54 protein-coding genes and 1 pseudogene (1 of these 55 only partly in view) are annotated in these 56565 nt (G+C 59.6%); 32 read left to right on the top strand and 23 right to left on the bottom strand.

The features are described 5' to 3' along the window. The 3 genes in view from VJ651_RS01050 to VJ651_RS01040 are tightly spaced (at most 39 nt apart) and all read right to left on the bottom strand, a layout consistent with a single transcriptional unit that may run on beyond the window. Positions 1-179 carry the 5' portion of a hypothetical protein gene (locus VJ651_RS01050; RefSeq protein WP_324105646.1) on the bottom strand. It extends 25 nt beyond the left edge of the window, so the window shows 179 of its 204 coding nt (coding positions 1-179); the start codon lies at positions 177-179; its stop codon lies beyond the left edge, outside the window. A 39-nt stretch (positions 180-218) separates the two neighbouring features. Continuing rightward, the gene (gene ligD / locus VJ651_RS01045; protein WP_324105645.1) at positions 219-2759 is read right to left on the bottom strand and encodes a DNA ligase D; all 2541 of its coding nucleotides are present in this window, start codon (positions 2757-2759) and stop codon (positions 219-221) included. Positions 2760-2768: 9 nt separating this feature from the next. Beyond that, on the bottom strand, positions 2769-3653 hold the full coding sequence (locus tag VJ651_RS01040; protein WP_324105644.1) for a Ku protein: 885 nt from the start codon (positions 3651-3653) through the stop codon (positions 2769-2771). Between the two features lie 213 nt (positions 3654-3866). On the opposite strand from VJ651_RS01040, the gene VJ651_RS01035 reads away from it, so the two are divergent. Further along, the gene (locus tag VJ651_RS01035; protein WP_324105643.1) at positions 3867-4784 is read left to right on the top strand and encodes a Tim44-like domain-containing protein; all 918 of its coding nucleotides are present in this window, start codon (positions 3867-3869) and stop codon (positions 4782-4784) included. Between the two features lie 174 nt (positions 4785-4958). After that, complete coding sequence (locus VJ651_RS01030; protein ID WP_324105642.1) at positions 4959-6098, top strand: metallophosphoesterase; 1140 nt, start codon at positions 4959-4961, stop codon at positions 6096-6098. Positions 6099-6108: 10 nt separating this feature from the next. On the opposite strand, the gene VJ651_RS01025 is transcribed toward VJ651_RS01030, so the two are convergent. Next, positions 6109-6465 (bottom strand): DUF1330 domain-containing protein, encoded by a 357-nt coding sequence (locus VJ651_RS01025; RefSeq protein WP_324105641.1) that lies wholly within the window; start codon positions 6463-6465, stop codon positions 6109-6111. A 379-nt stretch (positions 6466-6844) separates the two neighbouring features. On the opposite strand from VJ651_RS01025, the gene VJ651_RS01020 reads away from it, so the two are divergent. The 5 genes from VJ651_RS01020 to VJ651_RS01000 all read left to right on the top strand — a co-directional run bounded on the left by VJ651_RS01020 (position 6845) and on the right by VJ651_RS01000 (position 12642). Next, on the top strand, positions 6845-7534 hold the full coding sequence (locus VJ651_RS01020) for a hypothetical protein (protein WP_324105640.1): 690 nt from the start codon (positions 6845-6847) through the stop codon (positions 7532-7534). A 927-nt stretch (positions 7535-8461) separates the two neighbouring features. Further along, entirely contained in the window at positions 8462-9223 is a 762-nt protein-coding gene (locus VJ651_RS01015; RefSeq protein WP_324105639.1) for an ABC transporter ATP-binding protein, read from the top strand. After that, on the top strand, positions 9220-9987 hold the full coding sequence (locus VJ651_RS01010; RefSeq protein ID WP_324105638.1) for an ABC transporter permease: 768 nt from the start codon (positions 9220-9222) through the stop codon (positions 9985-9987). Before VJ651_RS01015 ends, VJ651_RS01010 begins: the two co-directional genes overlap by 4 nt. A gap of 48 nt (positions 9988-10035) precedes the next feature. Then, positions 10036-11070, top strand: a complete 1035-nt coding sequence (locus VJ651_RS01005) for an ABC transporter substrate-binding protein (protein ID WP_324105637.1) — start codon at positions 10036-10038, stop codon at positions 11068-11070. Positions 11071-11151: 81 nt separating this feature from the next. Further along, on the top strand, positions 11152-12642 hold the full coding sequence (locus tag VJ651_RS01000; protein WP_324105636.1) for a UbiD family decarboxylase: 1491 nt from the start codon (positions 11152-11154) through the stop codon (positions 12640-12642). Between the two features lie 201 nt (positions 12643-12843). Here VJ651_RS01000 and VJ651_RS00995 read toward each other — a convergent pair whose 3' ends face one another. Continuing rightward, positions 12844-13956, bottom strand: coding sequence for an NADH:flavin oxidoreductase/NADH oxidase (locus tag VJ651_RS00995; RefSeq protein ID WP_324105635.1), 1113 nt, complete (start codon positions 13954-13956; stop codon positions 12844-12846). A 135-nt stretch (positions 13957-14091) separates the two neighbouring features. Between VJ651_RS00995 and VJ651_RS00990 the strand changes: the two genes are divergently transcribed. Together VJ651_RS00990 and VJ651_RS00985 are read left to right on the top strand one after the other, a co-directional pair. Beyond that, complete coding sequence (locus VJ651_RS00990; RefSeq protein ID WP_324105634.1) at positions 14092-15105, top strand: AI-2E family transporter; 1014 nt, start codon at positions 14092-14094, stop codon at positions 15103-15105. Between the two features lie 99 nt (positions 15106-15204). Then, a complete protein-coding gene (locus tag VJ651_RS00985) occupies positions 15205-15495 on the top strand; it encodes a hypothetical protein (RefSeq protein WP_324105633.1) in 291 nt (96 codons plus the stop codon). 115 nt (positions 15496-15610) lie between these two features. Here the strand turns inward: VJ651_RS00985 and VJ651_RS00980 are convergent, their stop codons facing one another. The 3 genes from VJ651_RS00980 to VJ651_RS00970 form a co-directional block, all read right to left on the bottom strand. After that, the gene (locus tag VJ651_RS00980; protein WP_324105632.1) at positions 15611-16534 is read right to left on the bottom strand and encodes a delta(1)-pyrroline-2-carboxylate reductase family protein; all 924 of its coding nucleotides are present in this window, start codon (positions 16532-16534) and stop codon (positions 15611-15613) included. Positions 16535-16551: 17 nt separating this feature from the next. Further along, positions 16552-17625 (bottom strand): 3-deoxy-7-phosphoheptulonate synthase, encoded by a 1074-nt coding sequence (locus VJ651_RS00975; RefSeq protein WP_324105631.1) that lies wholly within the window; start codon positions 17623-17625, stop codon positions 16552-16554. Between the two features lie 138 nt (positions 17626-17763). Next, positions 17764-18657 (bottom strand): LysR family transcriptional regulator, encoded by an 894-nt coding sequence (locus VJ651_RS00970; protein ID WP_324105630.1) that lies wholly within the window; start codon positions 18655-18657, stop codon positions 17764-17766. A gap of 87 nt (positions 18658-18744) precedes the next feature. On the opposite strand from VJ651_RS00970, the gene VJ651_RS00965 reads away from it, so the two are divergent. Continuing rightward, positions 18745-19668, top strand: a complete 924-nt coding sequence (locus VJ651_RS00965) for a DMT family transporter (protein ID WP_324105629.1) — start codon at positions 18745-18747, stop codon at positions 19666-19668. A gap of 37 nt (positions 19669-19705) precedes the next feature. Next, complete coding sequence (locus VJ651_RS00960; protein ID WP_324105628.1) at positions 19706-20491, top strand: enoyl-CoA hydratase/isomerase family protein; 786 nt, start codon at positions 19706-19708, stop codon at positions 20489-20491. Positions 20492-20559: 68 nt separating this feature from the next. Here VJ651_RS00960 and VJ651_RS00955 read toward each other — a convergent pair whose 3' ends face one another. The 3 genes from VJ651_RS00955 to VJ651_RS00945 all read right to left on the bottom strand — a co-directional run bounded on the left by VJ651_RS00955 (position 20560) and on the right by VJ651_RS00945 (position 23739). Beyond that, positions 20560-21678: a hypothetical protein gene (locus VJ651_RS00955; RefSeq protein WP_324105627.1), complete on the bottom strand. Its 1119-nt coding sequence runs from the start codon at positions 21676-21678 to the stop codon at positions 20560-20562. A 296-nt stretch (positions 21679-21974) separates the two neighbouring features. After that, positions 21975-22763 carry an N-acetylmuramoyl-L-alanine amidase gene (locus tag VJ651_RS00950; protein WP_324105626.1) on the bottom strand — a complete coding sequence of 263 codons (789 nt, stop codon included), beginning with the start codon at positions 22761-22763 and terminating at the stop codon, positions 21975-21977. A 4-nt stretch (positions 22764-22767) separates the two neighbouring features. Then, entirely contained in the window at positions 22768-23739 is a 972-nt protein-coding gene (locus VJ651_RS00945; RefSeq protein ID WP_324105625.1) for a GlxA family transcriptional regulator, read from the bottom strand. A 100-nt stretch (positions 23740-23839) separates the two neighbouring features. On the opposite strand from VJ651_RS00945, the gene VJ651_RS00940 reads away from it, so the two are divergent. The 4 genes from VJ651_RS00940 to VJ651_RS00925 all read left to right on the top strand — a co-directional run bounded on the left by VJ651_RS00940 (position 23840) and on the right by VJ651_RS00925 (position 29158). Next, complete coding sequence (locus VJ651_RS00940) at positions 23840-24658, top strand: dienelactone hydrolase family protein (protein WP_324105624.1); 819 nt, start codon at positions 23840-23842, stop codon at positions 24656-24658. 283 nt (positions 24659-24941) lie between these two features. After that, entirely contained in the window at positions 24942-25718 is a 777-nt protein-coding gene (locus VJ651_RS00935) for a ferredoxin--NADP reductase (RefSeq protein WP_292935825.1), read from the top strand. 1000 nt (positions 25719-26718) lie between these two features. Further along, positions 26719-27360: an MEDS domain-containing protein gene (locus tag VJ651_RS00930; protein WP_324105623.1), complete on the top strand. Its 642-nt coding sequence runs from the start codon at positions 26719-26721 to the stop codon at positions 27358-27360. After that, positions 27302-29158, top strand: coding sequence for a putative bifunctional diguanylate cyclase/phosphodiesterase (locus VJ651_RS00925; protein WP_324105622.1), 1857 nt, complete (start codon positions 27302-27304; stop codon positions 29156-29158). Before VJ651_RS00930 ends, VJ651_RS00925 begins: the two co-directional genes overlap by 59 nt. Positions 29159-29852: 694 nt before the next feature. Here the strand turns inward: VJ651_RS00925 and VJ651_RS00920 are convergent. Further along, positions 29853-31259, bottom strand: coding sequence for a PLP-dependent aminotransferase family protein (locus tag VJ651_RS00920; protein WP_324105693.1), 1407 nt, complete (start codon positions 31257-31259; stop codon positions 29853-29855). A 188-nt stretch (positions 31260-31447) separates the two neighbouring features. Between VJ651_RS00920 and VJ651_RS00915 the strand changes: the two genes are divergently transcribed. The 6 genes and pseudogenes from VJ651_RS00915 (at position 31448) to VJ651_RS00890 (ending at position 35062) form a co-directional block, all read left to right on the top strand. Continuing rightward, complete coding sequence (locus VJ651_RS00915; RefSeq protein WP_324105621.1) at positions 31448-32404, top strand: AraC family transcriptional regulator; 957 nt, start codon at positions 31448-31450, stop codon at positions 32402-32404. A 276-nt stretch (positions 32405-32680) separates the two neighbouring features. Beyond that, positions 32681-32842, top strand: a complete 162-nt coding sequence (locus tag VJ651_RS00910) for a hypothetical protein (protein WP_324105620.1) — start codon at positions 32681-32683, stop codon at positions 32840-32842. Between the two features lie 97 nt (positions 32843-32939). Next, positions 32940-33710, top strand: coding sequence for an alpha/beta hydrolase (locus VJ651_RS00905; RefSeq protein WP_324105619.1), 771 nt, complete (start codon positions 32940-32942; stop codon positions 33708-33710). 33 nt (positions 33711-33743) lie between these two features. After that, positions 33744-33950 carry a hypothetical protein gene (locus VJ651_RS00900; protein WP_324105618.1) on the top strand — a complete coding sequence of 69 codons (207 nt, stop codon included), beginning with the start codon at positions 33744-33746 and terminating at the stop codon, positions 33948-33950. A 67-nt stretch (positions 33951-34017) separates the two neighbouring features. Then, positions 34018-34563: pseudogene (locus VJ651_RS00895) on the top strand (SDR family oxidoreductase); the annotation flags it as partial. A 28-nt stretch (positions 34564-34591) separates the two neighbouring features. Beyond that, the gene (locus tag VJ651_RS00890; protein WP_324105617.1) at positions 34592-35062 is read left to right on the top strand and encodes a pyridoxamine 5'-phosphate oxidase family protein; all 471 of its coding nucleotides are present in this window, start codon (positions 34592-34594) and stop codon (positions 35060-35062) included. Positions 35063-35078: 16 nt separating this feature from the next. Here VJ651_RS00890 and VJ651_RS00885 read toward each other — a convergent pair whose 3' ends face one another. Further along, complete coding sequence (locus VJ651_RS00885; protein WP_324105616.1) at positions 35079-35312, bottom strand: hypothetical protein; 234 nt, start codon at positions 35310-35312, stop codon at positions 35079-35081. 276 nt (positions 35313-35588) lie between these two features. Between VJ651_RS00885 and VJ651_RS00880 the strand changes: the two genes are divergently transcribed. The 9 genes from VJ651_RS00880 to VJ651_RS00840 all read left to right on the top strand — a co-directional run bounded on the left by VJ651_RS00880 (position 35589) and on the right by VJ651_RS00840 (position 42091). Continuing rightward, positions 35589-35819: a hypothetical protein gene (locus VJ651_RS00880; protein ID WP_324105615.1), complete on the top strand. Its 231-nt coding sequence runs from the start codon at positions 35589-35591 to the stop codon at positions 35817-35819. Positions 35820-35944: 125 nt separating this feature from the next. Further along, on the top strand, positions 35945-36580 hold the full coding sequence (locus VJ651_RS00875; RefSeq protein WP_324105614.1) for a nitroreductase family protein: 636 nt from the start codon (positions 35945-35947) through the stop codon (positions 36578-36580). Between the two features lie 185 nt (positions 36581-36765). After that, positions 36766-37311 carry a carboxymuconolactone decarboxylase family protein gene (locus VJ651_RS00870; RefSeq protein WP_324105613.1) on the top strand — a complete coding sequence of 182 codons (546 nt, stop codon included), beginning with the start codon at positions 36766-36768 and terminating at the stop codon, positions 37309-37311. Positions 37312-37377: 66 nt separating this feature from the next. Beyond that, positions 37378-38295 carry an NADP-dependent oxidoreductase gene (locus VJ651_RS00865; protein WP_324105612.1) on the top strand — a complete coding sequence of 306 codons (918 nt, stop codon included), beginning with the start codon at positions 37378-37380 and terminating at the stop codon, positions 38293-38295. A gap of 142 nt (positions 38296-38437) precedes the next feature. Further along, complete coding sequence (locus tag VJ651_RS00860; protein WP_324105611.1) at positions 38438-39133, top strand: glutathione S-transferase N-terminal domain-containing protein; 696 nt, start codon at positions 38438-38440, stop codon at positions 39131-39133. A gap of 51 nt (positions 39134-39184) precedes the next feature. Next, on the top strand, positions 39185-39628 hold the full coding sequence (locus VJ651_RS00855; RefSeq protein ID WP_324105610.1) for a GNAT family N-acetyltransferase: 444 nt from the start codon (positions 39185-39187) through the stop codon (positions 39626-39628). 48 nt (positions 39629-39676) lie between these two features. Next, a complete protein-coding gene (locus tag VJ651_RS00850; RefSeq protein ID WP_324105609.1) occupies positions 39677-40213 on the top strand; it encodes a peroxiredoxin-like family protein in 537 nt (178 codons plus the stop codon). A 115-nt stretch (positions 40214-40328) separates the two neighbouring features. Beyond that, positions 40329-41249: a ketopantoate reductase family protein gene (locus VJ651_RS00845; RefSeq protein ID WP_324105608.1), complete on the top strand. Its 921-nt coding sequence runs from the start codon at positions 40329-40331 to the stop codon at positions 41247-41249. 389 nt (positions 41250-41638) lie between these two features. Next, positions 41639-42091, top strand: a complete 453-nt coding sequence (locus VJ651_RS00840) for a carboxymuconolactone decarboxylase family protein (protein WP_324105607.1) — start codon at positions 41639-41641, stop codon at positions 42089-42091. Positions 42092-42400: 309 nt separating this feature from the next. Here the strand turns inward: VJ651_RS00840 and VJ651_RS00835 are convergent, their stop codons facing one another. The 8 genes from VJ651_RS00835 to VJ651_RS00800 all read right to left on the bottom strand — a co-directional run bounded on the left by VJ651_RS00835 (position 42401) and on the right by VJ651_RS00800 (position 51787). After that, positions 42401-42982, bottom strand: coding sequence for a hypothetical protein (locus VJ651_RS00835; RefSeq protein ID WP_324105606.1), 582 nt, complete (start codon positions 42980-42982; stop codon positions 42401-42403). Between the two features lie 302 nt (positions 42983-43284). Continuing rightward, positions 43285-44010, bottom strand: coding sequence for a two-component system response regulator KdpE (gene kdpE / locus VJ651_RS00830; RefSeq protein WP_324105605.1), 726 nt, complete (start codon positions 44008-44010; stop codon positions 43285-43287). After that, positions 44007-46766, bottom strand: a complete 2760-nt coding sequence (gene kdpD / locus VJ651_RS00825; RefSeq protein WP_324105604.1) for a two-component system sensor histidine kinase KdpD — start codon at positions 46764-46766, stop codon at positions 44007-44009. The genes kdpE and kdpD overlap by 4 nt, the downstream gene beginning before the upstream one ends. 239 nt (positions 46767-47005) lie before the next feature. Beyond that, complete coding sequence (kdpC, locus tag VJ651_RS00820) at positions 47006-47578, bottom strand: potassium-transporting ATPase subunit KdpC (protein ID WP_324105603.1); 573 nt, start codon at positions 47576-47578, stop codon at positions 47006-47008. An 8-nt stretch (positions 47579-47586) separates the two neighbouring features. Then, on the bottom strand, positions 47587-49776 hold the full coding sequence (gene kdpB / locus VJ651_RS00815; RefSeq protein WP_324105602.1) for a potassium-transporting ATPase subunit KdpB: 2190 nt from the start codon (positions 49774-49776) through the stop codon (positions 47587-47589). Between the two features lie 24 nt (positions 49777-49800). After that, a complete protein-coding gene (gene kdpA, locus VJ651_RS00810; RefSeq protein ID WP_324105601.1) occupies positions 49801-51609 on the bottom strand; it encodes a potassium-transporting ATPase subunit KdpA in 1809 nt (602 codons plus the stop codon). Further along, the gene (kdpF, locus tag VJ651_RS00805) at positions 51609-51698 is read right to left on the bottom strand and encodes a K(+)-transporting ATPase subunit F (protein ID WP_324105600.1); all 90 of its coding nucleotides are present in this window, start codon (positions 51696-51698) and stop codon (positions 51609-51611) included. The genes kdpA and kdpF overlap by 1 nt, the downstream gene beginning before the upstream one ends. Then, positions 51695-51787, bottom strand: a complete 93-nt coding sequence (locus VJ651_RS00800) for a potassium ABC transporter ATPase (protein WP_324105599.1) — start codon at positions 51785-51787, stop codon at positions 51695-51697. The genes kdpF and VJ651_RS00800 overlap by 4 nt, the downstream gene beginning before the upstream one ends. Positions 51788-52279: 492 nt before the next feature. Between VJ651_RS00800 and VJ651_RS00795 the strand changes: the two genes are divergently transcribed. After that, complete coding sequence (locus tag VJ651_RS00795; protein ID WP_324105598.1) at positions 52280-53050, top strand: hypothetical protein; 771 nt, start codon at positions 52280-52282, stop codon at positions 53048-53050. Positions 53051-53199: 149 nt separating this feature from the next. Then, complete coding sequence (locus VJ651_RS00790; protein WP_324105597.1) at positions 53200-53355, top strand: hypothetical protein; 156 nt, start codon at positions 53200-53202, stop codon at positions 53353-53355. Between the two features lie 17 nt (positions 53356-53372). Here VJ651_RS00790 and VJ651_RS00785 read toward each other — a convergent pair whose 3' ends face one another. Both VJ651_RS00785 and glmS read right to left on the bottom strand, forming a co-directional pair. Further along, a complete protein-coding gene (locus tag VJ651_RS00785) occupies positions 53373-55277 on the bottom strand; it encodes a potassium transporter Kup (RefSeq protein ID WP_324105596.1) in 1905 nt (634 codons plus the stop codon). A gap of 316 nt (positions 55278-55593) precedes the next feature. Then, positions 55594-56565: glutamine--fructose-6-phosphate transaminase (isomerizing) (gene glmS, locus VJ651_RS00780; RefSeq protein ID WP_324105595.1), on the bottom strand; the 972-nt coding region annotated here is incomplete at its 5' end.

The following is a 56565-nucleotide window of genomic DNA, read 5'->3' as shown; positions in this document are numbered from 1 at the left end:
TCCAGCTCGAGGGCAATCACCTCGTACGTGCCTTCCTTGTAGCCGAGTTCCTGGGCGGCTTCGCTGGCTTCGCGCGCGCTCCGGTACTGTCCCGCCTGATCTTGCTCGTCGGTGAGGGAGACGTCGCCGGCAAACGGATACAGGTAACCGTCATGGGTTTTCACGATGTAGGCGTGCATGATTCTCCTCGTCGCAAGTAAGAAGAACGATGGGTCTTCCTATTGTGGCGCAATTCCGAGTGTTTTTCTCATGGCCTGCGTCAAGCGTTGCGATGTCTCGAAAAATGCTGCCCACGGATCATCCCTGCGCCCTGCAAGATGCGCGGCAAGCGACGTCACCGTCCATGCAGCCGCATGGCGAATGTCGGGCAATTCTTCCCACGCGATCGGCAATGCCACCGGCAAGCCGGGACGGGCCCGCGCCGAGTAGGGCGCGACCGTGCTGGCCTGGCGCCGGTTACGCAGATAATCGATATAGATTTTTCCAACCCGATTCTTTTCGCCCATCGTCGCGCTGAACTGCTTCGGCAGCGTGCGCGCCAGATGCTGCGCGACGGCCTTCGAGAACGCGGCCACTTCGTCCCAGCCGTGCCGCGGCGCAAGCGGGACCGTCAGGTGCAGGCCCTTGCCGCCGCTCGTCTTCAGGAAACTGCGCAAGCCCAGCTCATCCAGCTCCACCCTGGTCAGGCGCGCGCCTTCCACCACTTTCTGCCAGGGCAGCGCGGGGTCGGGATCGAGGTCGAACACCATGCAATCGGGCCGATCGATATGATCGGCGTCGGCGTTGCAGGTATGCAGTTCCACCGTGCCCATCTGCGCTGCGCCGGCCAGTGCCTCGGCATCGTCGATCGCCATCAGCGGACCGTGGCCCGGATCGAGCGCGGCATCGAGTGCGCGGACGCCGGGAATGCGCAGCCGGCCGGCATGTTTCTGGAAGAATTGCTCGCCGTCGATGCCTTCCGGGCAGCGCAGCAGATAGACCGGGCGGTTGCGCAGGAAGGGCAGCATGTGCGGCGCGACCGCTTCGTAATAGCGCACCAGGTCGAGCTTGGTCAATCCGCTCGTCGCGTCGATCACGCGTTCGGGATGGGTGATCTTGATGCGATTGGCCTCCGCCTCTTGTGTTTTCTTTCCGTCCTTCTTGCCCTTGCCCGGTGTGCTGACCGCATGTTCCCGCCGGATCTCGCGCGCCGCCTTGTCCGCCCGCAGCCCATGAAACACCGCTTGCCGCAGCAATCCGTCCTGCGTCCATTCGGCAAAGGAAATTTCCGCCACCAGCTGCGGCTTGATCCAGTGCGTCTCCGCGCGCCGCACGCTGCCCGGCATGTGCGCGAAAGGGCTTTGCCGCTGCTCCAGCGCCTGCATCTGTTGATGCATCGAATGCAGCAAGGCGCGGTCGAAACCGGTGCCGGCGCGCCCGGCATAGCGCAGCGCGCCATCCTCGTACACGCCGAGCAGCAGGGCGCCGAAAAACTTGCGGCTTCCTTGCGGCTCGGTATAGCCGCCGATCACGAATTCCTGGCGCTGCCGGCATTTCAGCTTGATCCAGTCGGTGCTGCGCTTGCCGGTATAGGGCGCATCGGCGCGCTTGCCGATCAGCCCTTCCATCGCCAGCCGGCAGGCGCCGTCCAGCAGTTGCTGCGGCGGCACCTGCAGCGGCGCGCTGTAGCGCAGGTGTTGCGTGTCCGCCCTCTCCAGCACCTGCTCCAGCAGGGTCCTGCGTTCCCGCAGCGGCGCCTTGCGCAGGTCGACGCCATTCAGGTAGGGCAGGTCGAACAGGTAATAGAGAATGGGTGCATCGCGGTGTTCATTGAAGGCATTTTGCAGCAACTGGAAAGAGGGAATGCCTTGCTTGTCGAGCACCACGATCTCGCCGTCCAGCCAGGCGCTTTGCAATCCGAGCGCTTCTACCGCGGCCGCCTGCAAAGGCAGCTTCGCGGTCCAGTCCTGGCCGTCGCGCGTCAGCAGACGGACCTTGCCCTGGTCGACGCGCGCCAGTATCCGGTAGCCGTCGAATTTGACTTCGTATTCCCACTCGCCGTCTGTCGGAATGTCGTCCACCAGCGTGGCCAGTTGCGGGCTGAGTGTTTCCGGCAATGCGGCTTTCCTGGCGCCCTTGAGCTTGAGGTCGGCCGGCTTGCCCGCCTTCGCGCCGGTCTTGCCGGCCTTGGATGCGCGCAATGCCGCATCGTTGGTGTTGCGTGTGCGCTTTCGCGTGTGTTGCAGCACGCTGTCCGGCATTTCCGCCGTGATGTCGTATTCCTTCGTGGAACGCGCGGCCTCGTCCTTTTCCTTGATCAGCAGCCATTGCTCCTTGCCGCCGCCCGGCAAACGCGTGCGCACCAGCGTCCACCCACCGTGCAGCTTTTCCCCCTCCAGCCGGAACTTGAGCTTGCCGGCGTCATAGGCCGCCAGCGCATCGCCTTGCGGTTCCCAGCAACCGAGGTCCCACACCTCCACATGGCCCGCGCCGTACTGGTGCTCCGGGATGTCGCCCTCGAAATCGATATAGTCGAGCGGGTGGTCTTCCACATGCACCGCCAGCCGCTTGTCCGACGGATCGAGGCTGGGACCCTTGGGCACCGCCCAACTCTTCAAGGTGCCGTCGAGCTCGAGGCGGAAGTCATAGTGCAGCTTGCGCGCATGATGTTTCTGCACCACGAAGCGCAGGCGCTCGGCGGGCGCGGCGAGTTCGCCCTCGGGCTCCGGCGTGACGCGGAAGTTGCGCCTGGCGTGGTAGGTGGCAAGCTTGTCGGGCATGGGCAATCTTCAGTGAACCGACTTCGATGCGCGCGCCCGCACCCCGGCACTCTTGCGCGCAGCGGGCGGCGGCACCTTCTTTTCCGCCGTGCGCTTGTGCACGCTTCCTTGCAGGCTCTGTCGCAGCAATTCCGCCAGGTCTTCTTCCTTGCCGGTTTCTTCTTCCGGCATCTCGGCTTCGACTTCGGCAATTTCCTCCGCGCGTCCTTCCTCGTATTTCTTCCTGACCAGCGCCATGATGTCGTCGCGGAAGGTGTCCTTGTATTGCTCCGGCCGCCAGTCCTCGCTCATGTTGTTGATCAGCTGCGTGGCCATCTGCAATTCCTTCGGCTTGAGCGCTGCGCCTTTCTGGCCTTCCTCCGGCAGGTCGAGCGCTTCCGGACTGCGCACTTCGCTGGCCCAGCGCAGCGTGTTCAGCACGATGGCGCGCGGCGTCGCGATGAGCGCGGCGAGATGCTGCTTGTTGTGCATCACGATCAGGGCGATGCCGATCTTTTTCGTCTTCAGGAGCGCTTCGCGCAGCAGCACATACACCTTTTCCCCGCCCTTGGTCGGCGCCAGGTAATACGGCGTCTCGAAGAACAAAAAATTCACGTCTTCCGCATCGGTGAAGCCGACGATATCGATGGTGTGCGTCGACTTCACGTTGGCCGACTTGATTTCCTCGTCGGACAGCACGACGTAATGGTCTTCGTACTTGACGGCCTTGACGATGTCGTCCTTGCCGACTTCCTCGCCGGTTTCCTTCACCACACGCTGGTAGCCGACCGCCTGCAAACTGCCGCGCCGCAGCCAGTCGAAGTCGATCTCGTCCTGCTGCGAGGCCGGATGCAGCGACACGGGCGCATGCAGCAAGCCGAAGCTGATGGCGCCTTTCCACATGACACGAGCCATGGCAGTCCTTGCTTGGTTGAAAACATTATCTGTTCGACATCGGCCAATGCGCCAAGTTCGTCGGGCGTCATCGATATGTTCCTGTTTTTACGAATAAAATATTCCGATTTATTCGCTTTTTCAAAATGAGCGTCGCGCGTACGATGAGCGTCGATGTGATCGGTTCGGTCATCCATGGCCGGCCTCACTCGCAAATCAACTCCTGGAGGAAACATGAAGAAATTTTTGATCAGTCTGATGGTTGCGCTGACGGCGCTGTCCGTCGTCGTGTCCGAAGCGCAAGCCAAGCGCATGGGCGGCGGCAGCTCGTTCGGCCGCCAGTCGCAAAACGTCAGCCGTCAATCCATGTCGCCATCGCCGAGCCAGGCTGCGCCGTCCGCCGCCCGGCCCGCTGCGCCGGCGGCGACACCGCAAGGCACGCCGCCCAAACCGGCCGGCGCGTGGAAAGGCATGCTCGGCGGCGCCTTGCTCGGCCTCGGCCTGGGCGCCTTGCTGTCGCACTTCGGCATGGGTGGCGCGCTGGCCAGCATGATCAGCAGCCTGCTGATGATCGCGCTGCTGGCGGGAGCCGCGTTCTTCATCTATCGCATGGTGACCCGCAAGAACGGCAGTGCGCAGGATCGCAGCCGGTTCGAGCCGGCCTATGGCGCAGCCTCGCGCGGCGTCGTGACCCCGGACATCGGTTCGCGCATTGAGCCGGCCGCACTGCAATCGGCATCGTCCGCAAGCAGCACTGCCGATAATGCAAACTGGGGCATTCCGGCCGATTTCGATGCGCCCGGTTTCCTGCGCCACGCGAAGACCTACTTCATCCGCCTGCAAGCGGCATGGGACAAGGCCGATGTGAATGACTTGCGCGAATTCACGGCGCCGGAAGTGTTTGCTGAAATGAAGCAGCAATTGCTGGAGCGCGGCCCCTCGCCCAATCATACCGATGTGGTGTCGCTCGAAGCGGAACTGCTCGGCGTGGAAACGACGGGCAACGAGTATCTCGCCAGCGTCAAGTTCAGCGGCATGATCCGCGAAGCGGAAAACGCGCCGACAGAACCGTTCACCGAAGTCTGGAATCTGTCCAAGCCGGTTTCCGGCGCGGGCGGCTGGGTGCTGGCCGGGATTCAGCAACTGTCCTGACCGCAACACTGCGTTTGTTCTGAAAGCCTCGGCGCGAGCCGGGGCTTTTTTCATTCCGGCATCGCATCGGCAACGCTAATCGGCAACGCTATTGAACGGAGACATTTCATCCCAAGATAAACCGGACTCCCACGCTGCCTCTACGGCGGCTTGTCTTTCACTTCAGAAATAGATATGCGCTTACGCGCTTCCATCCTTGTCATCCTTGCCTTGCTGGCGGCGCTGCACACCTATATCGGCTGGCGCATCCTGCCTGATTTGCCGATTGCCAATACCTGGCGCATGGCCGGTGCCTTGTGGCTGCTGGCTTCCTTCCTGCTGGTGCCGACAGCCCTGCTGGCACGCGGCATCAAGCGCCAGCCGCTGGCTGACCGACTTGCCTGGGCCGGCCTGCTCGCATTGGGACTGTTCTCGTCGCTGTTCGTGCTGACGGTGTTTCGCGATGTCGGATTGCTGCTCGCCGCCGTGCTCGCTGTGCATACGGAAGCGCTGGTGCGCTGGAGTGCGATCGCCGTCCCCGCACTGGCAGCGGCGGTAACCCTGGTCGGGTTCATCAATGCGCGCCGCCTTGCGCGGGTGGTCGACGTCGAGGTGCCGATAGAAAACCTGCCGCAGGAATTGCACGGCTTCACGATTGCGCAGATCAGCGATATCCATGTCGGCCCGACCATCAAGCATGGTTACCTGGACGCGATCGTCGAGGCGGTCAACCGGCTCGACGCCGACCTGATCGCCGTCACCGGCGACCTGGTGGACGGCAGCGTGCGCCAGCTCGCGCCGCACACCCAGCCCTTGTCGAAGCTCGCGGCGCGGCATGGCGTGTATTTCGTCACCGGCAATCATGAGTACTACTCGAACGCGTACGACTGGATCGCCGAAGTGCAGCGCCTCGGGCTGAAGGTGCTGATGAACGAGCATGTGGTCCTGCAGCATGAAGGAGCACCCTTGCTGTTAGCCGGTGTGACCGATTACAGCGCGCATCATTTTGACGAATCGCACCGCAGCGATCCGCATGCGGCACTGGCCGGCGCACCGCGCGGCATGGCCGTCAAGGTATTGCTGGCGCACCAGCCGCGCAGCGCGACTGCGGCAGCCGAAGCCGGATTCGACCTGCAGCTGTCCGGCCATACGCATGGCGGGCAATTCTTTCCCTGGAATTTCTTTGTTCCGATGCAGCAGCCCTACACGGCCGGTTTGAACCGTCTCGGAAAACTATGGGTATATACCAGCCGTGGCACCGGCTACTGGGGGCCGCCGAAACGTTTCGGCGCGCCGTCGGAAATCACGCGCGTGCGCCTGGTGCTGGCGCAATAGCGTGCTCCATTCATACCGTCACGAGCAGGCGGGCGTCGGCCAGCGCGGCCGTCCTGTGCATCGTGATGGCCTGATAGTCGGGCGATTTCAGCATGGTCATGAAGGCGTCGCGCGATGGATAGGCGACCAGCATGATTTCATCCCACTCCTCGCCGGCCGGTGCGATGAAGGAGTGCTTTGCCTGCGCCTTCCAGATGATCTTGGCTCCCACGTTCGCCAGATGCGTGCTCGCATTCTTTGCATAGGCGGCGTAGGCATCGCGTCCGCTGCACGGCGCCAGATCCAGTTCGGGCGGATAGACCGCCCGCTCGCGGAAGCGCAGCAGATTCAGCATCACGACCGGTACGCCGGCGGGGACCTTAGCCATCAAACGCTTCACGCTTTGGGGCGTCGGGTCTATCGATTTGATCACATTTATCTCCTCAAACAGGTTGATACGTTCCTCGAGAGCCCGTAATACACCGTGCCAAGGGGCTCCTTGCACTGCGCCGCAGCGCAAGCGAGCGCGACGACCAAAAAAGGCTCCAGCCGCGCATCATGCCAGCTTTCGAGCGCCGCGGCGAAAACGTCCGTTCAAGAAATTTCTTCCGCTACAAACGGAAACAAAATGGCGCGCCCTTGCCACGAACCCGATTGCGCGCGATGGGTCGAACGAGCGGTAACCGTGCGCGCGGCATCAGCCGCTGCGGACCAGTCCACGGCAGCGCGGTGAAGTGTTTTACGGAAATAGTTTCAAGGAGAATGACGTGGGCATCATCGGCAATATCCTCGGCAAGCGGGAACCCGGGGTGATCTATCGCACCATCGATGGCGGGCATCCGGCGCCGTTTCCGGACATGACGGACGAACAGCTCTATAACTTCGAAATGACTTTCAACGTGCCGCACAAAACCTTCGACAAGCCGCCGCCATCGCACAAGACCGCGGCGCCCTCCGATCGCGCCGATGCGTCCGCCGAGAAGACGGCGCAAAACGATGAACCGCCGGACAAGCAGAATGAAAGGCTGTTCGATGCGCCGCGCTACTCGGGCCGCGCCGCACGGGAAGAGCAGCGTGCTCCACGTCCGGCACCGCCGTCCGGCGAAGCGTTGCCGCTCGACTTGACCAGGCCGGTGCGCCTGATCACCAGCAAGCAGTCGGTGGAAATCATCACCACGCGCGCGCGCCATCCTGTTTTCAAGGTGCACGGCTACATCGGCGACGACAACGTGGTGACGGTCTTTACGCTCGACGGCCAGCTATCGGAAAACGGGCCGCGTTTCCTGGAGAACGTGCCGGAACAGCGCCAGCTCTTCCTGAACATCTATCTCAATCCCGACCGGCGCAGCACCGACAGGTATCTGATCACGCAGCACGCGACGCAGGAAGAGGCGAATGCCGCCGCGACCCCGGGCCGCCTGAGCAGCGTCGGGGTGCGTTTCGACCTCGCGAACTAATTTGTCCATCGCTACGAGGTCGCCCGGTTGCAGCACCGGCACCAACGCCTGTTGAACCCAGGCACTGGTGCCCTGTCGATCGGGCCATCGAGCACGTGCCCTTGCTACGTACGATTTGCTTACCGCAAAGCGGCTGGCTACTTGTGCAATCGAACCGCCCGCGTTGAGCATGCGGTCCCGTAAATCTTGCCTGTAGGCTGGTCCTTGATGCCACGCCATGATCCTGCCTCCCGCTGCTGCCGCTCAGGTTTGCGGCCTGTACGGCTCTCAGCGTTCGCCCGCTTCATGACAAGTCAGGCCCAAACTGTTCCAGGCCTGAATCCGCATGAAACTGCGGTGGCGAATCGTCTGTTGTCTGTTATCGAAGCGACGCAGCAGGGCGCACTAGATGGCCGAACCCGTGATCCTGAGTCGAAGTGACGAGCGGAAGAACAAGAATCGGCGGAGTGCGCGTGCTCGACGTTGGGTGGTCGAATGCACCCATAGCTGGCTGAGCTAGTTTCGCCGTCTGCTGGTGCCCTGGGAATACCGCGAGGATTCCTATCTCTCCATGCTGCACTTCGCCTGTGACCTCATCGCTTGGCGCTTGGCTATGGGGAAATGGACTGATAACTAAATTTCAAGGCTCGGCGCATCCACAAGACCAAGGTAATTCCACTCGCTAAAAATCTTTCTTGACAAGCATCAAACTACTTTCTAATATTCCTGTGAAATATCACAGATATCGAAAATTTTAGATGTAGAAAGCACTTCTTTTGGCTCAATCGCTTTATTTGCAATAGCTCGACAGGGCTTCGGGTTGCGCGCCCGATGAATTCAATGATTTTTTCGAAGGGGTTCCCGATGGCAGAAATATTCGATTACTGGACCAAGGACTAATCGATGGATGCAAAGATCAAAATCCGTAATCTACGCAAGGAATTTCGGATGGGGCAGCGATTGTTCACTGCGCTCGACGACATTTCAATCGACATCGAGCGCGGCACGTTTTTCATGATTGTCGGACCGAGCGGCTGCGGCAAGACTACGCTTTTGCGTATTCTTGCAGGGCTGGAAGTGGCGTCCGGTGGCGAAGTCACGGTTCGTCATGACGATCTGACCAAGCCGGCCAACGCGATGGTGTTTCAGGGCGATTCCATTTTTCCGTGGATGACCGTACGGGAAAACGCCGCCTACGGTATGACGATGCGCCGCGCGCCGAAATCAGAAATCCGCGACGTGGTAGGACATTACCTCGACCGCACAGGACTCACTCGTTTCGCCGACGCCTATCCGCACCAGTTGTCCGGCGGCATGAGGCAACGCGTGTCGATTGCGCGTGCGTTCGCCACCGACGCCGAGGTGCTGCTGATGGACGAGCCGTTCTCGGCGCTCGACGAACAGAACAAGACGCTTCTGCAGGAAGAGCTGCTGCGCATCTGGGATGAATCCAAAAAGACCGTGCTGTTCATCACGCATAGCGTGGATGAGGCGGTGACCCTGGGCGATCGCATCATGGTGATGACCGCCCATCCTGGAAAGCAGAAAGCGCTGATCAATATACCGTTCCCACGGCCGCGCAAAGTGCTCGAACTGCGTGCACAGCCGGAGTATGGGGAACTGGTATTCAAGATCTGGGGCCATCTGCGCGACGAAGTTAAGCGCGCCAAGGATCAGGAAGCGCAAAGTACTCAAAGGAGCAAGACATGATGCTCGACGCACGCACCCGCGACCGCCTGATCAGCCTTTTATCGCCGCTCTTGCTGCTCGGTTCTTGGGAATTCGCGGCCCATGTTCAATGGATCGACGTACGCTTTTTCCCGGCCCCGTCCGTGATCGCGCTCAAAGGCTGGCAGCTCACGGCAAGTGGCGAATTATGGGGACACGTCTGGACCAGCCTGCAGCGTCTGTTCTGGGGTTTTCTGGTCGGAGGCATCCCGGCACTGTTGTTGGGCATAGCGATGGGGCTGTACCGTCCCATCAAGGCCGCGATCAATCCGCTGATTAACGCCACCTATCCGATTCCAAAAAGCGCGATTTTGCCGCTGATTCTGCTGATCTTCGGGCTCGGTGAGGCATCGAAAATCGTGATGGTTGCGCTCGGCGTGTTTTATCCGGTGGTCATCAATACCATTGCCGGGGTACAGCAAATTCCCAAAATTTATCTTGATGTCGGCCAGAATTTCCGGGCGAGCCGCTGGGACGTATTCCGTACTATTGCATTTCCCGGTGCCTTGCCTTCGATCGTCGCTGGCGTAAAGCTCGGCGTTGGCATGGGGTTGATCCTGATCGTGATCGCCGAAATGATCGGTGCTGAGAGCGGCCTTGGTTACATGATCTGGAATGCGTGGCAAATTCTGACGGTCGAGACGATGTATGTGGGGTTGGTGGTGGTCGCGCTGCTGGGCTTTGCGTTCACATTGATGTTGGACGAACTGGAACACTGGATCATTCCATGGCGCCACGATCGGTGACTGCGAATAACTAATATATAAAACGTTTTGAGGAGACGAATGATGAACATGGCGAAGCTTACGAAGGATATTCTGATAGGCGCGTCTCTGGCGCTGCTGGCGGCAGTCGGACACACACAGGAGCTTACCGAGGTAAGAATTGGAACCAACAATGTGGTCTCTGACGGGCTGTTCTACATCGCAGAGGCGAAAGGATTTTTCAAGGAGCAGGGCATCGTTCCGAAGTACTTCGTGTTCGACGGCGGACCGAAAATGATTGCGCCGCTGGGGGCCGGGCAGATCGATGTTGGTGCCGCGGCGTCGTCGGCCGGCTTGTTCAATGCGGTTGGACGCGGCATCAACATCAAGGTGGTCGCCGACAAAGGATCGACCCCGGCAAGTTACGATTACATACCGATCCTGGTGCGCAAGGCGCTGGTCGACAGCGGCAAGGTCAAAGGCTTCAAAGACTTCAAGGGATTGAAGGTGGCGGAGTCCTCGAAGGGCGGCTCTCCTGGTTCCAAGCTGAACGAGGCCCTCAAGCAGGCCGGCCTCAGCTACAAGAGCGTCGACCATGTCTACATGAGCTATCCGCAGCAAGTTCTGGCGCTGGGGAACGGTTCGGTCGATGCGGCGGTCACCACCGAACCGTCCGCGACGCAGGCGATCGAAAACGGCTCGGCAGTCAAAATTTCGGACGACAGCGCCTACCCGAATCAGCAGGTCGCCGTGGTGGTCTACAGTATGGACTTCATCAAGGGCAAACCGGATTTGGCAATGAAATTCATGATCGCATACCTCAAGGCGGTACGGTTCTACAACGACGCGATGAAGGCTGGCAAGCTGGCCGGCCCGACCGCCAACGAAGTGGTGAACATACTGATCAAGAACACCAACGTCAAGGATCCGGCGGTCTACCGCAATACCACGCCCAACGGCGTAAACCCGAATGGCAAGGTGAACGTCGAAGGTCTTAAGAAGGACTACGACTTTTTTGCGGAACAAGGCTATATCGAGGGCAAGGCCAGCGTCGAGCAGGTGGTGGACAATAGTTATGTCGAGAACGCGCTGAAGGTGCTCGGACCTTACACGCCAATGAAGTGACATGACGCGCGATCGCCGGTGGAGCGGGATCGAGATGGCGGGTAGCGTGCATTGAACAACCCTTTTCGGGAGACACCTAATATGGCAGCAATGGATTTGCGTGACTGGATTGCGCAACTGGAAGAGGCGAAGGAAATCAGGCGCATCGGCGCGCAAGTGCATTGGGACTGCGAGTTGGGAGCGGTGACGCGTCGTGTGCTGGAAAAGAAAGGCCCGGCCTTGTTGTTCGAATCGATCACGGACTACCTGGACGGCCCGGCTACGCAAGTATTTACAGGGTCGTACGGCACGAGAAAGCGCCTGGCGCTGGCTCTGGGTCTGGCGCCGGACGTTACTAATCCGGAAATGGTGCGATACGTAATGCAAAAGAACCAGGAGCGGATCAAGCCGGTACTGGTAGAGACGGGACCTGTGAAGGAAAACATTGTCAAGGGCGACAAGATCGACCAGACGATTTTCCCGGTGCCGCGTTGGGGCGCGCGCGACGGCGGCCGCTACATCCACACGTTCTCGCATGTTGTGACAAGAGACCCGGACACCGGTGTCATGAACGTCGGCATGTACCGCGGCATGATAGGCAAAAAAGACACGACGCCGATGCTGTTGATCAAGGGTGGCCAGCACTGGGGACAACACTTCACCAAATACGCCGAGCGTGGCGAAGAAATGCCGGTTGCGTGCGTTATCGGGGGCGACCCAATCCTGCCGTTCCTGTCCGGCTCACCGCTGCCGCAGGGCGTCTGCGAGTGGGACGTGCTGGGCGCATACCGCGGCGAACCGGTGCAACTGGTCAAATGCGAAACGGTGGACCTCGAAGTACCGGCGAACGCCGAAATCATTATCGAAGGTTTCATCTCCGACGCCCCGGACCGGCTGGAATCGGAAGGCCCGTTCGGAGAATTCACCGGCTACGTCTCGGACCTGCCGACGCCACGGCCATCGATGCGCATTACTTGCATCACCTACCGCAACAAGCCGATCTTCCAAGGCACCTTGGAAGGCACGCTTCCCGGCTCCTTTAGCGAGAACAGCGTGATGTGTTCGGTGCAACGCGCCGCGATCGCGTGGAACATATTGAAAAACGCCGGCATCCCTGGCATCACCGACGTGTTCATCCATCCGATCACAAATGGAACCAACATTTGTGTCCAGATCAAAAAGCAATACCAGGGTCAGCCGAAACAGATTGCTGCGGCGCTGTGGGGTTCCAGCGCCGCGCAATACCGGTATAAGCACGTGTTCGTCGCCGAAGAAGACATCGACATTTCGTCGTATGAACAACTGGATTGGGCGATGGCCTACCGGATGAACGCGCTGGAAGACGGCATTGTGGTCTTCCCGGGCACGTTCGGCTCACCGATCGATCCCAGCACGCCGCTGCACGACCGCAACATCGAGCAACTTGGCTCGGGATTATGGAACCGCGTGTTGTTCGACATGACGCGCAACTGGAAATTTAAACGTCAGCCGGAATGGAACAATGAAAGATTCCCACCGACGGTACGGCCGGCGGAACAAGACGAAGCCAAGGTCAAGGCAAGGTGGCAGGAATACGGGTTGGGAGATCTGTAATGCAAGAAAGAAGCGAAATGAACAAACGGTTCTGCCGGATAACCGGGCTCGGTTAGTCGAAGAACGGGACGGTACGCGGCCAGTTTGCGTTGCTAGAGCAGTTTGGGCCTGACTTGTCATGAAGTGCGAACGCTGCTGCCGCACAGGCGCAAACCTGAGCGGCAGCAGCGGGAGGCTATAGATACTCAGGATGAAACTCCTCTAGTGCTTCCCGAGCGTCGAGGCGCGGAACAAATCCTTCGCCTCGCGCGGCTGCGAGCGCCAGTACTGCGGCGGCGCATCGATCTGCGCCCCCAGCCTGGCCGCTGCGTGCCATGGCCAGCGCGGATCGTAGAGCATGCCGCGCGCCAATGCCACCATGTCGGCGCGGCCGGATGCAATGATCTCGTCGGCCTGTTCCGCTTCCGTGATCAGGCCGACCGCGATCGTCGGCACGCCGGTGTCCGTCCTGATGCGCTCCGCAAACGGCACCTGGTAGCCTGGCCCGAGCGCGATCTTTTGCAGCGGTGACAGTCCTCCGCTGGAGACGTCGATGAAATCGCAGCGGCGCTTTTTCAGCTCCTGCGCCAGGACCACCGTCTGCTCCAGATCCCAGCCGCCCTCGACCCAGTCCGTCGCCGATACGCGGATGCCGACCGGCTTGTCGGCGGAGAAGTTGGCGCGCACGATGTCGAAGATTTCCAGCGGAAAGCGCAACCGGTTTTCCAGCGATCCGCCATATTCGTCTTCGCGCCGGTTGGATAGCGGCGACATGAACTGATGCAGCAGGTAACCATGCGCACCATGCACCTCGATCGCATCGATGCCGAGGCGGTCGGCGCGCCGCGCCGCTTGCGCGAACGCATTGCGGATGCGCTGCAGGCCCTCGGCGTCGAGCGCGATCGGCGTTTCGTCGTGGTCGGCGAAGGGCAGGGCGGAGGGCGCGGAGGTTTTCCAGCCGCCTGCGTGCGAAGCGATCGACTGTCCGCCTTCCCACGGTACGGCGGTCGATGCCTTGCGTCCGGCATGTGCGAGCTGGATCGCGATTGGCATCGATGAATGCTTGCGGATCGCGCGCAATACGCCGTCCAGCGCTTGCTCGTTGGCGTCGTTCCACAAGCCGAGGTCCTGCGGCGAAATGCGTCCTTCCGGCTCGACCGCGGTCGCTTCGATGATCAGCAGCCCGGCGCCGGACAGCGCAAGCTGCCCGAGGTGCATCAGATGCCAAGGCGTCGCGCTGCCCTGGTCGGCCGAATACTGACACATCGGCGCGATGGCAATCCGGTTCTTTAATGAAAGCTTTCCGAGGAAAATGGGGGAGAATAGCGATGTCATTGAGGTTTGTCTTGTTCAAGTCGGTGGAAGGAACGTGCTTTCGGACCGGCGTGGATCGCATCGCATCACGGCGACCACATACTGCAAGGGCCCCATTGATCTAAGCTACATCATTACGGAAAACGAAAAACGACCATGCCGGATCACAACAAGCTCAATTTAACCACTATTGCTTCCTACGTGCTGGCGGCACTCGCGCTGTTCATTGTGCTGATGAAAGGTTTGCTGGCCTCGCTGTTTGCCGGCTTGCTGGTGTACTCGCTGGTGCACCTGCTTACGCCCGTGCTGGGCAAGAACATCAGCGACCAGCGCGCGCGCATGATCGCCGTCGCCATCCTCGGCACCCTGATCGTCCTGCTGCTGTCGCTGGCGGTGTGGGGCGCGATTCTGTTCTTCCAGAGCGACGTCGGCAACCTGCAGGTGCTGTTGCAGCGGCTGGCCGACATCGTGGAAGCCTCGCGCGGGCAGATGCCGGCCTGGCTCAAGGAACACATCCCCGCCAATGCCGAGGCGATCCGCGAAGCCATCACCAACTGGCTGCGCGCGCATGCGGTGCAGGCGCAAACCATCGGTCAGCAGGCCGGGCGCACCGTGGCGCACCTCCTGATCGGCATGATCATCGGCGCCATGGCGGCGTTATACGACACCACCACGACACCGCAGTTCAAGCCGCTTGCCGCCGCCCTGCATGCGCGCGTGGTCAATCTGCACGACGCCTTCCGTCGCATCGTGTTCGCGCAGGTCCGCATCGCCGCCATCAATGCCGTCTTTACCGCCGTCTATCTGCTGCTGGTGCTGCCGCTGGCCGGTATCCACCTGCCCTTGACCAAGAGCATGATCGCGATCACCTTCGTCGCCGGCCTGCTGCCGGTGGCCGGCAATCTGATTTCCAACTCGGTCATCGTGATCGTCAGCATGTCGCATTCGCTGGCGATTGCCCTTGCCTCGCTTGCCTTCCTGATCGTCATCCACAAGCTCGAATATTTTCTGAATGCAAAAATCATCGGCTCGCACATCAACGCCCGCGCCTGGGAGTTGCTGACCGCCATGCTGGCGATGGAAGCGATGTTCGGCCTGGCCGGCGTGGTGGCTGCGCCGGTCTACTACGCCTACCTGAAAAAGGAACTGACCGATCAGGGGCTGGTTTGACCGCGGAGTTTTGAACAGGCAGGAAACTTTCGGCATTCCCGGTTATCGCATGAGAGCGGGCTCTTGCGTCCGCTCACGCAATTTAACTGGAGAAATGATATGTCGAATCTCAAGAGAAGTTCCGAGGAAGATGAGAAGAGGCAATCGCAGGAGCCGACATCTTCGCACGGCAACAATTCGAAATCGGTGACGCCGAAGGACGTTTCTCCACAGGATGCGTCCGCGAAGGACGTGACCGAACGGAAAACCTGCTCGGACGATCCGGAAGAAAGAGAACAGGAGATGCTGGATGACGCTGTGGACATGACGTTTCCCGCCAGCGATCCGATTGCGATTCCGTCGCCGGACAAGGAGCGCGAAAAGCGTATTGCACAACGAAACAATCCTTGAATCAGGAGGCCGGCGAGTTGCTCGCCGGCTTTCCCGATCCGCATGCTCCGAAGTCACCGGGGCTGGCAGACCAATCCATGAGGTCTGAAGAAACAGGGGTTGCAGCGAACGTCCGCTAGCCGCCGATCGATGCCAGCGCAACACGCGCTGCCGCAAGATCCCATGCTGCATGGCCGACCGTCTTCAACACGGGCGCGATCTCCGTGCGCGGCATGCCATGCGCGAGCACGTCGGGAAGATCGCGCACCAGCTTCCAGTCGATATTGGCGCGAATCAAATCGCCGGCTTCATGCTGCGCGCCGGCCAGATGATCGACCACGATGGCGCGTGCATGCAGCAAGTCGGCCGGGAACTCCGCCATCTCCGGCTTGAACGCACCGACACCCAGCGCCAAGGTATCCGGCCGCAGCCGGGACGGAATCACCGGCGACTTGGCCGTGGTCAGCGCAATGATCAGATCGACATCCTCGCAATGCGCATCCAGTTCCGCAATCGTCACTGGAGTTGCCGCGATCTCGGCATGGCGCATCCACAGCGCGTCGCAGAATGCCTGTGCCGCTGCTGCTGTCCTGCTCGCGATGCGGAAATGCGAAATGCCGAAATAGTCGATCAGCGCATCCGCATGGGCCACTGCTTGCACGCCGGTGCCGATCAGCAGCGCGGACGCCGGTTTTTTCGGCGCGAGTTTTTCGATGCCGAGCAAGCTGACTGCCGCGGTGCGCCGCGCGGTGACGGTCGGTCCGTCGAGCAGCGCCAGCCGGCGGCCGGTCGCCGTGTCGAACACGACCACTTCGCCCTGAATCGCCGGCAAGCCATGCTGCGCATTGTCGCCGTGCACGGTGATCAGCTTGGTGGCGCTGATATCCCGCGCGATGGCCGGCATGCACAGCAACACGCTGGATGCATCGATCTTCACCACCTGGCGCTCGGGCGCATGGATCTCGCCATTGCCGAGTTGCCGCGCGGCCTCGGCGATGGCCGGCACCAGTTTCCCGTAGGGGAGCGCTTGCGCGGTTTGCAGACTGTCCAGGACTCGCATGGCGACGTGCTCCGTGTTCAACGCAAGCGCTGCTCGAGCACGCCGCGCAATGCCTGGTCCGCCTCGCGAATCATTTTTTCCGTGGTGTCCCAGCCGACGCAGCCGTCGGTCACCGAGCAGCCGTACTTCAGTTGCGACAAGTCTTCCGGAATCGATTGCTTGCCGCCGACGATGTTCGATTCGATCATCACGCCCACCAGCGACTTGCTGCCAAGGCGAATCTGGTTCACCACATCGTTCATCACCAGCGGTTGCAGATCCGGATTCTTGAAGCTGTTCGCATGCGAGCAGTCGACCACGATATTGGCCGGCAGCTTGGCCTTTGCCAGCGCCTGCTCCGCCATCGCCACCGACACCGTATCGTAATTCGGCCGGCCGTCGCCGCCGCGCAGCACCACGTGGCCGTAGCGGTTGCCGGCCGTGCGCACGATCGCCGTGCGCCCCTGCGCGTTCATGCCCAGGAAGGAGTGCGGGTGCGACGCCGACAGGATCGCGTTGATCGCGATGCCGATGTCGCCGTCGGTGCCGTTCTTGAAGCCGACCGGCGTGGACAGGCCGGACGCCATTTCGCGGTGGGTCTGCGATTCGGTGGTGCGCGCGCCGATCGCGGTCCAGGCGATCAGGTCGCCCAGGTATTGCGGCGAGATCGGGTCGAGCGCTTCGGTCGCGGTCGGCAGGCCGAGTTCGCACACGTCGAGCAGGAACTGGCGCGCATTGGCCATGCCGCGCTCGATGTGGAAGGAGTCGTCCATGTCCGGATCATTGATGTAACCCTTCCAGCCGGTCGTCGTGCGCGGCTTCTCGAAATACACGCGCATCACCAGCAGCATGGTGTCCTTCACTTCCTCCTGCAGCTTCTTCAGGCGGCGCGCATAGTCCAGTCCCGCGACCGGGTCATGGATGGAGCAGGGGCCGACGACGACGAACATGCGCGGATCCTTGCGATCCAGGATATTGCGCAGCGCTTCGCGACCCTGCGTGACGACCGTGCCGGCGGCGTCGGTCAGGGGCAGGCGGGCGTGCAGCTCTTCCGGCGTCGGCATCGAGTCGAAGGAAGTGACGTTGACGTTTTCTACATTGAAGGTGGTCATGATCGGATTGTGGTCAGAATGGAATCGTTGCGTCGCGTCCATCCGGCAAGCGGCGTGCGCGAAAAGACGACAGTTTATCGCTTATTGCATGCGCATGAACCACATTGGCGCTACGGCCCGTTCCACCTTGCGGAGAATTTAAAGGCGCTCGTTGATCAGCTCGACGATGAAATCGCGCATCGCGATGACGCGCTGGCTGCCTTTCAGGTCGCGGTGATAGACCAGCCACAGGTCGCGCGACAGCGATGGCTGGATGCCGCCAAGCCGCTGGATGGCCGGATCGCCATCGCCGATGAAGCACGGCAGCATGCCGACGCCGAGCCCCGACCGCACCGCCGCGTACTGCGCCTGCAAGCTGTTGCAGGCCAGCGCCGGCGGCTTGTCGCGAAACGTCGTCTTCATCCATTTCGCCATCGGAAGATCGGCCCAGGAATCGTCCCACGACACATAGTTGAGCGTTTGCCATGCAGCGACGTTCGCGTCGGCCGGCAGCGATCCGGCCGCGCCATACATGCCGAAGTCCATCTTGCCGACACGACTCGCTATGTAATCTCCGGCGCCGTCATCCGGGTCTGGCGCGACGATGCGCAGCGCCAGGTCGGCCTCACGCCGCGACAGGTTGGCGCGCGTCAGGGCGATATTGAGTTCGATTTGCAGCTTCGGATAACGCGTGCGGAAGCGGTGCAGCTGCGGCACGATCAGGTGGAAGGCCAGCATTTCCGTGGTGGCTAGGCGCACCTGCCCCGACAGCTCCTGCTGTGCCGACGAACGGCCATTGCGTTCGGCTGCCATCATCGCCTGTTCCACCAGCTCGATATGTTTCAGCAACGCGGCGCCATCGTCGGTCAACAGGTAACCGGTTTGCTGGCGCAGAAACAGGCTCGCGCCGAAGCGTTCCTCCAGTGCCACGATATGGCGCGACACGGTAGACGCGCTGGTACCGAGCGCGAGCCCGGCAGCGCTCAGTCCGCCGTGGCGGGCAACCGCCAGAAAGAATTTCAGGTCATTCCAGTCAAACGCGACATTTTTCATTTTCGGAAAATCGTTTTCCAAATTAACAAAACATATTCCAAAAGTGGAAACCTATACTAGCCCCATGTCAGTTCGGAGGCAATCGTCATGAATCATTCCTGGATCTACCTGAAGCTGGTGCTGACCACGCTCTTTTGGGCGGCGGTTTTCCATGTCGGCAAGTACGCAGTTGCGCTCATGTCGCCGGTCGCGGTCGGTGCCTGGCGCTTTATCGTCGCAGCGGCCGTGCTGCTGCCGCTGGTCGCGCTGCGCGAAGGCTGGTCGCTGCCCGCCGTGCGGCGCAATGCGCTGGCGCTGGCCGTCATGTCCGCGGTCGGCGTGTTCGGTTTCAATGTCAGCCTTTTCTACGGCTTGCGCCTGACCTCGGCGGTCAACGGCGCGCTGATCATGGCCTTCAATCCGGCGCTGACGGTCGTGCTGTCGGCCCTGATCAACCGTGAATCGGTGACGATGCGTCAAGCGGCCGGCCTGCTGCTCGGCCTGATCGGTGTGAGTGTTGTCGTTAGCAAGGGATCCTGGCATGTGCTTCAAGCCATGTCGTTCTCGGCCGGTGACCTGCTGGTGTTGCTCGGCAGCCTGGGCTGGGCGATCTACTCGGTCATTCCGAAGCGCTTCGTCCATGGCCTGTCGACGATGCAGGTAACCGGCAGCACGATCACCGGCGGCGCCGCACTCATGGCGGTGTGTGCCGCCGCGACGACACCCGATTTCCTGCAGCCGCCCGCGCTGCCGATGGCAGCCGCCATCGTCTTCATGGGCCTGTTCGGTTCGGTGCTGGCCTATCTGTGGTGGAACCAGGCGGTGCAGAAAATCGGCGCGGCATCGGTCGCCGTGTTTATCAACCTGGTGCCGATCTTCACCGCCCTGATCGGCTTGCTGCTCGGTCAATCGATTTCCCTGGCGCAGTTGTGCGGCGCTGCGCTGGTGATCGCCGGTGTGCTGGTCTCATCCGGCAGATTCAAAGCCATCCCTGCCGTGCCCGCGCTTGCGCAAGCGCAGGCGTACCGCTGAGCGGACGGTCAGGCCCGCAATCAATGGAGAAATGCAAATGCAGACAAACCCACCCGTCCTCTACGAGGAAGACAATGGCATCGCGGTCATCACATTCAACCGGCCCCACGCGCTCAATGCGCTCAACATCGATGTCTTGCAGCGTCTGTCGGACATGCTCGATGCAGCACGAACGAATGACGCCGTGCGCGCCCTGATCCTGACGGGCGCGGGCACGACGGCATTTTCCGCCGGCGCGGATATCAAGTACCTGAGCGAGGCCACGCCGCTGGCGGTGCGGGACTTCGCTCGCCTTGCTGTGCGGATCACCAACAAGATCGAAAACCTTGGCAAGGTCGTGGTCGCCGCGCTCAATGGCACCACCTATGGCGGTGGCCTGGAACTGGCCGAGTCCTGCATGATCCGCATCGCGGCGAGCCACGCCATGCTCGGCCACCCCGAAGTGCGCATCGGCGCGGTCGCCGGTTTCGGCGGCACGACCCGCCTTCCGCGCCTGGTCGGCAAGGGGCGCGCTGCGGAAATGCTGCTGCGCGGCCGCGCCGTGGATGCCGAGGACGCGCTGAAATTCGGACTGGTGCAAGGCATCGCCGACGCCAGCCGATTGTTGGAGGAAACGAAAGTCATTGTCCGCGACATCCTCGACCAGTCGCCGACCGCGGTCAGGCTGACCTGGGAAGCCTTGCACAGGGGGCTCAACATGACGCTCGAAGAATCGGCCGAGCTTGGCGCCGATTTCTTCGGGCTCGTCGCGTCGTCGGATGACTTCCGCATCGGAACGAGTGCCTTTATCGAAAAGACGCGCCCGCGCTACACCGGCCGGTAGGCGGCGAATTCGAACCGCAAGGCAGCACGCCATCGCAACATGTCTTGCGGTCACCGACGATGTATCGATCAGAATGGATACATGCGTATCCATGCATTGCCAGTGATGCCGGCGCCGCTGACAGGCGGCTCGTCATTGACCTTGATGGCCTGGCCCACCAGGTCCGCATCCGGGCCGCCGCCGGCGCGCACCATCTTCTGCACGGTCGACAGCGTGAGTTTCATTGAAAAATGGCCTGCGATGTTTTCCAATATGCTCAGCTTCTGCCCGGCCTGGGAGAATCCGGCTTCCAGATCCAGCAGCAGGAAAACGCTGGTGGTATCGCCGTGATTGTCGGGTACCTGCGACATTGGCAGCAGCCGCACCGTACCGGCCGGCGCAGCGATATCCCCCCGGACTTCCGCACCGGACGCGCTGCGTCCGTACACATGGATTTGCGCGCCGTCCTGCAATTTCACCGAGACCAGTTCACCGCTCGGGCTGGCTACCATTTCGACCTTGTCGATCACGAAACGCATCACCTCGGCGACGCCATTCGTGCCAATGCCGGGCGAGTCGTTACGCTCGGTAAGATCGATCGCGATTCGCCCCACCGCAGTTTGATTTCCCACCGACTGCCCCGCTGTCGCCGGCAGAACAAACTTGCCTATCCGGATGCCGAACGCCGCAATCGGCGCTGCAGGCGCAGCAGCGGTCGGCTGGACGCCGCACACGCCGTCGATCGCCGGATTGCATCCGGCCGCAGCCGCGTTGATGTCAAGGTGGTCTGTGCTGCTGCCGGCCGCCATGTCGACGATCCCTCTGTCGCTCTCGAATTCGTCGAGCGTGACGGGAAGATAGATCACCCGGTTGGTTCTGATGTACAGGATCTGGTTGGCGACGATCTCCAGGCTGCCCTTGAGCGGCTGGTCGGCCACGACCGGTTTGACAGGCACCGGATTGCTCGGCGGTGGCGTGACGGTCGCCGGCGGATCGGCCGGCTTCTCGATGGCCGGCGCAGGCGTGGGCGCGGGTGCGGCGGTAGCGCTCGCGGCCGCAGTCGGCGTGCTGCTGCTTTCATTGTTCGGCGCGGTACTGCCTGTGGCCGGCGCGGCGGCGGCAGTCTTGCCCGTATCCCCGCCACCACCGCAGGCGGCCAGAAGTACCGATGTAAGGAGCAAAAGCGGAATACATTTTTTTGCATGCATTGTTCGTCTCCATGCCGACCGCACTCCCGCGACGAAGCCTTGCCGCGACGAGCTCAGGCGCGTAATTGTCCAGGTCAGTTCGAGGAAGGGCGATGCCGCATCCGGATTCCGAATCATCCATGCGGCACGCCCGCGTCCGATCGTCATCGGTGCCTTCATCTTTGCTCAGGTAAGCGCTCGGCTCTATCCCAAGTCGCTGCGCTTTTGCGTGCCATCAAAGGACGTGATGTACCGACAGAGAATGCGTGTTGAATGTGCAGCGTATCGATATTGCCGTCATCGTTGACGGCCGACGCTCAAGGAGTGACGGGTACGGTCGAAGTCAGTACGTCGAGTAGCGCAGCCGTCTCTGCATCCGGCATGCCGTCGAAGCGGGCAGGGCGATACTTCATCTGGAAAGCGACCAGGATCTGCCGCGTCGCTTCATCCAACTGATTGCTGCAGGGAAGAACATAGCCATGCAGCACCAGCTTGTTTTGAAACCAGCCGATGTCGGGCAATTGCTGCTCGAATGCCTGGCGGCGTTGCGCGACCTGCGCGGCATCGGGCCAGCGGATCAGGCCGGCTTGCGCGAGCTGCTGCCACGGAAACATCGGGCCGGGGTCGGACTTGCGCTGCGGCGCGATTTCGTTATGGCCGAGGATGTGATCCGGCGTGATGTGGTGCCGCGCGACGATCTGTTTGAGCAGGCCGATCAGCAGCGCGATCTGCTCGGGTGGATAGGCGAAGAACACCCGGCCCTGCGGCGTATCCTGATAGCCGGGATTGACCAGCTCGACGCCGATCGAACTGAAATTCAGCTGGGCATCGTTGTTCCATGCGCTGAAGCCTGCGTGATAGGCGCGACGACCTTCATCGACCAGCTGATAGATGGCGGCGGGATGATCCGAGATCAGGTAGTGGCTGCTGACGCTGCCCCTGCTCAGGATCGACAGCGCACGCGGAAAATCGCCCTCGGTGTAATGCAGGATCACATAGCGCACCCGGCTGTCCTGCGAGACGGAAGAATAGCTGTGATCGATCGGCGGACCGCCCGCGCAACCGGCCAACAGGATCAAGGCGACAAGTGAAAGAAGATATTTCATCGTTCTAGTTACGCAATGCCGCCGGCGTTGTACCAAACTCGCGCCGCACCAGTTTTCTCAGTGCCGTTCCATCCTGATAACCGACCTTGGCGGCAATCGCCTCGATGGACATGGAGGTCGTCTCGATCAGATGCGATGCATGCAGCAGCCTTCGCCGCTGAACGAATTTGACGGGTGACACGCCAGTCGCCGCCTCGACGCGGCGCGCCAGCGTCTTGGCCGAAACCGACAATTCCGCCGCGAGCGCCGCGATGCTGATCGGCTCGGCGAGATGCGCGTCAATCCAGCGCTCCGCGGCGATCACGGTGGGATCGATATGTTGCACATGCGCGTGCACCATATAGCGCGCCTGCGACGGCCGCTGGTCGATCAGCAGGTAGCGCGAACACAGGTGCGCGATGGCCGTACCCATGATGTCGGCCACGATGGCCAGCATCAGGTCGAGCTGCGAGTAGGCCGACCCCGCAGTCAGGAACGGGCCATCCCGCACCAGCATCCTGGTTTCGTCCAGCCTGACGTCGGGGTGCCGTGCCCGGAAGAGATGCGCCAGCCACCATGTCGTGGTGACCTCGCGACCGGCAAGAAGTCCGGTCCGCGCAAGCAGAAATACCGACGAGCATGAAGCGCCGATGCGCGTCGAGCGCGACGCCTGGCGCAGCAGTTCTACTGCGGCATCCGTATCCTTCTGCGCGAGGCGCGCCGAGATCGCATCATCCGAAACCATTCCCAGTCCGGGAATGACAATCCAGTCCGGCCGGATTGCCTCCTTGAGCGCGTCGCGGAAGCTCATGTCCGCCTTCAGCTGCAGACCGGCGCCGGTGCGGACCGACTTCCTGTGACCGGCGACAAGAATCCGCACCTGGCCGCGCTTGCCCGTTCCGGAAAGAAAGGACTGCCCGGCCCGAATGGTATCGAGCGTGATGGCGAGGCTGGAATCCATGACGCCATCAAGTGCAAGTATCAGGACGGTTTTCATTTGTCCATTTTGACATGAAAAATGTCGAAACTGAACATTTTCCATTTACGGCCAACGCGGCAGACTTGCACGCATCGACCAATGAGAAGGAGGTTTGCCGATGTCGAAACGAAACATGCAGCAAGACGATCCGCTCGACGATTTCAACGCCCGCGAAATCACGCTGGACGGCATCACGAAGGTGGTGCACGTTGCCGGTACCGGACCGGGAGTAATCGTCATGACCGAGATGCCGGGAATCAGCCCGCACGTGGCGCGTTTCAGCCGCTGGGTTCGGGACGCAGGATTCACCGTGTACATGCCCTCGCTGTTCGGCCGCGACGGCGCGGTGGCGTCGGAAGAGGAGGGCATGGCCGTGCTCAAGCGGGCTTGCGTCAGCGCCGAGTTCCGCGCCTTCGCCGCCAATGAATCCAGCCCGGTGACCGTCTGGCTGCGAGCGTTGGCGAGACTGGCGCATCAGGAGTGCGGCGGCCCCGGCGTGGGCGCGATCGGCATGTGCTTCACCGGCAACTTCGCGCTCACCATGATGCTGGAGCCGGCGATGCTCGCTCCCGTGCTGTCGCAGCCATCGCTGCCGTTCAACGATCCCGCCGGCCTCGAGATCGCACCCGACGAGCTAATCGAAGTGCAGCGGCGCCTGGAGCGCGACAACCTGACCGTCATGGCTTACCGATTCCAGGGCGACCGTTTCTGCACGGCGCAACGCTTTGCCGCCTATTCAAAGGCCCTCGGCGACCGCTTCGTCGCGCGCGTGCTGCCCGACAGCGCCGCCAGCCGCGAGACGCCGCCCTTCTTCGAGAAAGTGGTGGCATGCCCGCACAGCGTCGTCACCGCGCACCTGATCGATGAAGCCGGACAGCCGACGGTCGCGGCGCGCGATGAAATCCTGTCGTTCTTCAGGCACAGGCTTGCTGTGTAGAATTTGCCAATCAAGCAACTTTAACGGTAGTTCTTCCCGCTCCAGACGCGGAAGCACTACCGTATTAGCATGGATTTCCGATATCATGCAGTCTGGCCATAATTCCCTGGCATATGGGCTCAGGCTCGACTTCGATAGCGGCACCGGCGAACCGCGCCGCATCGGAGACGTTCCCACTGCACTGACATCGCTCCAAGACGTCCGTCGCTTCGCCCTCTCGCCCTGGCACTCGCATGTGCCGGCGCGTCTTGACAGAATCACCACAACTCATTGAAAAAGTCTTATGTCGAACTTCAACACCGAACGCGTCTTGAGCGTGCATCACTGGAATGACACGCTGTTCAGCTTCAAAACCACCCGCGATAAAGCCCTGCGCTTCCATAACGGCCATTTCGTCATGATCGGCCTGCAAGTGAACGGAAAGCCGCTGATGCGTGCCTACAGCATCGCCAGCCCCAATCACGAGGATCATCTCGAATTCCTCAGCATCAAAGTGCAGGACGGTCCTTTGACCTCGCGCCTGCAGCATCTGCGCGAAGGCGACGAGCTCCTGGTCAGCCGCAAGCCCGTCGGCACGCTGGTGCTGGACGACCTGAAACCGGGCAAGAACCTGTATCTGTTCGGTACCGGAACCGGACTGGCGCCGTTCATGAGCATCATTCAGGATCCGGAAACCTATGCGCGTTTCGAGAAGGTGATCCTGTTGCACGGCGTGCGCGTCGTGAGCGAATTCGCCTATGCCGACTACATCACCGAGGGCTTGCCGAAAAACGAATTCCTTGGCGATATGGTGCGCGAGCAGCTGATCTACTATCCGACCGCCACGCGTGAACCGTTCAAATACCAGGGCCGGATCACCGACCTCATCGCCAGCGGCAAGCTCGCCAGCGACATCGGTCTCCCGCAGCTTGACCCCGAACACGACCGCGCCATGATTTGCGGCAGCCCGGCCATGCTGCAGGACACGTGCAAGCTGCTGGATGAGCGCGGCTTCGTGATGTCGACGGCGCAAGGCGTGCCCGGCGACTACGTGATTGAGCGTGCGTTTGTCGAGAAATAAGGGTTTTGAGCACGGCATTCGCCGTGACTGAGTCCTGCGTCCGAGGCATGCACATGATGCCTTGGACGACGAGGCCGGCTGGTACAATCCAGCTGTTCCTAGCGATTAAAGTCGAAAACTGGAGCCATGTATTCATGCAGGTTTCGAGCTCGCCAATTTAGTACATCGGACGAGAAAAGTCGAAAACTAAAACGCAGGCTAACCAAACCTAGAATTTGTCGCTCAATATAGTCGAAAACTAACTTTCGAATAGGTGCTGAAAACCTAAGCGAATCACTCGATGGTACCTATATTGATCGATGCTTTGCGTTGGCCCAGGTTGGGAAAAATCGCCGCTACATGTGACGGTCGCTACTAGCTGTCCAGCCCAATTCGTCGTCGGCAGCCATTCCCTATACTTCGGATTCACAATTTCAATACAGTAAGCAGGCGTGCCGATGCGGTGCGACCGGCGGCGTCCGCGCCATTGCGACCCAGTGATCACCGGTCCCGCGCTGCCATTACCTTATCGCCCCGGAGAACCACGTTTTGTTGAATCGATCTTTGGTCGAACAATGACAGGCAGCTTTGCGCTTAGCAGCGGACCTTCTTTGAAAAAAAGTTGACAGACAGCATCCACCAAGAGCAACCCTTCCATGATGCGAAGTGGGCGGCCGCTTTGTGGAGCGATACAGGGCGTTTGGAATGAACTTGTCAAAAGAAAAAACCTTCCGAAAGCGCAAGGCTCAAGGGCGGCGGAACTACGGTCAATAACCTATTGTCAAATTTCTTTGCCTTTCCCTTGTCCGACATTGGGGGCGCGGTCTGCAACATTTAGATAACACTCAATGCAGTGAAACTATTTGAGGGCATGCCCACCGTTGTTTTCAACACGTGTTTACAGGACTAGCCAACGCTTATTCCAGCAGCTTGGATATTGGACTTGGCCGACAAAAATCCGGCAGCGAGGTACTCACGTCGTTACTACTGTTGTTTGAATCATTTTGTACGGTAGAAAAGCATGTCAGCGGACAAACGCCACATCCACCTCGGGTTTACACACGAGGATTATCAGGAAGGCATACATATTTGTTATTTGTATAACAATGACGAGGAGCGGCGGCGCTTCCTGCACGCCTTTATCAGCAGCGGAATAGCGGACCGGGAATCGATTGATTATCTCGCTGATGTGTCTACCCCGGAGGATCTTGAACGTGTCATCGATGATTTGGCAATCAGGGAACTTGTAGCGGATCGGGGTGAGCAATTCAAACTTGCAACGGCGACTTCAACCTATTTCCCCGACGGTCAATTTAATCCCGACTCGATGCTCGACCGTTTTCGCGATATGTATGCAATTGGTCATGCTCGTGGTTATGCAGGATCTCGCGTAGCAGGCGAACCGTCTTGGTCGCTGCGTGGCGTTCCCGGGTCCGATAGATTGGTCGAGCTCGAAGCGCGGGTTAACAATCTCGTCAAAGAGGTACCATTAACGACTCTCTGCCAGTATGACATGAGGAAATTCGACGGGGGAACTATCTTTGAAATTCTTAATGTTCACCCGCTAATGATTGTTCGTGGACAGATAATGCGGAATCCATTTTATGTCCCGCCAGATCAATTCCTTGCAGAACGAAATGCTGCCGCCAAACGTCAATGGTGAGCAAGCGCCGAACGCGACTGTTCTTGGACGATTGCTAGTGATTCAGCAGATGCTTGACGCACTGCCAAATGAAGAACGTATGGGGGAGTTTGCTCGTCGAGCGCTGATGACAGTACCAGGTGTGGCTGACGTATATGTAAACATTCATGGCCACACGGTCCCTCCGAACCCGGACATGGAAGATCTCTGCAAGAAGTACGAACAGGCTTTGCAGGATTTAACAACGCTCAGTTTCGTCACCACTAGCCCTGCCATACATTTTTTTCCACTTAGGACGGAAAAAAATACGTTCGGACTCCTGCTTGTACGTGTTAGTGACGAATCCCTGTTAAATCCATATCTTGGTTTTTTCAGCAACATTTGTAACGCGATTGGCATTGTCCTAGAGACACGCATGTATCAGGCAAAGTTAGCTCGGGCTAACGAGAGCCTCCGTCAAGCACGGGATGAGTTGGAAGTCCGGGTTGCAGAGCGGACGCGAGAGCTGGAATATCTTGTGACCCATGATCGCCTCACCGACTTGCCGAATCGAATTTTGCTCATCGATAGACTGCAACATGCGCTTGCCTCTGCTCGGCGCAATGAGCGTATGGTCGCCGTAATTTATCTTGACCTCGATAATTTCACGTATGTGAATACGGGATTAGGCACCGCCTGCGGAGATGAAATCCTAAAAGAAATAGCCCACCGTCTCTCAAGCCAAGTGCGCGAAAACGATACCGTCGCCCGCATTGGCTCGGACGAGTTCGTGATCATTCTTACCTCCTTGGAAAACAAGTTCTATTGTGGTGCCAGGCTTACGGCGATTCTCACAGCGGTGCGTGAACCGATGACGATTGATGGTAACGACATTATCGTGACGTGTAGTATCGGTGCCTGCTTTTACCCTCTGGATGGTGATGAACACGAGCTCCTTCTCAGGCAAGCTAATGCGGCAATGCATCGTGCAAAGACAACGGGAAAGGCCGGTATTCAGTTCTTTGCTGAAAGCCGTGACTCTGCAGTTATAGAGCGTATGCAACTTGAAGCAGAGCTTAGAAAAGCAATATCAAACGGCGGCCTCGTTGTGCATTACCAGCCAAAGCTGGACCTACGCGCGAGCAAGTTCTGCGGTGCCGAAGCACTTGTCCGTTGGCTTCATCCTGTAAAAGGTCTCATACAGCCCTCAGACTTCATTCCGTTAGCCGAAGAGTCCATGTTGATAATTTCGTTGGGCGAGTGGGTGCTCATGCAGGCTTGCCTGCAAGTGCGAATTTGGCAAGAAGCAGGAATTGAAGGAGCTGCAGTAGCAGTCAATCTTTCTGTCAAACAGTTCTGTGATGGACACATCGTTGAAATTGTTCGGAAGGTTCTACGAGATACCGGGATTGCCCCCTGGAGGCTAGAGCTTGAGATTACAGAGAGTTCGATCATGCATGATCTGAACTATGTAATTGAGCTAATGCATGAACTAAAACAACTGGGTGTGTCGATTTCCATCGACGATTTTGGTACAGGTTACTCAAATTTGAGCTCGCTTCGTATTCTTCCTGCGGATAAGTTGAAGATCGATAAGTCGTTTGTGCATGAAATTGATACGATGCAAAATGCGGCCGCAGTTGCGCTAGCTGTCATCGCGTTTGCTAAGAGCATGGGGATGAGGGTCGTAGCCGAAGGGGTGGAGACTGCCGGACAAGCGAAGTTTTTGCATCAGCATGGATGCGACGAAATTCAGGGATATCTGATATCACGTCCCGTTCGGGCCGAGCAAGCGCAGGAATTAATTAGCCGACCGTATGTAGGGGCTTGGTCTGATTAACCATCGACTCTTATTAGATAAAAATGGGAACTTCGGGATGGTTATTTCCAGGGCCTCATATTCCCAGCGGATTAGTACCCGCCGGAATTTGTTCAGCCCTGCAAACAAGCGCGCGATCTTCCATCGACGCTTGTATCGATGCAGCACGCGGCCATCCTGGATAGTCGACCTGACGCATCCTTTCCTGTGCGGCGCGATCAGTTCGATAACGTCGGCAGCGAACTTTGCTTCGAGCGGATCACTGTCATAAGCACGATCCCCGACAAGTCGCTCGGGCAGTCCCACGGTGACCAGAAGTTGGGGGTGTTCTCTTCTGCTCGCAGGCCCGACAGTCAGCCCATGTGGGCCTACTACTGCGACGACTCAAAAGGTATCTGTTTCGAGCTGGAATGGTCTGATGAACTGCTTGCGACCTACCAACTGATGCCGACCGAGATTCAATACGCTGACGAGCCGCGTGTTCACCATCGTGTCGAATCGAATGTCCGGTTTACGGGAAAGCAGCAGTCACCCAGATCGCCACCCAGGCCGCATGTTCCAGCTGTTCGGCAAACGCCAGCCGTCGTCTTGCTTGACTTTGCCTATGCCGGACCTCGTCATCCAACACGGACACGGACCGTCATTCATCCCACAATTTCCCTTTCCAGGAACCTACTGGGTTAGGCTCTAATTTGAAAACCGCTCTAACACCGGGCTAACAATATCGATCGATGATCTCGAACAGTCGACTGCACGATGTAGCGAGGTGCGCTTCAGGCGCCGTGGCAACACCAAGCAAAAGGCCGGGAAAAGCCAAGGACGGAGTCGCGAACCATGCAGACAAAGGCGATGGCGCCAGGCCAAAGGTGATCGCTTCCCGAACGATCTGCACGTCGGGCGCGCCGTCGGGGAGTCTGAGAAGTACTGCCAGGCCGGCCTTTACCCACTCTGCGTCGCGCATTCGTAACTGCTCGCATAACGCGTCACGCTGGGCGGAATATAGACGCTTGAGCCGACGGATGCGCCGGATGTAGTGGCCATCACGCATAAATTGAGCCGTGGCCAGTTGAGCTACTGGTGAGGGCGCGGGGGCAAGCGTCGCGGCTACCTCGGAGAACATGGCAGCCAGTTCGGTTGGCGCCACAACAAATCCAAGTCGCAGCCCCGGGCTGATAGTCTTGCTGAAAGAACCTATGTGGATCACCCGTTTGCCCTCGTCCAAAGACGCCAAGGCAGGTGCCGCCCTGCCTTCTAGTTGTAGCTCGCCGAGGTAGTCATCTTCGATGATCCAGGCGTCGCTCGAGACTGCCCATTCAAGCAGCTGGAGCCGTCGCCTCAAAGACAGGGTCGAGCCCAAGGGAGCTTGTTGACCGGGCGTCACGACGGCTAACGCGGCGTCCGCAGCGTTCTCGATTCCGTAGCCTACGTTGAGGCCTTCGGCGTCCACCGGTACCGGAACAATACGCAAGCGAGCGAGCTCTAATCCCTTCCGGGTAAGATGGAAGCCGGGCTCTTCCATCCAAACCTTCTTACCGTCCAAACCTAACACTCGCAGTGCGAGACCTAAGCCGGACCGGTATCCCGAAGTGATAAACACCTGCTCTGGGAAGCAGTGGAGGTTTCTGGCGATGGAGAGATAGCCTGCAATTTCTCGGCGCAGCTCGAACTCCCCCCTGGGATCGGGATTGATCGGTGAGGCGAACGATCCTATCTTCAATAAATTGGAAGAGCGCGCGCGCGCGAAAAATTTTTCCGGCAGGCCTTCCAACGCCGGAATGCCGAGCTGAAAGATCCCTGGCCCGGCGTTCATCTCCTGAAAAGTTTTCATAAAAGCTCCGGGCCGCGGCACTTCTGGTTGAGCCGCCGCGCGGGGGCGCGGCGCCACGCGTGTGCCCTTTGCTCCGAACGTTTCGATCATCTGGGAGTCGGATAATCGTTCATATGCTGCTTGAACTGTACCGCGCGCCACACCGAGGTGCGCAGCCAGGTCCTGCCACGAAGGCAATCGAGTGCCAGGTGCGAGCAAGCCGGATTCTATTGCCGTGCTAATACTCATACGAATTTGTTCTGACAAGGGCAGTTTCGCTGTCCGGTCGAGCTGAATCTGCAGATCTGAATCCATATTCTTGGTACACACAAAAATCAGTAATCTTAGTCCTTCAAGTCGTACCATCGATAGTGCAAAATGAAAACTGACCACGTGCAGCTTGTGCGCTACATGTACGATCAACTCACCCACCAGGGCCATGCTTCATACAACCAGTGTGCAATCGCAATACGGCGCTTGAGCGTTTCGATTCCCAGAATACTATGTCCCAAATCGACTGGCTGAGCCATCTCCTGCAAATGATCAACATCACTGGCCAGCTGGAGGTCCGCTGCGCCTACGGCGCACCATGGCGTGTGGCCTGGCCCCAGTCCGCGGCGCACGAGATTCCTTACCACGTCGTCCTCAATGGCCGGGCCATTATCGAGGATCCGGAGTTGAAGACGGCCAGGGAGCTGGTGGGCGGAGATATCGTGCTGTTGCCTCACGGGTCGGCACATGTTCTGCACGACGGCAGCGGACGTACGCCGAGTCATACCTACAGTCGCCAAAGTTCTGCAGGATGGATGGTCCGCGAGAATGATGGCCAGGGCGAGCGTCTGGACATGTTGTGCGGGCGATTTTTCATCGGGCCGCCCTATGACCGGCTGATTCGTGGCTATCTGCCCACGAACCTCGTGGTACGCGCCAGTGACGGCCATGGTGAAGAGGGCATCGGGTCTGCTTCGAACCACCTGGCCAGCCTTGTGGGGCTGATGCGTACGGAGTCCGCCGGTGACAGGCTGGGCGGATACGCCATCCTCAACGCGCTTACCTCGGCGCTGTTCACACTGGCACTGCGCGCGGCGAGCGAATCCGAGCAGCCCCCGGCAGGCTTGTTGGCGCTTACCGGCCATCCACGACTGGCCCCGGCCATTTCAGCCATGTTCGCCGATCCGGCGCGCCCCTGGACCCTGCCTGATCTGGCCGACTTGTGCAGCATGTCACGCGCCACCTTCATGCGGCACTTTCAGGACAAGCTGGGACGCTCGGCCCTCGAACTGCTGACCGATATCCGGATGAGCCTGGCCGCCAACGAGCTGAAGAAGCCGGCGATGACCACCGAGGCCGTGGCCGAGTTGGTCGGATATCAATCCGTCGCGGCCTTCAGGCGTGTGTTCACCGACAAGATGGGAATGACACCGGGGCAATGGCGCCGCTCGGCGCGCGAAAGCCAGTAATGCGCTTCACTCTCAGTGTGCAGCCTGGATGAGGCTGCTAGGCGCGCCGGTGCTGGGCGGCAACTGCTTCGCGCGAACGCCCCACGACGCGCTCGTCTATACCTGCTAGCACCGGAATCGCGATACCGACGAGGCAACTGGCGCCGTGCCGCGTTAGGGGATGAATTTGCTCGCGGTGTTGATCCTTTTTGGCATTTTATTGAGCCAATGCAGTCTCGAAATCGGTATCAGGTAGGCCTAAAGTGGAGGCTCCTACCCTGATGAAAGAGCTGCACCATGAGTCGTATCGCCATTCCCGCCATCGAGTCCGCCATCGGTGCCACCGCTGATATCTATGCACAGGTCAGGGAGATTGCCGGTGGCCGTGTCCCGAACACGTTCACCAATACCTTCAACCATATCAACGATACCGACGTCGACTTTCCACTCGTCGAGTAAGCCGTCTTGTCGGAAGAGCATGGCATCACACACCCAAGTTTCGCCCGGCAGCTCATAACGGTGATGCGCGCCAACACCAGAGAGATTGATTCGACTTATGACAGCACAAACCTTTGAATTTGACGGTCCGCGTGGCTACCGGCTTGTCGGCAGATTGGAGCTGCCGGCCGGGCAGCCGCAGGGTTGGGCCATACTCGCCCACTGCTTTACGTGCGGTAAGGACAGCCTGGCTTCCACTCGCTTGGCACGCGCCTTAGCCGCTCGTGGCATTGGGGTGTTGCGCTTCGATTTTGCCGGACTGGGCAATAGTGGCGGAAGTTTTGCCGACGCGACTTTCGCTGCGGACGTGGAAGATCTGGTCGCGGCCGGCAACGCGATGACAAGAGACGGCAAGTCCCCATCCATTCTTGTCGGTCATAGCCTGGGGGGCGCGGCAGTCTTGATGGCGGCAGGCGAGATGCCGGGCATTCGTGCCGTGGCCACGCTGGGTGCCCCCTTTGATATCAGTCATGTTCTGCATCAGTTTGACCCGCAAAGCCTTCAAGCCATTGAGACGCAGGGGCAAGCAGAGGTATCGCTGGCCGGCAGGCCGTTCGTGGTGCGCAAGAGTTTTATCCAGGATCTGGCGCGTCACGACCTGGCGTCGCGGATCGCCCAGTTGCGAATTCCATTGTTGGTCTTGCATTCGCCGCTGGATGCGACGGTGGGCATCGAGAATGCCGCGCGCATTTTTACAGTTGCGAAGCACCCCAAGAGCTTCATTTCTCTCGACAACGCCGACCACTTGCTGACGCGTCGCGCCGATGCCGACTATGCCGCTGCAATGATATCGACTTGGATTAGTCGGTATCTGGTTTCAGAACCTTGAATCACAGCAGCGCTGCATGGAGCGCAAGTACTCGTGTACCTCAATCTATCCCAGCACCCGCAGGAATCCGCGCCTTATCTGTCGGTGGTGCTGGGCAGCATCGGGCTGAAAACCTTGCAATTCGTCCCCGTGCAGGCCACCGCGTTTCTCGACTCGGACCAGGCCACATTAGCGAGGGAGAAAGCACTCGCTGCGATCGACCTGACGGCCGTGGGAGAGATTCCATGCTCGATCGAATGATGGGTGTTGCCGCATGCCGGCGATATGAAACGACGATTAGTGTTCGGCCAACGAAGGAGATTAAACAATGAAGATAGTCGTGATCGGCGGCACTGGCCTGACCGGCTCGAAGACGGTTGCCCTTCTGCGCCAGGGCGGCCACGAGGTCGTCGCGGCGTCGCCCAAACGTGGTGTCAACACCATTACCGGTGAAGGACTCAACGAAGCCATGGCCGGCGCGCAGGTAGTAATCGACCTCTCCAATCCACCATCATTTGAGCGCAAGGCGGCATTGGAATTCTTCGAGACCTCCGGGAAGAACCTTCTCGCGGCAGAGGCGGCAGCCGGCATTCGGCACCATGTCATGCTGTCCATCGTCGGGGCCGACCGAGTACCTGGTCAAGAGTATTACCGCGCCAAAGTCGCACAAGAGAAACTGATTGAGGCTTCTGGTATCCCGTACACGATCATCCGCTCGACCCAGTTCCTGGAATTCCTCGGGAGTATCGCCGATGCGAGTACGGATGGAAGCACCGTCAGGCTTGCGCCGGCCCTGCTTCAGCCTATCGCGGCTGACGACGTCGCTGCCATCGTCGCTGAAGTGGCCCTCGCTAGTCCGCGAAACAGCATCGTATTCCCATGATAACGAATCGAGAATGTCTATGATTGAAATCACTGCCGACATTGAGGCGATCATCAAGCAGGCGATACTGTCGTTCGTCGCGACAGTCAACGAGGACGGAACGCCCAATCTTTCGCCGAAGGCGTCTTTGTCTGTCATGAGCGGTGCTCTCTATTTCGCCGATATCGCATCGCCCCGGACGATACTCAATTTGAAGCGCAATCCCGCCGTCGAAATTAACGTAGTCGACGTCTTCCAGAGGCGCGGTTATCGATTCAAGGGGCGTGCGTTAATACTGGCGCCAGACGATGACGAGTCTATGGTGATCGCCAACTGGGTTCGCGCGACGAATGGCCCGGAGTATCCCGTTGACCACGTCGTCAAGATCGAAACCACTTCGATCACCCCGCTACTGTCTCCAGCCCACGTCTTTGCCCACCCTCCTCGAAGTCAGGACGAAATCAGGAGCACCTACTATCAAAAATACGGGGTGAAACTCATCGGGACATAGGTGCGGGTCCGCGTTCTCAGGTCTCGTTTGGCGCATCGCTGTCCTCTGCGATCCAGGCAAGGTGGCGATAGATGGTTGCCTTCGAGCGGCCCGACCAGCGCACAACTCCTTTGATGGCGCCGCGCACGCGAAAAAACTCTTGCCGACCAGTGCCCGGACCAGCTTGCGCGACGTGTGCGATCAGCTCACGCACTGGGGCCATGCCTGATACAACCAGGCGCAACCGCAATATGATGCTTGAACGCTTCAAGTTCCCGAAGTCCTGTGTCCCAAGTCGACTGGCTGAGCCATCTCCTGCAAATGATCAACATCACTGGCCAGTTGGAGGTCCGCTGTCTATCCCCGCAAGCACCTGAATCTCGATCTCGACGCAGCGACTTGCGCCGTCCCTTGCCGCAGTTTAGGAAATGGATCGTGTCGGTGTTTTGATCCTTTTGGGCAGTTTATTGAGCCAATGCAGTCTCGAAATCAGTATCGGGTAAGCCTAAAGTGGAGGCTCCTAACCTCCTGATGAAAGTGTCGCACCATGAGTCGTATCTCTAGCTGCGCCGTCGAGCCCGGCACCGGCACCGCCGCTGATATCTACGTGCAAGCCAAGAAGATTGCCGATCGCCGTGTCGCGAAGACGCTCGCTGCGTTGGGCGGAATCGCCTCGGCCTCTTTGGCTGCGCTGCTCAACGCTGCAGGCGCGTCGGCCTCGGCAGCCTGGGCCACATCGAGAGCTTCGATTCGCTGCACGACGCCGGCCACTTGCTGACGCGCCGAGATGAAGTCGACGTGGGCAAGCCGGTTTCCGGTTTCAGAACCTTGAATGACAACAGCTCTGTGTAGCGCGAAAGCACGCGTGTACCTCAACCTATCCCGTCACCTACAGGAATAACCATGACCAACGGAATCCCCAATACCAATGCCGTTATCGAATGTATCTTGAGCCGCAGCGCCGCCAAGTACTACGACCCTGCCGCCACGTTGAGCGACGACCAAATTCGTGAGCTGGTGCGAATCGGCACCAGCGCGCCGACATCCTTCCACATGCAGAACTGGCGCTTCATCGCCGTACGCACGCCTGAAGCCAAGGCTCGGCTGAGTCCGATCGCGTGGAACCAGCCCGCAATCACCGATGCAGCCGTTACGTTCATCGTCTGCGGCCAGTTGGCTGATTCCAGCGTAATTCCGGAACGCCTGGCGCCCTTGGTGGAAGCTGGCGTCATGCCGGCAATGATGGTGCCGGAATGGGAAATCCCCGCACGCGACCTGTACATGGAGTACCCGCAGCGCCGGCGCGACGAGGCAGTACGCACCGCCACCTTCGGCGCTGCAGCGATGATCTATGCAGCCCGCTCGCTGGGCCTGGGTTCGACGCCGATGATCGGTTTCGATGCCGAAGCGGTGCACCGCGAGTTCGGACTGACCGAGGACGAAGTACCGGTCATGCTGTTGTCTGTAGGGGTGGAGCGTCCGGGAAACTGGGCGCAAAAGCCGCGCCGACCGGTGGTCGACGTGTTGGATTTGGTGTAGGTGCATCGCCAAGGCAGCGATCGCGCTGCACGACTAAACGGTCTTCAAATGAGAGGCAAGTCAAAGATGCGTTCCGCTTGAAGGCCTGGCCAGCTTCGGCCCAAAACTCGAGCATGAAGTAAGCCGAGGGATCGTTCCGCAGGACTTTCCCCGGTTAGTGAAACCAGTAACTTACGGAGATTATGATGGCAAGAACTGCAGCTCTAAAGCCGGAACAGGTGCCGGCCGAATCGAAACCGACCCTCGATGCGTTCACCAAGAACATCGGGTTCACCCCTAATATGATGGCGATGTTCGCGCAGAGCCCGATCGCGTTCAACGCATGGGCCACCTTGCTCGGCTCATTGAGCAAGGCGCTCGACGTGAAGACGCGTGACAGCATCGGCCTCGCTGTCTCCGAAGTAAATGGATGCAACTATTGCCTGACGGTTCACAGCTTTACAGCTCAGCATATGGCCAAGCTGCCTGCCGATGAAATCATTCTCGCTCGGAAGGGGCATGCCAGCGACCCGAAGCGCGACGCCGCCGTCTGGTTTGCGCGCAAAGTCATCGAGACTCGCGGCAACGTCACTGATGCCGATCTGAAAGCCGTCCGCGATGCCGGCTACACGGATGCGAACGTCACGGAGATCGTCGCGCTGGTGGCCACGTACTCCCTGACGAATTTTTTCAATAACATGTTTGATCCCGAGAAGGACTTCCCCGCCGTTACGCCGGCGGGCGAAATCTGAACTTTATTCGCTCGTCTGCAAACGAATGCGGAAGATGGCGATCTACCACACCCAAGGAGATGGAAGATGAAGGCGATCATTGTGACGAACCAAGCCGCAGGAACGGCCGGGATGAAGCTGACGGAGCGACCCGACCCGCAAGCGGCGATAAACGATGTCATCGTTCAGGTTCATGCGTCGGGATACGTCCCGACTGAGCTGGCGTGGCCCTCGACCTGGGCCGACCGCCACGGTCGGGACCGAACACCGTCGATCCCCGGGCACGAGCTGGCTGGAGTGGTCACCGCCCTCGGCTATGGCACGACGGGGCTGTCGGTGGGACAGCGGGTGTTCGGTCTCGCGGACTGGTATCGCGACGGCACCTTGGCCGAGTATGTGGCGATCGAGGCACGCAACCTCGCGCCGCTGCCGGGGGATGTCGACTTCGCGGTGGGCGCGAGCCTGCCGATCTCGGGACTGACCGCATGGCAAGGACTGTTCCAGCACGGCCGTCTGCAGGCGGGGCAGAGTGTCCTCGCGCACGGCGCGGCCGGCGCAGTCGGGTCGATGGTTACGCAACTCGCACGTGAGGCCGGCGCTTACGTCATCGGCACCGGACGTGCTGCCGACCGTCAGAAGGCGCTCGACTTCGGTGCGCAGGAGTTCGTCGACCTCGACAACGACGCCCTCGAAGACGTCGGCGGAGTCGATCTGGTTTTCGATGTCATCGGCGGCGACATCCAGAAGCGGTCCGCCGGCCTGATTCGAGCCGGAGGAACACTTGTGTCCGTCGTCGGGCCGGCCGGGGCGCGACCCGCCAACGGCCGCGCGGTCGACTTTGTCGTCGAGTCCGATCGCGCCCAACTAAATGAGATCGTCCGGCGTGTACGTGACGGACGGCTGCGTATGAACATCGGCAATGTCTCGACCCTTGACGATGCCGTCGCCGCCTTCAATCCAACCAAGCGGAGCAACGGGAAGACGGTTATCTGCATTCGCCCGTGAGCACTCGCGGGGGGCGAACCGTTCTGCCCTCCCAGTTGATCATCGTTGCCCTGCTGGGTCGTGGTAATCGTCTCGGCACGCATCTGGCCGCAAGATTCGGACCATGCCCCGGCGCAGCTCGGCCCACTCATTTAGGAAAAAAATGACACTTCATCATCCGATTTTCACGCGCTGGCCGGCTCAGTATCCCGATCAGCTGCAACTCTTTTCTCTCCCGACGCCCAATGGGGTAAAGGTCGGCATCATGCTGGAGGAAACAGGACTCGCCTATGAGCCGCACCGCATCGACCTAATGGCGAACGAGAGCCACGATCCGGCCTTCCTCGCCCTCAACCCTAATGGCAAGATTCCGGCGATCTACGATCCCGACGGGCCGAGCGGCCGGCCGCTGGCCTTGTTCGAATCGGGAGCGATCCTGACCTATCTTGCTGACAAGACGGGACAGTTCCTCTCCACCGATCCCAACACCCGCTATGAAACGATCCAGTGGCTGATGTGGCAAATGGGCGGTGTCGGGCCGATGTTCGGACAGGTCGGCTTCTTCAACAAATTTGCCGGCAAGGCCTATGAGGACAAGCGCCCGCGCGACCGCTACGCAACCGAGTCAGCACGGCTGCTCGGTGTGCTCAACGAACGGCTCGCGGGCCGCGCCTGGATGATGGGCGACGACTACACCATCGCCGATATTTCGCTGCTTGGCTGGGTCCGTAACTTGATCGGCTTTTACGAAGCGCGCGAGCTCGTCGGCTTCGACCGCTTTCTTCACGTGCAGACGTGGCTCAATCGGGGCCTCGCGCGTCCGGCGGTGCAGCGCGGGCTGAAAGTGACGGAGACCTAGCAGAAGCACGAGCGAGAAGGGCCTTGGCATCCTTTATTTCAGGAGCATTTTGTGCAATCCGTCGAGATCAAAACCATTGATAACAACGATTTTGAAATTTGGCTTCCGCTATGGAAAGGCTATCAGCGATTTTACGAGGTCGATATTCCCGAATCCGTGACGCTCAAGACCTGGGCTCGCTTCCTGGATCCGGTCGAGCCGATGTATGCAGCGATTGCGATCGTGAGCGATCAAGCATTGGGGCTGGTGCACACGGTCTACCACCGATCCTCCTGGACGACGGGCGACCACTGCTATCTCCAGGACCTCTTCGTTTCTGACAATGCACGTGGTGGCGGCATTGGCCGCGCGCTGATCGAGCACGTCTACGCGGATGCAGAGCGCCGCGGGGCACTCCGCGTGCACTGGCTGACGCATGAATCCAACCATAACGCCAGGCAGCTTTACGACCGCATCGCTGATCGTTCGGGTTTCATCCAATATCGTAAGCGATGAGGTATCGCCACTCAGGACAATTGAAATATAAGCTTCTAAGGAGAAAAAATGTTACTACCTCGGCAGTTAGTTCCGGAACTTCGCGTTCCGACGCTTGCTCATGGCGAGTTTAATCTTGCAAGCGATGCGCCGGAGCACTTCACATTGATAGTCTTTTACCGCGGCCTTCATTGCCCAGTTTGTTTGAAGTATCTGCGCGAACTTGGTACCTTGCTTCCGGAGTATGAGCGTCGTGGCACGAAAGTCATTGCCATCAGTTCCGACATTCCTGAGCGAGCCCAGGAAATGGCGCGCAAGGTCGGTACCGAAAACCTGCGATTCGGGCATTCTCTACCACTCGCGATGGCTCGCCAATGGGGGCTCTATATTTCGTCGTCGCGTGGAAAAACATCGATTAACATCGAGGAGCCGTCGCTTTTTTCGGAGCCAGGAGTGTTTCTTGTACGGCCGGACGGTACCTTGTATTACAGCGCGGTTCAAACAATGCCATTCGCTCGCCCGCTGTTCTCGGAATTGCTCCAGGCGATTGACTTCGCCATCACCAAAAACTACCCTGCGCGTGGTGAGTATGACGGCCCACTCTGAACATCCATTGACTTGGCGACGCTCTGTTGCGTCGCAGAAAGCCATCGATACGGCAGGCAGCAAGTGCACGTCGTAAATCAAGAGAAATAAATTCGTAAACAAGTGAGGTGAATCAATGCGTATCGCAATCATGGGAAGCGGCGGGGTTGGCGGTTACTTCGGGGCGCGGTTGGCGCTCGGCGGAGCGGACGTAACGTTTATTGCGCGCGGCGCGCATCTTGCCGCAATGCGCCAAAACGGCTTGCGCGTCGAAAGTCCACTCGGTGACCTTCATGTAGCCAATCCGCAGGTAACTGACGCCCCGGCCACGATAGGGCCGGTCGACCTGGTACTGTTCAGCGTAAAGCTTTGGGACACGGAAGTCGCCGCGCGCGCCGTCGCGCCGCTGATCGGTCCGGACACCGGCGTAATTTCCTTCCAAAACGGTGTGCATAAAGACGAGGTGCTGCGCCGTGTGTTGGGTGAACGGGCAGTGATGGGCGGTGTCAGCTACATTGCGGCGACCATCGGCGAACCCGGCCTGATTCGCCATGCAGGCAAGCTGCAGAAGCTGGTATTCGGCGAATACGACGGCCAACATTCTTCACGCGCAAAAGCTTTTCTTGACGCCTGCCTGAGCTCTGGCATTGAGGCCGAGCTCAACGCCGATATTCGCCGCGCCATCTGGGAGAAATTCGTGTTTTTGGTCGGGCTATCCGGTACGACCACCACAATCCGCAAATCGATCGGCCCGATCCGCTCACACCCACAGACTCGGGCCCTGCTGCTCGACGCGATGCGCGAGGTGGTTGCCGTCGGTCGCGCACAAGGCGTCGCGTTGGCAGAAGATTTCGCTGACAACCGGCTCGCCTTCTGTGACAGCCTCCCGGCCGAGATGACATCGTCGATGCACCATGACCTGGAACGCGGCAACCGCCTGGAGGTGCAATGGTTAAGCGGAGACGTGGCGGAACGCGGCAGGGCAATGCAGATACCCACGCCGGTTAACCGCGCCATCTACGATATTCTCGCCCTACAAGCAAGCGGGAACAGGTGAAGCGAAGATGGATTTGTAACCTGCCAACAAACGGAATGCCAGCCAGCTCAAGTGGAAGTCTCTGCAGTTTGAATCGACGTGGCGATTCAGACACCGCTGACCATGGTCGAACGGGGCCATGTGGGAAGCCTTAACTGCCTATTTCGGCAGGCCGATAAACGGGGAAAGGAAGAAGGCACCCCTGGTGCTCGCCCTGAACCATAAGGTGACCTACGGCGGGCTCCTCGACTTGGGGCCTTTGCGGTCGAGCCGATTGCGATTGCCCTGGCCATCGCGGAGGCAGTGTATCTGTGCCGCGAGCGCAAGCATATCGGAACCACGCAACGGCAACTACGCGAGCTGAAGTGTCATAGCTTCAATCCATTCATCAACGACAAAGAGGAATCGTCATGTCAGAAAGAATAAATATCGGGAAAGCCCTGCCGGAGCTATACAAGGCGATTGCGGGCCTCGATAAGATGTCTACCGAAGCGGCCGCGGCGGCCGGATTGGCGGAAGGTTTCACGCACCTGTTGCGCCTTCGTGCATCGCAACTCAACCAGTGCGCGTTTTGTGTGAAGCTGCATACCAGCGACGCGTTGGCGAGCGGCGAATCGATTGACCGCGTCAGCGTTTTGCCTGCCTGGCGAGAGACGGAATATTTCAGCGACAAGGAGCGGGCGTCGCTGGAGCTGATGGAAGCCGTCACGTTCATTTCCGATGGGCAGGTCCCGGACGCAGTCTACGAACGTGCGTCAGCCAGGCTTTCGAAAGAGGAAATCGCCGCCGTCGAGTGGCTTGCCGTGGTGATCAATGCCTGGAATCGAATTGCCATTTCCAGCCGCTATCCCGTCGGGCCGTGAAGCTGCCCTGACAGGAAAATACGATTGTCACGCCGGCCTCCGTTGACGGTGGAGAACGGTGTGACATACCATGCCACAAAGAACAGTCGTAACCGGCAACAGGGAGGTGCAGCAACCTGCCTACCTTTTTACGCTCGCTCAACGAGCCTCGATCCTGCATGAATTGCTCCCGATTGCATCGACCAACGCTAAGGATGGATCACCACCTCCGGCCCGTGGCTGACCGGAATCTTGGCCGACATCCCAGCCCCCGAAATAAAGCCCTTGCCACGATATTCCACAAGTCGCACATGCGAGCCCGTTTCGTAATTAGCCGCTTGCTTCGGCTGCGTCCAGTTCCGCCATGAGCTCGACCGGCATATGAGCGCCGACCTCGCCTTCCTGGCGGAGTGCGTGACGATTCCTGTGCGCCAGCATGCCGGTGCTCAGCGATGGCACTCTCCGCGTGTCTGTGTCGTAGTCCAGTGCAGTGCGGATAAGCTCAAATTGCGCGTTCGGCAGACCTTTCGTGCGCGTGACGACGGGCAGTTGCGTCAAGCGTGCCGGATCAACGTTCTGGCTAAACCGAGCAAAACCGCGATAGCGGAATTGCTCATCAACCGGGCGGTCGCTGCGCTTTATTAGCGCATTCATAATTTCGTGCACCAAGGATGCCGCGCTAAATTCGCGTAGTACGATAGTCATCGGCAACTGTTCAAATCCAGAACGAACTCGGAGCGACGAGGGTTCTGCAAACACAAGATCGACGATAAGGTTTCCATTGCGGCGAATCGCCACCTCATCACCCTTGATTTCGCGGCCGTCGAAGCGCACGCCTTGTAACCATGTTTCCAGAAGCGGTTCTTGGGCGGAACTAGCCTCTCGCATGACCAGTTCCGGAAAACGTGCCATCAACGGGAGGTCTAGGTGAGTGCTTAACGGTGTGCCGGTCCGACCGCTATCCCTGTCATGGATGGTCAGGAGTTCCCTTACTTCGTGTTCGCGGGCTTTCTTTATCGCTAGGAACGCCGTCTGCATTACCTCGCAGGTCGGGATGTAGGTGTCGATGCGCGAGCGACGGCCATACACTATTCGTTGATTGCCCGCCTCGCCGGTCCTGCGTCTCTCCGTCGAAGCCGTCCACAATGCTAGCAGTTGAAAATGTTGCGTAGACCTTTCAGCCTCGGGAGTAACTACCACTCCGTAAGCAGCCGTTAGCCCTGATTACCCCGGGCATCGCTATGATCGGCCAGCAAGAGACGATAACCGACAGCTGGCTCGGTGAGCAAGAAACGTGGCTGTGCGGGATCGTCTTCCAGCTTTTGGCGCAGGTGCCCCATGTAGATCCGAACATAGTGGCTGCTTTCTGCGTGGGATGGCCCCCACACCTCGCGCAGAAGCTGCATGTTGGTTACGACCCCGCCGCTGTTCGCAATAAGCACGGATAACAGTCGATACTCAGTGGGCGTCAAACGCACCGCATGTCCCGCCTTACTGACCAGACGTGCGCGTAAATCGATTTCCACGTCTCCGAACCGGATCCGTTCGGCCGCCCCAGCGCCCGACTGTCGCCGTCGGCGCAGCGCGGCACGGACACGAGCGAGAAGCTCGCCCAAGCCGAAGGGTTTGGTCAAATAGTCATCCGCACCCGCGTCCAGGCCCTGGATCTTGTCCGTTTCGTTTACGCGAGCCGAGAGGATGATGATCGGCACCGCCGACCAGGTTCTGATCTGCGCGATGAACTCGACGCCATCGCCATCAGGCAGACCGAGGTCCAGAATGATGAGATCCGGCTTTCTCGTTCCTGCCTCCACCAGGCCGCGCTTCATCGTGTCCGCCTCGAACACCCGCCATCCTTCCGGCTCGAGTGCTGTGCGAACGAAACGCCGGATCTGCGGTTCGTCTTCGATTAACAGGGCGACTGGCGGGTGTTCATTCATGAGTCACGCGGCACTTCATGTTCGATGGGAACCGGTTCGACATCCGGCATGGCAGGCGGCGTACCGAGAGGCAGCGTGAAAATGAACGCTGCTCCTCCTTCCGTCGGTCGTTCGGCATGAATTTCCCCGTCATGCGCCTCGACAATTGCACGGCAGATCGCGAGACCGAGTCCGACGCCCGACTTGGCCGATTCGTGCTCTCCACGGGTGAACTTTTCGAAGATCGCTTCCTCCCGTCCAACAGGAATGCCTGGACCGTTGTCGATTATCGACACACGCAGAACATTGCCTTGGGTGGCGGCAGTGAGAGCAATCCTGCACTGGGCCGGCGTGTATTTTGCTGCATTTTCTATCAGGTTACACAGGACTCGCTCGATCAGTACGGCGTCGATGTGAACGAGCGGAAGGCCGGGAGCCAGGCGGACTTCGACAGTATGTGCCGCCAAGGCAGCCCGGCTGGCGCGCAGTGCGCTGCCGACCACCTCTTCGAACGGCTGCCACTGGCGATTCAGTCGGATTTCGCCGCTTTGTAGCCGCGCCATGTCAAGCAAGTTGGTCACGAGCTTGCTCATCCTCACGGCTTCGTCATGTAGGGCCGAAGCCAACTCCTGATAAGGTTTCGGTAACGACGGGTTGGCGGTGGCGAGCGTTTCGGAAAACCCGACCAACGAAGTTAATGGGGTACGCAAGTCGTGCGAGAGTGCCGATAGCAGCGAATTGCGCAGGCGTTCTGACTCCATGCGCAGCAGCACATCCTGTGCCACCTCGATATAGTGGACCCGTTCAAGTGCGATGGCAGCGAGCGTCGCGAACGTGTCCAGATGCCGTCTCTGTTCGGGAATCAGTAGCCAGCGCCGGTTTTCTGGCTCGATTACCAGCACCCCGCGCGTGCGCATCGGGGCGACAAGTGGTAAGTAGAAGAATCGACTGCCCGGCAAGGTGTCCGTGCCAATGCCTGCAGCCGTTCCATGATCGAATGCCCACTGCGCGATGCCGAGGTCGAGGACACCGAACGGCGCCGGCTGCTGTCGCTCATGCGGGACGCTGGAGGGGGGCCGCAGTCGCCCATCCGCATCCGGCAGCAGCAGCACTGCGCGCGTGCGGAAGGTTTGCTGGATGAACAATTGCGTGATGCCGAATATCTGTTCGGCCTGCAAGGCGCCCGACAAGTCACGTGCGAATTCATACAGAGCGCGTGCCCTCTCTTCCCGATGTGACGCTATCCGGCTCTGGAATTGCAGGCCGGCGGTGATCTGGCCGGCGATGAGTCCTACCGCTAGCATGACCGCGAACACGACCAGATACTGGAAATCGCTAATTGCGAACGTGAAGCGCGGCGGCACGAAGAAGAAATCAAACAGCGCAACGCACAAGAACGCGGAAAGCACTGCGGGCCGGCGCCCTAGGCGAACGCCGACCAGCACCACGTTGAGCAGGTACAGCATGACGATGTTGGCCAGCTCGAAGTAGCCCGCCATCGGGGTGGCGACCAGGGTCGTGAAAATACTGGCTCCCACCGTCCATAGGTAAGGGTGTGCCCGGGCATAGCCCGGCCAGACATTCTCTTCTTCCGGCTCCATTGGGTTCGTTGCAGGCGAAGCTGCGCGCTCCAGCTGCGCAACCCGGCTCGTCTCGACCAGATCCAACTCCGGTGCATACCGCGCCAGGCGTGCTCCTAACGTCGGCTTCCACGGCCATCCTGCCCTGCTACGGCCAAGTACGACCCGAGAGAAATTGTGGCTACGCGCGTATCTGGCGATCTCAAGCGCGACGTCACCGCTGGCCAGCACCGCGGTATTCGCCCCGAGTTCCTGAGCCAGTTTGAGCGCATTGAGAATCCGCTCGCGCTGCGCCGATGGCAGACGCTGCAACTGTGGCGTTTCCACGTAGACCGCGTGCCAACGGCCGGATAATTGGCTTGCCAGGCGAGCGCCGCTGCGGATGACCTGTTCTGCATTTGCATTGGAGCCGACGCAGACGAGGAGATCAGCGTCGGTTTTCCAAATCGCGCCGATTGCCTTCTCGACCCGATAGGCCAAGACGTCGGTTTCGATCCGCTCTGCCGTGCGGCGCAATGCCAACTCGCGCAAGGCGATCAGATTCCCCTTGCGGAAGAAGTTCTGCGACGCACGCTCGGCCTGTGCCTCCTGATAAACTTTTCCCGCCTTCAAACGCAGCAGCAGTTCCTCGGCCGGGATATCGACCAGGACGACTTCATCCGCTTGGTTGAACACCGTATCGGGAACGGTTTCGGCGACCCGAACACCCGTAATGCCGCCCACGGCATCGTTCAGGCTTTCAAGGTGCTGGACATTGACTGTTGTGAACACATCCATGCCGGCACTGAGCAGTTCCTCGATATCCTGCCACCGTTTCGGATGCCGCGAACCGGGTGCATTGCTATGGGCCAGTTCGTCGACCAGGATCAGTGCCGGACGTCGAGCCAGGGCGGCGTCGATGTCGAATTCGGTAAGTGTCCTGCCGCGATAATCGATGGTCTTACGGGGCAGGACTTCCAGGCCATCCAGCAGCGCGTTCGTCTCACTGCGTCCATGGGTTTCCACGATGCCAACCACGACATCCTTTCCGCTTTCCTTGATGTCTCGTGCTCCGAGCAGCATCGCGTACGTCTTGCCAACGCCGGCCGAGGCCCCGAAGTAAATCCGCAACTTGCCGCGCGCGGCACGCCGCTCCTGCTCCTGCACACGAGCGAGCAGGGTATCGGGATTCGGGCGCTGGAATTCGGTCGGGTCCACGTCAGGAAGATGGAGTACAAGTTTCTATTATGCGCCTTGGTATGCGTTCAGCCGGATTGCGGCATTTCTCGCGAGCAGTGTGAGATTCCGCAGCACATTCATTGCCGAAGCGGACGCATCGAGCCGTAGGCCACCATTTAATCATTCTAGCAGTCAGCAGTGTGCTGTCCGTGTCGGTGCAATGCTGGCTGCACCGGCACGGACAGCAACGACGTTTTGCACCATTTCGGCGAAGCACTTCACTTTTGCTGGTCGAGCGCGAGATTCAGTTTGAGCACGTTTACCGACGGCTCTCCGAACACACCCAGCATGCGCTTCTTGCTGCTCTCATCGATCAACGCTCGCACCCGCTCCTCCGACATGTTGCGCACACGAGCAATCCGGCCGACCTGATAGTAGGCTGCGGCAATGCTGATGTCAGGATCCAGGCCACTGGCCGAGGCCGTGACAAGGTCGACGGGAATGGGCGCCTTGTTGCCCGGATCGACCGCCTTCAATGCGTTGATCCGCCCTTTAATCGCGTCGATCTGCGCCGGGTTGGTCGGGCCCAGATTGGAGCCGCCGGACGATGCGGCATTGTTGGGCATGGGCGATGTCGCCGAAGGGCGGCCCCAGAAATACTTGGGTGAGGAAAATGCCTGTCCGATCAGCGTGGAACCGACCACCTGGCCGTTACGCTCAACCAGGCTGCCCGCCGCCTGATAGGGGAAGGCGAGCTTGCCGATGCCAGTGATGGCAAGCGGATACAGGATGCCGCACATGACGGTCAATGACGCGAACAGAACCAGTGCCGGGCGAATATTCGAATTCATGATTTTTCCTAGATCAGGCCTAGTGACGAGAGCAGCATGTCGATCAGCTTGATGCCGATGAACGGCGCAATGACGCCGCCCAGTCCATAGATCAGCAGGTTGCGCCGCAACAGCACGGCCGCGCCAAGCGGACGGTACGTGACGCCTTTGAGCGCCAGCGGGATCAACACGACGATAATGAGCGCGTTGAAGATGACGGCGGACATGATGGCCGACGCCGGGCTGGACAGATGCATCACGTTCAGCGCCTGCAGCTGGGGATAGGTCGAGACAAAGGCGGCCGGCACGATGGCGAAGTACTTGGCGATGTCGTTGGCGATCGAGAATGTTGTCAGCGATCCGCGGGTCATCAGCATCTGCTTGCCAATCTCCACAATCTCGAGCAGCTTGGTCGGATTGGAATCGAGGTCGACCATGTTGCCAGCCTCTTTCGCCGCCTGGGTGCCGGAATTCATGGCGACGGCCACGTCTGCCTGCGCCAGGGCCGGCGCATCGTTGGTGCCGTCCCCGGTCATGGCGACCAGCCGCCCTTGGGCCTGACTGTCGCGGATCAGCCTGAGCTTGTCCTCCGGAGTCGCTTCCGCCAGGAAGTCGTCGACACCCGCTTCGGCAGCGATCGCGGCGGCTGTCAGGCGGTTGTCACCGGTGATCATCACCGTGCGGATGCCCATGGCGCGCAACTGCGCAAAGCGTTCCTTGATGCCGCCCTTGATGATATCCTTCAGCTCGATCACACCCATCACCCGGCCCTCGTCGACCACCACCAGCGGTGTGCTGCCGCGCCGGGATACGTCCTCAACGGTGCGCGTTACCTGTTCGGGGAACGGCCGCTCCAGCGACGTGGTATAGGCGCGAATGGTGTCGGCAGCCCCCTTGCGGATGGCACGATTGCCGCAGTCAATGCCGCTCATACGCGACTGTGCGGAAAACGGTACCAGTACCGGGTGCATAGCCTCCATGTCATGTTCGCGTAGATTGAAGCGCTGCTTGGCAAGCACCACGATGCTGCGGCCTTCCGGCGTCTCGTCGGCCAGCGATGCCAGCTGTGCGCTTGATGCAAGTTCCTGCTCGGTCACGCCCTGAGCCGGCAGGAAAGCAGCAGCTTGACGGTTTCCCAGCGTGATCGTCCCCGTCTTGTCGAGCAGCAGCACATCGACGTCTCCTGCCGCCTCCACCGCACGCCCGGAGGTGGCGATCACATTGGCCTGCATCATCCGGCTCATGCCCGCCACGCCAATCGCCGACAGCAGGCCGCCGATGGTGGTCGGAATCAGGCACACCAGCAGGGCCACCAGCACCGTGATGGTCACCGGCGCACCGGCCTTGGCTATCTCCACCGCGAACAGAGAGAACGGCAGCAGCGTGACCGTCACCACCAGGAAGACGATCGTCAGTGCGACCAGCAGGATGGTCAGCGCGATCTCGTTCGGCGTCTTCTGGCGCCTGGCGCTTTCCACCATCGCGATCATGCGGTCGATGAAGGCCTCGCCCGGGTTGACCGATACCCGCACCACCAGCCAGTCCGACAGTACGCGCGTGCCGCCGGTGACGGAGCTGAAGTCGCCACCCGATTCCCGGATTACCGGCGCCGACTCCCCGGTGATTGCACTCTCATCGACCGAGGCTACGCCGTCGATGACTTCGCCATCGGCCGGAATGACGTCGCCCGCTTCTACGAGCATGATGTCACCCTTCTTCAGCGCCGTTGCGGACGTGGCCTGCCAGCCGGCGGAGCGCTGGGCGCTGCGCAGCTTCTTGGCCGACACAGTCTTCTTTAGGGTGCGCAACGAGGCGGCCTGCGCTTTGCCGCGACCCTCCGCGATGGCCTCCGCAAAATTGGCGAACAGCACCGTGAACCACAGCCAGACCGCCGTCGCGAGAATAAAACCCGGGTTGGCCTCGCCCTGGCCGATGATGGACTGGATGAACAGCAACGTGGTGAGAATGCTGCCCACATACACTACGAACATCACCGGGTTGCGCCACTGCGCGCGCGGGGCGAGCTTCTTGAACGAATCGACCAGCGCCGGCCACACTAGCGAGCGATCGAACAAGGTGAAGCGCTTGCGATAATGCCGGCCTGGCTTGCCGTGCTGTGCCGCTTGCGCTTCTTGCGGCTGAGCTGCTGTTTCGTCCGCTGTCTGGTCGGCAGCGGGCCGGGCAAGCCCGTGGAACAGATCTAGATTCGGATTGGACATGGCGGCATTCCTCCTGAATGAGTTTTAATGAGCACTGACCAGTTGCAGGTGCTCAACCATCGGTCCGAGCGCAAGGGCCGGCACATAGTTAAGGACGCCTACCAGCACCACCGTACCGATCAGCAGCGTAACGAACAGCAGTCCATGTGTCGGCATGGTGCCGGCAGTGACCTCATGCCGCTTCTTCGCCGCGAGCGAGCCGGCCACTGCGAGCACGGGAACGATCATCGCGAAGCGGCCGAACCACATGACGACGGCAAGGATCGTGTTGTAGAACGGCGTATTCGCCGACAGACCGGCGAAGGCGCTGCCGTTATTGTTCGCCGCCGAGCTGAATGCATAGAGAATTTCAGAGAAACCATGCGCGCCCGGGTTCGCGATGCCGGCCTTGCCCGGATCGGCGAGGACGGCGATTGTCGTGCCGGCAAGCACGAGAAGTGGGGTCACGAGAATGGCGATCGACACCATCTTCATGTCGAAGGACTGGATCTTCTTGCCGAGATATTCCGGTGTGCGACCGATCATCAGGCCCGCGATAAACACGGCCAGGACGGCGAAAAGCAGCACGCCGTACAGGCCAGACCCTACGCCACCAAAGATCACCTCGCCGAATTGGATCAGCGCCAGCGGCACCATGCCACCCAGCGGCAGGAAGGAGTCGTGCATCGCGTTGACCGCGCCACAGGAGGCGGCAGTCGTGATTGCGGCGAACAGCGTCGATGCACTGATGCCGAAGCGCGCTTCCTTGCCCTCCATGTTTCCGCCAGGCTGAAGTGCGCTGTGCGTTTGGTCGACGCCAAGCGCCTGCAGGCCGGGATGACCTTGTTGCTCGGCGAGCATCACAAGGACGCTCATGACGACGAACATGGCGGTCATCGCGCCAAGCACCGCCCAGCCTTGACGCTGGTCGCCGACCATGCGGCCGAAGGCCAGACAAAGCCCTGCCGGGATGAGGAAGATTGACAGCATCTGCATGAAATTCGACAGCGGTCCCGGGTTCTCGTATGGATGTGCGGAGTTGGCATTGAAGAAGCCGCCGCCGTTCGTGCCAAGCATCTTGATCGCCTCCTGCGATGCGACTGGACCCATCGCGATCGTTTGCGTTTTGGCGACGACCGTCTCCGTTACCGGATTGCCCTTCTCATCCTTGAGCGGCTGGCCGTTCGGTCCGTTCTTTGGCGCTGGGTAGGTCACCGGATCGAGCAAGGGCACTTCCTTGTAGGCAGAAAAATTCTGGATCACGCCTTGGCTCGTCAGGAAAACGGCAACCAGGGTAGCAATCGGCAGGAGGACATAAAGTGTTGATCGGGTGAGATCCGTCCAGACATTGCCGATCGATTGTGCCGAGCGCGCCGTGAAGCCGCGGATTAGCGCATAGGCGACCGCAATTCCTGTCGCGGCCGAGAAAAAGTTTTGCCCGGTGAGCGCCACCATCTGCGTCAGGTAACTCATTGTCGACTCACCCGAATAACCCTGCCAATTGGTATTACTGACGAAGCTGACGGCAGTGTTGAACGCGGAGTCGGGGCTGACGTTTGGAAAAGATTGCGGATTCAGGGGTAGCCATGCCTGCATGCGTTGCACTCCGTAGACAAACAGGGCGCCGATGGTATTGAACAGCAGCAATCCGATCGCGTACCTTTTCCAGCCCATCCCCGCGTTGGCATCTACGCCCGCCAGCCGATAGAGACCGCGCTCGATCCACGCGAGCCATCCGAAGCCTGGAACCGGACCGGTAGAAGCGACGCTGGCAAGATGACGACCGAGCGGGTAAGCAAGCAGCAGCAGGGTGACGAGAAAGACGATGAGCAATGCAATGGACTCGGTAGTCATCACAGATCCTCCGCATTCCATAGCGCCACGACCAGGTAGACCAGCAGCCCGGCGGCGATCAATGCGCCAAGTAGATAAAAAACGTTCATTGCCGTGTCTCCAGCTGTTCGCAGGCGCCAGCCAAGCCCCAGGTCAAAGCGAGAAAGCCGATGATGCCGCCAATGAAAACGATGTCCATGATTTCTCCTTTGTCTGCACGTGCGATGGGTTATCCCATGTCGCTCAGGATAGGAAAAAGAACATAAAAAATTTGCAAAAACTTGGGCATTGCATGTAAACGCATCATAAAAATATCGCGGCAGCACACGCCAAGCGAGCGAATGGGGCGTTCGCAATGATTGATGAACAGCTTGCGTCTCAACCTAAATTGCATTCGCCGACGCATATATGACTTGGTTCAACTTGTTTCGGGATGCTCGACATGCCGGAGAAAGTGCACAGACCATGGCGACATATGCGCAGTGACTCACCAATCTTTCAGGCAACGTCATCTGATCAAGTCGTGCCGCTCTATAAAGAGGAATTGCCAAGTTCTTTTACCCGCCGATTCGCCACCACGGTGCTGTGAGGGAATCAGGCGTTCTTGCCTTGACGTTCGGTCAAAAATTTATCTTCCGTTTATACGGATCGGGCTCTTCTTTGCAGAATTTTTATGTGGAGATGCCTATCCTTGAGACGCACCTGCACTTGGCATGTCGTGCCGGGATGGTTAACGCCTGAGGGACATATGATTACGACCATTTTCAGCGGCAACAGCCGCATTGAAAAATCCATCCTGGCTGTAAATCTGGCCGCATGGCGCGTTCGGCAAGGACATAGCGTGTTGGTGCTGGATGCCGAAGTACAAAGGCATGCCTTTCTGTGGAACGTGCGGCGCGGCGGCCGGCAGATGCTACAGCATCTGGCCGTGGCGCCGGTTCTGGACCGAAGCCTGTACGCAGAGCTGGAAAAGTTGAATACTTCCTGCCAGGACCTTGTGATTGACGTCGACGGGCTCGACGATGCGGATACACGGACGGCGCTGGTGGCTGCCCAAATGGTCGTCGTGCCTCTGTGCGCCCAGGCCCCCGACAAGCAGGTCGAGGCCTGCGCAACGGCATTCCTGGAGCGGGCACAGTTGTTCAATCCACTGTTGCGCGTGGTCTTGGCCGTCATCGAAGGCCAGGACGCGGATACGGTCGGCGCCTTCGCCAGCGCGCATGCGATGGCGCGCCGGCTTCGTTCCGCATCGGTTACCCAGACCGTGCTCCACGACTCGGCAGCAATCAGGGGCGCATTTCGGAAAGGGCAAATGATTGTCGAGGTCGAGAACGAGTGCCCGGACGCTTTCGCAGAACTGGAGGTGCTCGGCATCGAAGTTTTTGGCGAACCTGGCACGATATCCGTCGCGGGGCCGAACTTGCGGGCGGCGATGGTGCGGCTGCGGGCTTGGCAGCAGTAGATGCCGGGCGTACATGGCAAGCGTCAACAGCATGCAGACTGAGAGTTAGGCAGACCTCAAGGCGTTCGAAGTTACGGAGTGTTCAAGCCGGTACGCGACCTTTTGTCAGCTTGGGCGTTCCGTATCCAGCGCAGTGGCGTGCCAACCATGTGGCTCAAGGCATCACCGATTATGTCGATGCGTGGAAATGCGACCAGATCGTCACGGGCGCGGATGGTGCGCCAGTATTCGGAATCCTGGCCGGTACTCTATTCGCGGAGAAGGTCATCTATCGTGCTCATGCCCTGTTTATCTTGATGAAGTGAGGGCGGATCACGTCCTATCAGATTTCGACCTGCGTGCCGAGTTCGATGACACGGTTGGCAGGCATGTGATAGTAGTCGGCTGCATCCCGCGCGTTACGATACATCATCGCAAAAAGGTTTTCCCGCCAAAGCGCCATGCCTTCGCCAGGCCTCGGCACAACCGTTTGCCGGGAGATGAAGAACGATGTTTCCATCGGATTGAACTCCAGTCCCTGAGCCTTGCATGACTGGAGTGCCAGCGGGATGTCGCGCTCATCCTTGAAGCCGTACGAAACGCTAACCTGATAACACGCATTGTCGAGGGGCTCAACCACCACCCTTTTCTCATCCGGGATATGTGGAATGTCGACGTGATGGACCGTCAGGAACACCACGCGTTCATGCAGAATTTTGTTGTGAGAAAGATTGTGAAGCATGACGTGCGGGACGCCTTCTCCGGGCGGGCGGAAGTAAACCGCGGTCCCTTGCACGCGCGGCGGCGGACTGATGAAAAGAGATCGCAGGAAGTCCTGTATCGGTATGGCATGGCCACGAATGCTGGCGAACACCATTTGTCGTCCCTCTTCCCATGTCAACATGATGGTGAGGATGACTGCGCCAAGCAACAACGGGAACCAGCCGCCCTGGAAGAATTTGAGCGTGTTGGCCGAAAACAGGCCGACATCGATCACCAGGAAAAACCCGGTGGCGAGCCAGCACAAGAGCAGGTTGTATCGCCATCCATACCGTAGAACGAAGAAGGTCAGCAACGTTGTCGTGAGCATCGTGGCAGTCACCGCGATGCCGTATGCGGCGCCCAGGCGATCGGAAGATCCGAAACTCAGCACGGCCAATAGCACGGCGGCAAGCTGGATCCAGTTGATCAACGGGACGTAGATCTGGCCGATTTCATGTTCCGACGTATGCAGGACACGCATGCGCGGCAACACACCGAGCGAGATGGCTTGATGCGTAATGGAGAAGGTGCCCGAAATCGTGGCCTGTGAGGCGATTACCGTGGCGACCGTCGAGAGCACAACCAGCGGGTAGACGCTCCATGCACCGAGCTGCTGGAAGAACGGGTTGGAAATCGCCGCCGGGCTGGCAAGCAGGAGCGCTCCTTGCCCAAGGTAATTGAGGGCGAGCGAGGGAAAGACGATGGAGAACCATGCGATGCGGATCGGCCGGCGGCCGAAATGTCCCATGTCGGCATACAGAGCTTCAGCGCCGGTCAAGGCGAGGACAACCGAGCCGAGCGCAATGAAGGCGAGCCAGCCGTTCTCCAGGAGAAAGCGCACGGCATGCAGGGGATTCAGCGCTTGCAGGATTTCTGGCGTGTGCAGTATGTTCATCACTCCCATTGCCGCCAAGCATGCGAACCACACAAGCATGATCGGGCCGAACCATCTTCCGATACCTCCCGTTCCATGATGTTGCATCATGTACAGGCCGATCAAGATGGCAACGGTGAGTGGCACGACATAAGGTTTCAAGGCCGGTGTTGCCACCTCCAGGCCTTCGATGGCAGACAGCACAGAAATGGCCGGTGTGATGACGCCATCGCCGTAGAACAACGCAGCTCCGAAGAGGCCCATCAAAAGCAGGGGCCGGTACCAGCGCGACTTCTCAGTCACGGATGACAGCGCCAATGCCATCAGCGCCATGATGCCGCCTTCGCCGTGGTTGTCTGCGCGAAGAATGAGCGTCACATACTTGAATGAGACGACGATCACGAGTCCCCAGAAAATCAGGGAGACAATCCCCAAAAGGTGCCCCGGATTGAGCGCCAGTCCATGCTCTTCTGCAAATACCGTTTTCAATGTGTAGAGCGGGCTTGTGCCGATATCCCCATACACGATGCCGATCGCGGCAAGTGTCAAGGCGACTACGCGGTTTGGGCTGGCATGCGGTTGGCGTGTCGATACGGGCGACTCTGTCTGCATGGATGTTGCTTCGGCAAATAAGACGAGATAGACCTTCAAACTATTGCGGCAGTTCGAACCGGCCTTGGCCTTTCGGGCGTCATGGAAGAAAAGAAAGAATGGCCTGCGAAGTTCGAAGCGGTCTTCTGATCGCAAGAGAGACGCCTAGCATAGCGTCTTTGAAATAAAAAATTTGTAAAAAATTAAGGTGCATGCACCAGATGCCGTTTGACTGGTGCCTTGTCACAATTTGTACGCGGGGAAAATTGACAAACCAAATTTAAAATTGACACACTTAATTTAAACTTTTCACATACGTGCTCTTCTCCCTCTCCCTCTACTCCACCGTCACCGACTTCGCCAGATTGCGCGGCTTGTCGACATCCGTGCCGCGTGCCAAGGCGGTGTGATAGGCAAGCAACTGCAGCGGTACCACGTGCAGGATCGGTGACAGCAAGCCGTAGTGCTCGGGCAGGCGGATCACATGCACGCCCTCGCTCGGCGCAATGCGTGAATCGGCATCGGCAAACACATACAACTGGCCGCCACGCGCGCGCACTTCCTGCATGTTCGACTTCAGCTTTTCGAGCAGGGTGTCGTTCGGCGCGACCGTCACCACCGGCATTTCTTGCGTTACCAGTGCCAGCGGGCCGTGCTTCAATTCGCCGGCCGGATAGGCTTCGGCGTGGATGTAGGAAATCTCTTTGAGCTTGAGCGCGCCCTCCAGGGCGATGGGATAGTGCACGCCGCGGCCGAGGAACAAAGCATGATGCTTGTTGGCAAAGCGCTGCGCCCAGGCCTCGATCTGGGGCTCCAGGGCGAGAACTTGCAAGGCCTTGTCCGGCAGGCTGCGCAGCTCGGCGAGGTAGCCGGCTTCTGCCTCGGCACTGAGCCTGCCGCGCAGCTTGGCCAGCACCAGGGTTAACAGGCAGAGCGCGGCCAATTGGGTGGTGAAGGCCTTGGTCGAGGCCACGCCGATTTCAGGGCCGGCCCGGGTGAGGAAGCGCAATTTGGATTGGCGCACCAGAGCGGATTCCGCGACGTTGCAAATCGACAGCGTCAGGGCCTGGCCTAGCTCCTGGGCATGATGCAGGGCGGCCAGGGTGTCGGCGGTCTCGCCTGACTGGGAGATGGTCACGATCAGCGCATTGGGGTTGGGCACGGAGGTGCGATAGCGGTACTCGCTGGCAATTTCCGCCACCGCGGGCAGGCCGGCAATCTCTTCCAGCCAGTAAGTGGCCACTTTCGCCGCGTGATAGCTGGTGCCGCAGGCCAGGAACGTCACCGCGTTGACTTGGGCGAGCATCTG

Source organism: Noviherbaspirillum sp. (assembly GCF_035254865.1).
In the GTDB taxonomy this organism is placed as follows: Bacteria; Pseudomonadota; Gammaproteobacteria; order Burkholderiales; family Burkholderiaceae_D; genus Noviherbaspirillum.
This window is presented reverse-complemented; position numbering and strand designations above follow the sequence as displayed.

What these genes read in the sequence shown, in the direction of transcription:
- VJ651_RS01000 (WP_324105636.1), top strand. Translation starts at nt 11,152, where the DNA reads ATGGCAGCAATGGATTTGCGTGACTGGATTGCGCAACTGGAAGAGGCG.
- kdpE (WP_324105605.1), bottom strand. Translation starts at nt 44,010, where the DNA reads ATGAATGAACACCCGCCAGTCGCCCTGTTAATCGAAGACGAACCGCAG.
- VJ651_RS00880 (WP_324105615.1), top strand. Translation starts at nt 35,589, where the DNA reads ATGAGTCGTATCTCTAGCTGCGCCGTCGAGCCCGGCACCGGCACCGCC.
- kdpC (WP_324105603.1), bottom strand. Translation starts at nt 47,578, where the DNA reads ATGAATTCGAATATTCGCCCGGCACTGGTTCTGTTCGCGTCATTGACC.
- VJ651_RS00935 (WP_292935825.1), top strand. Translation starts at nt 24,942, where the DNA reads ATGTCGAACTTCAACACCGAACGCGTCTTGAGCGTGCATCACTGGAAT.
- VJ651_RS00785 (WP_324105596.1), bottom strand. Translation starts at nt 55,277, where the DNA reads ATGCAGACAGAGTCGCCCGTATCGACACGCCAACCGCATGCCAGCCCA.
- VJ651_RS01035 (WP_324105643.1), top strand. Translation starts at nt 3,867, where the DNA reads ATGAAGAAATTTTTGATCAGTCTGATGGTTGCGCTGACGGCGCTGTCC.
- VJ651_RS01025 (WP_324105641.1), bottom strand. Translation starts at nt 6,465, where the DNA reads ATGGCTAAGGTCCCCGCCGGCGTACCGGTCGTGATGCTGAATCTGCTG.
- VJ651_RS00870 (WP_324105613.1), top strand. Translation starts at nt 36,766, where the DNA reads ATGGCAAGAACTGCAGCTCTAAAGCCGGAACAGGTGCCGGCCGAATCG.
- VJ651_RS00930 (WP_324105623.1), top strand. Translation starts at nt 26,719, where the DNA reads ATGTCAGCGGACAAACGCCACATCCACCTCGGGTTTACACACGAGGAT.
- VJ651_RS00875 (WP_324105614.1), top strand. Translation starts at nt 35,945, where the DNA reads ATGACCAACGGAATCCCCAATACCAATGCCGTTATCGAATGTATCTTG.
- VJ651_RS00985 (WP_324105633.1), top strand. Translation starts at nt 15,205, where the DNA reads ATGTCGAATCTCAAGAGAAGTTCCGAGGAAGATGAGAAGAGGCAATCG.
- VJ651_RS00910 (WP_324105620.1), top strand. Translation starts at nt 32,681, where the DNA reads ATGAGTCGTATCGCCATTCCCGCCATCGAGTCCGCCATCGGTGCCACC.
- VJ651_RS00990 (WP_324105634.1), top strand. Translation starts at nt 14,092, where the DNA reads ATGCCGGATCACAACAAGCTCAATTTAACCACTATTGCTTCCTACGTG.
- VJ651_RS00835 (WP_324105606.1), bottom strand. Translation starts at nt 42,982, where the DNA reads ATGGCACGTTTTCCGGAACTGGTCATGCGAGAGGCTAGTTCCGCCCAA.
- VJ651_RS00915 (WP_324105621.1), top strand. Translation starts at nt 31,448, where the DNA reads ATGTCCCAAATCGACTGGCTGAGCCATCTCCTGCAAATGATCAACATC.
- VJ651_RS00840 (WP_324105607.1), top strand. Translation starts at nt 41,639, where the DNA reads ATGTCAGAAAGAATAAATATCGGGAAAGCCCTGCCGGAGCTATACAAG.
- VJ651_RS00970 (WP_324105630.1), bottom strand. Translation starts at nt 18,657, where the DNA reads ATGAAAAATGTCGCGTTTGACTGGAATGACCTGAAATTCTTTCTGGCG.
- ligD (WP_324105645.1), bottom strand. Translation starts at nt 2,759, where the DNA reads ATGCCCGACAAGCTTGCCACCTACCACGCCAGGCGCAACTTCCGCGTC.
- kdpA (WP_324105601.1), bottom strand. Translation starts at nt 51,609, where the DNA reads ATGACTACCGAGTCCATTGCATTGCTCATCGTCTTTCTCGTCACCCTG.
- VJ651_RS01010 (WP_324105638.1), top strand. Translation starts at nt 9,220, where the DNA reads ATGATGCTCGACGCACGCACCCGCGACCGCCTGATCAGCCTTTTATCG.
- VJ651_RS00920 (WP_324105693.1), bottom strand. Translation starts at nt 31,259, where the DNA reads ATGGATTCAGATCTGCAGATTCAGCTCGACCGGACAGCGAAACTGCCC.
- VJ651_RS01040 (WP_324105644.1), bottom strand. Translation starts at nt 3,653, where the DNA reads ATGGCTCGTGTCATGTGGAAAGGCGCCATCAGCTTCGGCTTGCTGCAT.
- VJ651_RS00925 (WP_324105622.1), top strand. Translation starts at nt 27,302, where the DNA reads ATGTCCCGCCAGATCAATTCCTTGCAGAACGAAATGCTGCCGCCAAAC.
- VJ651_RS00860 (WP_324105611.1), top strand. Translation starts at nt 38,438, where the DNA reads ATGACACTTCATCATCCGATTTTCACGCGCTGGCCGGCTCAGTATCCC.
- VJ651_RS00845 (WP_324105608.1), top strand. Translation starts at nt 40,329, where the DNA reads ATGCGTATCGCAATCATGGGAAGCGGCGGGGTTGGCGGTTACTTCGGG.
- VJ651_RS00865 (WP_324105612.1), top strand. Translation starts at nt 37,378, where the DNA reads ATGAAGGCGATCATTGTGACGAACCAAGCCGCAGGAACGGCCGGGATG.
- VJ651_RS00955 (WP_324105627.1), bottom strand. Translation starts at nt 21,678, where the DNA reads ATGCATGCAAAAAAATGTATTCCGCTTTTGCTCCTTACATCGGTACTT.
- VJ651_RS00905 (WP_324105619.1), top strand. Translation starts at nt 32,940, where the DNA reads ATGACAGCACAAACCTTTGAATTTGACGGTCCGCGTGGCTACCGGCTT.
- VJ651_RS00940 (WP_324105624.1), top strand. Translation starts at nt 23,840, where the DNA reads ATGTCGAAACGAAACATGCAGCAAGACGATCCGCTCGACGATTTCAAC.
- VJ651_RS01005 (WP_324105637.1), top strand. Translation starts at nt 10,036, where the DNA reads ATGGCGAAGCTTACGAAGGATATTCTGATAGGCGCGTCTCTGGCGCTG.
- VJ651_RS00800 (WP_324105599.1), bottom strand. Translation starts at nt 51,787, where the DNA reads ATGGACATCGTTTTCATTGGCGGCATCATCGGCTTTCTCGCTTTGACC.
- VJ651_RS00980 (WP_324105632.1), bottom strand. Translation starts at nt 16,534, where the DNA reads ATGCGAGTCCTGGACAGTCTGCAAACCGCGCAAGCGCTCCCCTACGGG.
- kdpF (WP_324105600.1), bottom strand. Translation starts at nt 51,698, where the DNA reads ATGAACGTTTTTTATCTACTTGGCGCATTGATCGCCGCCGGGCTGCTG.
- VJ651_RS00965 (WP_324105629.1), top strand. Translation starts at nt 18,745, where the DNA reads ATGAATCATTCCTGGATCTACCTGAAGCTGGTGCTGACCACGCTCTTT.
- VJ651_RS00960 (WP_324105628.1), top strand. Translation starts at nt 19,706, where the DNA reads ATGCAGACAAACCCACCCGTCCTCTACGAGGAAGACAATGGCATCGCG.
- VJ651_RS00950 (WP_324105626.1), bottom strand. Translation starts at nt 22,763, where the DNA reads ATGAAATATCTTCTTTCACTTGTCGCCTTGATCCTGTTGGCCGGTTGC.
- VJ651_RS00995 (WP_324105635.1), bottom strand. Translation starts at nt 13,956, where the DNA reads ATGACATCGCTATTCTCCCCCATTTTCCTCGGAAAGCTTTCATTAAAG.
- kdpB (WP_324105602.1), bottom strand. Translation starts at nt 49,776, where the DNA reads ATGTCCAATCCGAATCTAGATCTGTTCCACGGGCTTGCCCGGCCCGCT.
- VJ651_RS00890 (WP_324105617.1), top strand. Translation starts at nt 34,592, where the DNA reads ATGATTGAAATCACTGCCGACATTGAGGCGATCATCAAGCAGGCGATA.
- VJ651_RS00975 (WP_324105631.1), bottom strand. Translation starts at nt 17,625, where the DNA reads ATGACCACCTTCAATGTAGAAAACGTCAACGTCACTTCCTTCGACTCG.
- VJ651_RS00850 (WP_324105609.1), top strand. Translation starts at nt 39,677, where the DNA reads ATGTTACTACCTCGGCAGTTAGTTCCGGAACTTCGCGTTCCGACGCTT.
- VJ651_RS01015 (WP_324105639.1), top strand. Translation starts at nt 8,462, where the DNA reads ATGGGGCAGCGATTGTTCACTGCGCTCGACGACATTTCAATCGACATC.
- VJ651_RS00945 (WP_324105625.1), bottom strand. Translation starts at nt 23,739, where the DNA reads ATGAAAACCGTCCTGATACTTGCACTTGATGGCGTCATGGATTCCAGC.
- VJ651_RS01030 (WP_324105642.1), top strand. Translation starts at nt 4,959, where the DNA reads ATGCGCTTACGCGCTTCCATCCTTGTCATCCTTGCCTTGCTGGCGGCG.